61 protein-coding genes and 3 tRNA genes (1 of these 64 running past the window's edge) are annotated in these 57671 nt (G+C 43.8%); 16 read left to right on the top strand and 48 right to left on the bottom strand.

The features are described 5' to 3' along the window. The 13 genes from nrdR to WC805_03600 form a co-directional block, all read right to left on the bottom strand. A protein-coding gene (gene nrdR / locus WC805_03660; protein ID MFA5967573.1) for a transcriptional regulator NrdR crosses the window boundary here: on the bottom strand, nt 1–420 show its 5' portion. The gene continues 33 nt to the left of window position 1, outside the view; 420 of the gene's 453 nt are visible here — the first part of the coding sequence; its start codon is at nt 418–420; its stop codon lies beyond the left edge, outside the window. Between the two features lie 195 nt (nt 421–615). Next, the gene (locus tag WC805_03655) at nt 616–894 is read right to left on the bottom strand and encodes a hypothetical protein (GenBank protein ID MFA5967572.1); all 279 of its coding nucleotides are present in this window, start codon (nt 892–894) and stop codon (nt 616–618) included. 359 nt (nt 895–1253) lie between these two features. Beyond that, entirely contained in the window at nt 1254–2357 is a 1104-nt protein-coding gene (gene ftsZ / locus WC805_03650; protein ID MFA5967571.1) for a cell division protein FtsZ, read from the bottom strand. 203 nt (nt 2358–2560) lie between these two features. Further along, nucleotides 2561–3775 carry a cell division protein FtsA gene (gene ftsA, locus WC805_03645; GenBank protein MFA5967570.1) on the bottom strand — a complete coding sequence of 405 codons (1215 nt, stop codon included), beginning with the start codon at nt 3773–3775 and terminating at the stop codon, nt 2561–2563. Between the two features lie 82 nt (nt 3776–3857). Continuing rightward, the gene (gene ybeY, locus WC805_03640) at nt 3858–4307 is read right to left on the bottom strand and encodes an rRNA maturation RNase YbeY (protein ID MFA5967569.1); all 450 of its coding nucleotides are present in this window, start codon (nt 4305–4307) and stop codon (nt 3858–3860) included. A gap of 3 nt (nt 4308–4310) precedes the next feature. After that, nucleotides 4311–4751 carry a GatB/YqeY domain-containing protein gene (locus tag WC805_03635; protein ID MFA5967568.1) on the bottom strand — a complete coding sequence of 147 codons (441 nt, stop codon included), beginning with the start codon at nt 4749–4751 and terminating at the stop codon, nt 4311–4313. A 3-nt stretch (nt 4752–4754) separates the two neighbouring features. After that, the gene (locus tag WC805_03630; GenBank protein MFA5967567.1) at nt 4755–4958 is read right to left on the bottom strand and encodes a 30S ribosomal protein S21; all 204 of its coding nucleotides are present in this window, start codon (nt 4956–4958) and stop codon (nt 4755–4757) included. Between the two features lie 79 nt (nt 4959–5037). Beyond that, a complete protein-coding gene (locus WC805_03625) occupies nt 5038–5451 on the bottom strand; it encodes an HIT domain-containing protein (GenBank protein MFA5967566.1) in 414 nt (137 codons plus the stop codon). Between the two features lie 5 nt (nt 5452–5456). Next, nucleotides 5457–5774 carry a hypothetical protein gene (locus WC805_03620; GenBank protein ID MFA5967565.1) on the bottom strand — a complete coding sequence of 106 codons (318 nt, stop codon included), beginning with the start codon at nt 5772–5774 and terminating at the stop codon, nt 5457–5459. A 3-nt stretch (nt 5775–5777) separates the two neighbouring features. Continuing rightward, nucleotides 5778–7112: a histidine--tRNA ligase gene (gene hisS / locus WC805_03615; GenBank protein ID MFA5967564.1), complete on the bottom strand. Its 1335-nt coding sequence runs from the start codon at nt 7110–7112 to the stop codon at nt 5778–5780. After that, on the bottom strand, nt 7072–7965 hold the full coding sequence (gene secF / locus WC805_03610; GenBank protein MFA5967563.1) for a protein translocase subunit SecF: 894 nt from the start codon (nt 7963–7965) through the stop codon (nt 7072–7074). Before secF ends, hisS begins: the two co-directional genes overlap by 41 nt. Further along, nucleotides 7962–9278, bottom strand: coding sequence for a protein translocase subunit SecD (gene secD, locus WC805_03605; GenBank protein ID MFA5967562.1), 1317 nt, complete (start codon nt 9276–9278; stop codon nt 7962–7964). Before secD ends, secF begins: the two co-directional genes overlap by 4 nt. Before the next feature lie 44 nt (nt 9279–9322). Next, nucleotides 9323–10408: a sugar phosphate nucleotidyltransferase gene (locus WC805_03600; protein ID MFA5967561.1), complete on the bottom strand. Its 1086-nt coding sequence runs from the start codon at nt 10406–10408 to the stop codon at nt 9323–9325. A 118-nt stretch (nt 10409–10526) separates the two neighbouring features. On the opposite strand from WC805_03600, the gene WC805_03595 reads away from it, so the two are divergent. From WC805_03595 to WC805_03580, 4 genes are all read left to right on the top strand, one after another. Then, complete coding sequence (locus WC805_03595; protein MFA5967560.1) at nt 10527–10826, top strand: GIY-YIG nuclease family protein; 300 nt, start codon at nt 10527–10529, stop codon at nt 10824–10826. Nucleotides 10827–10873: 47 nt separating this feature from the next. After that, entirely contained in the window at nt 10874–11446 is a 573-nt protein-coding gene (gene thpR, locus WC805_03590) for an RNA 2',3'-cyclic phosphodiesterase (GenBank protein ID MFA5967559.1), read from the top strand. Between the two features lie 104 nt (nt 11447–11550). Continuing rightward, the gene (locus tag WC805_03585) at nt 11551–12768 is read left to right on the top strand and encodes an Ig-like domain-containing protein (protein ID MFA5967558.1); all 1218 of its coding nucleotides are present in this window, start codon (nt 11551–11553) and stop codon (nt 12766–12768) included. Nucleotides 12769–12772: 4 nt separating this feature from the next. After that, nucleotides 12773–13549 (top strand): hypothetical protein, encoded by a 777-nt coding sequence (locus WC805_03580; GenBank protein MFA5967557.1) that lies wholly within the window; start codon nt 12773–12775, stop codon nt 13547–13549. Between the two features lie 122 nt (nt 13550–13671). Here the strand turns inward: WC805_03580 and WC805_03575 are convergent, their stop codons facing one another. The 14 genes from WC805_03575 to WC805_03510 all read right to left on the bottom strand — a co-directional run bounded on the left by WC805_03575 (nt 13672) and on the right by WC805_03510 (nt 25896). Next, nucleotides 13672–14247, bottom strand: coding sequence for a hypothetical protein (locus tag WC805_03575; protein MFA5967556.1), 576 nt, complete (start codon nt 14245–14247; stop codon nt 13672–13674). A 156-nt stretch (nt 14248–14403) separates the two neighbouring features. Continuing rightward, nucleotides 14404–14997, bottom strand: coding sequence for a hypothetical protein (locus WC805_03570; GenBank protein ID MFA5967555.1), 594 nt, complete (start codon nt 14995–14997; stop codon nt 14404–14406). A 36-nt stretch (nt 14998–15033) separates the two neighbouring features. Continuing rightward, nucleotides 15034–16146 carry a tRNA guanosine(34) transglycosylase Tgt gene (locus tag WC805_03565; protein MFA5967554.1) on the bottom strand — a complete coding sequence of 371 codons (1113 nt, stop codon included), beginning with the start codon at nt 16144–16146 and terminating at the stop codon, nt 15034–15036. A gap of 279 nt (nt 16147–16425) precedes the next feature. Next, entirely contained in the window at nt 16426–16845 is a 420-nt protein-coding gene (gene rplL, locus WC805_03560; protein MFA5967553.1) for a 50S ribosomal protein L7/L12, read from the bottom strand. A 131-nt stretch (nt 16846–16976) separates the two neighbouring features. Then, nucleotides 16977–17498, bottom strand: a complete 522-nt coding sequence (gene rplJ / locus WC805_03555) for a 50S ribosomal protein L10 (protein ID MFA5967552.1) — start codon at nt 17496–17498, stop codon at nt 16977–16979. Between the two features lie 167 nt (nt 17499–17665). Then, entirely contained in the window at nt 17666–18016 is a 351-nt protein-coding gene (locus WC805_03550; GenBank protein ID MFA5967551.1) for a hypothetical protein, read from the bottom strand. Between the two features lie 46 nt (nt 18017–18062). Further along, entirely contained in the window at nt 18063–18749 is a 687-nt protein-coding gene (gene rplA, locus WC805_03545; protein ID MFA5967550.1) for a 50S ribosomal protein L1, read from the bottom strand. Nucleotides 18750–19023: 274 nt separating this feature from the next. Next, nucleotides 19024–19446, bottom strand: a complete 423-nt coding sequence (gene rplK / locus WC805_03540; GenBank protein MFA5967549.1) for a 50S ribosomal protein L11 — start codon at nt 19444–19446, stop codon at nt 19024–19026. A gap of 49 nt (nt 19447–19495) precedes the next feature. After that, complete coding sequence (locus WC805_03535) at nt 19496–20026, bottom strand: hypothetical protein (protein MFA5967548.1); 531 nt, start codon at nt 20024–20026, stop codon at nt 19496–19498. Between the two features lie 39 nt (nt 20027–20065). Next, entirely contained in the window at nt 20066–20572 is a 507-nt protein-coding gene (locus WC805_03530; GenBank protein ID MFA5967547.1) for a hypothetical protein, read from the bottom strand. Nucleotides 20573–20615: 43 nt separating this feature from the next. After that, entirely contained in the window at nt 20616–22895 is a 2280-nt protein-coding gene (locus tag WC805_03525; protein ID MFA5967546.1) for a heavy metal translocating P-type ATPase, read from the bottom strand. A gap of 20 nt (nt 22896–22915) precedes the next feature. Next, nucleotides 22916–24277: a sulfite exporter TauE/SafE family protein gene (locus WC805_03520; GenBank protein ID MFA5967545.1), complete on the bottom strand. Its 1362-nt coding sequence runs from the start codon at nt 24275–24277 to the stop codon at nt 22916–22918. Between the two features lie 146 nt (nt 24278–24423). Further along, nucleotides 24424–24726 carry a metal-sensing transcriptional repressor gene (locus tag WC805_03515; GenBank protein MFA5967544.1) on the bottom strand — a complete coding sequence of 101 codons (303 nt, stop codon included), beginning with the start codon at nt 24724–24726 and terminating at the stop codon, nt 24424–24426. Nucleotides 24727–24789: 63 nt separating this feature from the next. Then, nucleotides 24790–25896 carry a reverse transcriptase/maturase family protein gene (locus tag WC805_03510; GenBank protein ID MFA5967543.1) on the bottom strand — a complete coding sequence of 369 codons (1107 nt, stop codon included), beginning with the start codon at nt 25894–25896 and terminating at the stop codon, nt 24790–24792. A 50-nt stretch (nt 25897–25946) separates the two neighbouring features. Here WC805_03510 and WC805_03505 point away from each other — a divergent pair, with 50 nt between their 5' ends. Beyond that, nucleotides 25947–26315 (top strand): four helix bundle protein, encoded by a 369-nt coding sequence (locus WC805_03505; protein MFA5967542.1) that lies wholly within the window; start codon nt 25947–25949, stop codon nt 26313–26315. A gap of 469 nt (nt 26316–26784) precedes the next feature. Here WC805_03505 and WC805_03500 read toward each other — a convergent pair whose 3' ends face one another. From WC805_03500 to WC805_03420, 17 genes are all read right to left on the bottom strand, one after another. After that, nucleotides 26785–27471, bottom strand: coding sequence for a hypothetical protein (locus WC805_03500; protein MFA5967541.1), 687 nt, complete (start codon nt 27469–27471; stop codon nt 26785–26787). A gap of 522 nt (nt 27472–27993) precedes the next feature. After that, complete coding sequence (locus WC805_03495; protein ID MFA5967540.1) at nt 27994–29202, bottom strand: replication-associated recombination protein A; 1209 nt, start codon at nt 29200–29202, stop codon at nt 27994–27996. Nucleotides 29203–29688: 486 nt separating this feature from the next. Further along, complete coding sequence (locus WC805_03490; GenBank protein MFA5967539.1) at nt 29689–30126, bottom strand: hypothetical protein; 438 nt, start codon at nt 30124–30126, stop codon at nt 29689–29691. A gap of 1672 nt (nt 30127–31798) precedes the next feature. Beyond that, nucleotides 31799–32512, bottom strand: coding sequence for a hypothetical protein (locus tag WC805_03485; protein MFA5967538.1), 714 nt, complete (start codon nt 32510–32512; stop codon nt 31799–31801). Nucleotides 32513–32916: 404 nt separating this feature from the next. Then, nucleotides 32917–33003 (bottom strand) — tRNA-Tyr (locus WC805_03480). Nucleotides 33004–33018: 15 nt separating this feature from the next. Next, nucleotides 33019–33093, bottom strand: a tRNA-Thr gene (locus WC805_03475). Between the two features lie 228 nt (nt 33094–33321). Further along, nucleotides 33322–33927 carry a tetratricopeptide repeat protein gene (locus WC805_03470; protein MFA5967537.1) on the bottom strand — a complete coding sequence of 202 codons (606 nt, stop codon included), beginning with the start codon at nt 33925–33927 and terminating at the stop codon, nt 33322–33324. A gap of 60 nt (nt 33928–33987) precedes the next feature. Then, nucleotides 33988–34920: an AAA family ATPase gene (locus WC805_03465; protein MFA5967536.1), complete on the bottom strand. Its 933-nt coding sequence runs from the start codon at nt 34918–34920 to the stop codon at nt 33988–33990. 86 nt (nt 34921–35006) lie between these two features. Then, on the bottom strand, nt 35007–35225 hold the full coding sequence (locus WC805_03460; protein MFA5967535.1) for a hypothetical protein: 219 nt from the start codon (nt 35223–35225) through the stop codon (nt 35007–35009). Between the two features lie 94 nt (nt 35226–35319). Next, a complete protein-coding gene (clpP, locus tag WC805_03455) occupies nt 35320–35919 on the bottom strand; it encodes an ATP-dependent Clp endopeptidase proteolytic subunit ClpP (GenBank protein ID MFA5967534.1) in 600 nt (199 codons plus the stop codon). Between the two features lie 198 nt (nt 35920–36117). Then, on the bottom strand, nt 36118–37395 hold the full coding sequence (gene tig, locus WC805_03450) for a trigger factor (protein ID MFA5967533.1): 1278 nt from the start codon (nt 37393–37395) through the stop codon (nt 36118–36120). 126 nt (nt 37396–37521) lie between these two features. Beyond that, a complete protein-coding gene (locus WC805_03445; protein MFA5967532.1) occupies nt 37522–38241 on the bottom strand; it encodes an endonuclease/exonuclease/phosphatase family protein in 720 nt (239 codons plus the stop codon). Between the two features lie 112 nt (nt 38242–38353). Then, nucleotides 38354–38734, bottom strand: a complete 381-nt coding sequence (locus tag WC805_03440) for a hypothetical protein (GenBank protein ID MFA5967531.1) — start codon at nt 38732–38734, stop codon at nt 38354–38356. A 249-nt stretch (nt 38735–38983) separates the two neighbouring features. Next, on the bottom strand, nt 38984–39355 hold the full coding sequence (locus WC805_03435; GenBank protein MFA5967530.1) for a hypothetical protein: 372 nt from the start codon (nt 39353–39355) through the stop codon (nt 38984–38986). Between the two features lie 231 nt (nt 39356–39586). Next, nucleotides 39587–40351 (bottom strand): hypothetical protein, encoded by a 765-nt coding sequence (locus tag WC805_03430; GenBank protein MFA5967529.1) that lies wholly within the window; start codon nt 40349–40351, stop codon nt 39587–39589. Nucleotides 40352–40631: 280 nt separating this feature from the next. After that, nucleotides 40632–40997 carry a hypothetical protein gene (locus WC805_03425; GenBank protein MFA5967528.1) on the bottom strand — a complete coding sequence of 122 codons (366 nt, stop codon included), beginning with the start codon at nt 40995–40997 and terminating at the stop codon, nt 40632–40634. A 398-nt stretch (nt 40998–41395) separates the two neighbouring features. Continuing rightward, nucleotides 41396–44215, bottom strand: a complete 2820-nt coding sequence (locus WC805_03420; GenBank protein MFA5967527.1) for a penicillin-binding protein — start codon at nt 44213–44215, stop codon at nt 41396–41398. A gap of 100 nt (nt 44216–44315) precedes the next feature. Here WC805_03420 and tyrS point away from each other — a divergent pair, with 100 nt between their 5' ends. Further along, a complete protein-coding gene (gene tyrS / locus WC805_03415; GenBank protein ID MFA5967526.1) occupies nt 44316–45509 on the top strand; it encodes a tyrosine--tRNA ligase in 1194 nt (397 codons plus the stop codon). Nucleotides 45510–45513: 4 nt separating this feature from the next. Here tyrS and WC805_03410 read toward each other — a convergent pair whose 3' ends face one another. Further along, entirely contained in the window at nt 45514–45681 is a 168-nt protein-coding gene (locus tag WC805_03410; GenBank protein MFA5967525.1) for a hypothetical protein, read from the bottom strand. Between the two features lie 106 nt (nt 45682–45787). Here WC805_03410 and recG point away from each other — a divergent pair, with 106 nt between their 5' ends. From recG to WC805_03375, 7 genes are all read left to right on the top strand, one after another. Beyond that, complete coding sequence (gene recG / locus WC805_03405; protein MFA5967524.1) at nt 45788–47818, top strand: ATP-dependent DNA helicase RecG; 2031 nt, start codon at nt 45788–45790, stop codon at nt 47816–47818. Nucleotides 47819–47884: 66 nt separating this feature from the next. Further along, the gene (locus WC805_03400; GenBank protein ID MFA5967523.1) at nt 47885–48223 is read left to right on the top strand and encodes a hypothetical protein; all 339 of its coding nucleotides are present in this window, start codon (nt 47885–47887) and stop codon (nt 48221–48223) included. 105 nt (nt 48224–48328) lie between these two features. Beyond that, the gene (locus WC805_03395) at nt 48329–48907 is read left to right on the top strand and encodes a helix-hairpin-helix domain-containing protein (protein MFA5967522.1); all 579 of its coding nucleotides are present in this window, start codon (nt 48329–48331) and stop codon (nt 48905–48907) included. A gap of 84 nt (nt 48908–48991) precedes the next feature. Then, nucleotides 48992–49075 (top strand) — tRNA-Leu (locus WC805_03390). 177 nt (nt 49076–49252) lie between these two features. Further along, a complete protein-coding gene (locus tag WC805_03385) occupies nt 49253–49735 on the top strand; it encodes a hypothetical protein (GenBank protein ID MFA5967521.1) in 483 nt (160 codons plus the stop codon). Nucleotides 49736–49861: 126 nt separating this feature from the next. Further along, on the top strand, nt 49862–50407 hold the full coding sequence (locus WC805_03380; protein MFA5967520.1) for a hypothetical protein: 546 nt from the start codon (nt 49862–49864) through the stop codon (nt 50405–50407). 229 nt (nt 50408–50636) lie between these two features. Continuing rightward, nucleotides 50637–51332: a hypothetical protein gene (locus WC805_03375; GenBank protein ID MFA5967519.1), complete on the top strand. Its 696-nt coding sequence runs from the start codon at nt 50637–50639 to the stop codon at nt 51330–51332. A gap of 65 nt (nt 51333–51397) precedes the next feature. Here WC805_03375 and WC805_03370 read toward each other — a convergent pair whose 3' ends face one another. The 3 genes from WC805_03370 to WC805_03360 all read right to left on the bottom strand — a co-directional run bounded on the left by WC805_03370 (nt 51398) and on the right by WC805_03360 (nt 54825). Further along, nucleotides 51398–52522 carry a trypsin-like peptidase domain-containing protein gene (locus WC805_03370; GenBank protein MFA5967518.1) on the bottom strand — a complete coding sequence of 375 codons (1125 nt, stop codon included), beginning with the start codon at nt 52520–52522 and terminating at the stop codon, nt 51398–51400. Nucleotides 52523–52610: 88 nt separating this feature from the next. Beyond that, complete coding sequence (locus tag WC805_03365; protein ID MFA5967517.1) at nt 52611–53414, bottom strand: hypothetical protein; 804 nt, start codon at nt 53412–53414, stop codon at nt 52611–52613. Nucleotide 53415: 1 nt separating this feature from the next. Continuing rightward, a complete protein-coding gene (locus WC805_03360) occupies nt 53416–54825 on the bottom strand; it encodes an LCP family protein (protein MFA5967516.1) in 1410 nt (469 codons plus the stop codon). A gap of 103 nt (nt 54826–54928) precedes the next feature. On the opposite strand from WC805_03360, the gene WC805_03355 reads away from it, so the two are divergent. The 3 genes from WC805_03355 to WC805_03345 all read left to right on the top strand — a co-directional run. Continuing rightward, entirely contained in the window at nt 54929–55945 is a 1017-nt protein-coding gene (locus WC805_03355; GenBank protein MFA5967515.1) for a hypothetical protein, read from the top strand. A 140-nt stretch (nt 55946–56085) separates the two neighbouring features. Then, nucleotides 56086–57309, top strand: a complete 1224-nt coding sequence (locus WC805_03350; GenBank protein MFA5967514.1) for a peptidoglycan DD-metalloendopeptidase family protein — start codon at nt 56086–56088, stop codon at nt 57307–57309. Between the two features lie 39 nt (nt 57310–57348). Further along, the coding region (locus tag WC805_03345) for a site-specific integrase (protein MFA5967513.1) at nt 57349–57671 on the top strand (323 nt) is incomplete at its 3' end.

Raw genomic sequence — 57671 nt, 5'->3', positions numbered from 1 at the left:
AAAAGCTGCTAAATCCACAAACTCCCGATAGACTGACGCGAACCGAATGTAGGCCACCTTGTCTAGTTGCTTGATTCGTTCCAGCACCATTTCCCCGATGACGGTGCTTTGAATCTCTACATCATATTTTTCCATAATTTCCCGGACAATACTATCAATCATTATTTCAATTTTGTCCGGACTGACGTTGCGTTTTTCAAAGGCCTTATAAATTCCCCGAGAAAGTTTATGGCGATCAAACATTTCCCGCGCCCCGCTTTTTTTCACTACCATTAAATTGGGCACTTCAAATCTTTCATAGGTAGTAAAACGGTAATGGCAGGTGGTACACTCGCGCCGGCGGCGAATACTATCGGCTTCGTCGCTTTCACGGGAATCAATGACAGCCGTGTCTCCTTGTTTACAGGCGGGGCAACGCATAAATCTACACTATGTTGATATCTAATTCCTAACTTACCCCCAATATCTTGTGTCGCCAAGATAGCAAGAAAAAACTCGCCCCCAGCCAGAAAAGTTTGTTGAAAGATATTTAAAACGACCTGTGTAGAAACAGGTCGCTTATTTTCATGGTCTTGTTGTAATGATTTAGTGTGCAGAGCCAGGCTAAGACTAATCTTATTCAGTGCTGGCGAGGAGAAGCCGAAGCTTAGTAGTTTCAGCTGCAAACAGAGCTGCAACATCTGCGAGAAAAAGATTCATCGTCTCTGAAGTGATGTCTTTCTGGCTCACTGCTTCGTGGCCTGCGGCGATACCTAAGTCCGGACTGTCCACAATGAATTTCTCTACCCACAAGGGATTCATATCGAGATACACCTCATGGGTATTGAGCGATTTTCTGTTGGCAATAGGAAAACGTACCGAGAAACCGGTCTCCCCTTTTTTCATTTCCTTCATAGGTTTGTATATCCGGATGGATCCAAAGGTTTCGCTCCCAGAGAAATCAGCGTGGCCCCGCAGGCCATGTTTTTGAGCCAATTTTTGAACTTGAGTCAGAAAAATAACCGGAACAAATCTAATAGCCGTAGGCGGCATAAGTGGCCTCCCTTTTTCACCCCATTAGGGCAGTGTTAATTTAAAAATCAATGATCGACCATGAATGGCCTATTATAGCCAGCACTGCAGGAATTGACAAGTCTACTTAAAACAGCCCGGATAGGCTGTTTTAAGTTATTATTCTTCGAGTGTAATCGAGAAGTACTTTAGGTGACTCCTCGACTGCGCTCGGAGGGTAAATATTAGAGCTTGGGGAATATTTACTTGATTTTTTTGCGGATGAAAGCCGGCACATCGATCTCGTCCTTGTCTTCTTCGGTAGTTTCCTTGGACGGCTGTCCTCCAACTCGGGCTGGCTGCTCCATCCGGCGCCGGCCTGGACCGACACTGTACATATCATCATCAAAGCCAGTCGCTACTACAGTAATTTTTACTTCGCCTTGCATCGCTTCATCGATCACGGCGCCAAAGATAATATTGGCATCCGGATCCGCCGCTTCGGTAATAATTCTGGCCGCTTCGTCAATTTCGTACATCCCCAGATCGGGACCGCCGGTGATGTTAAAGAGAACGCCTTTCGCTCCGTCGATCGAAAGCTCTAAGAGAGGACTGTCGATGGCTTGCTTGGCAGCTTCTAAGGTCCGGCTATCGCCAGTGCCCCGGCCAATACCCATCAAAGCGGAACCGGAATTGGACATAATGGCTTTGACATCGGCAAAGTCGACATTGATCATGCCATGCTGAGTAATTAAATCAGAAATGCCTTGGACGCCTTGGCGCAACACATCATCGACCACCGAGAAGGCATCGTACAGCGAAGTTTTTTTATCGATCACCTGCAACAGGCGGTCGTTGGGAATCACAATCAGCGTATCGACTTTGGTGCGAAGTTCCTCAATCCCTTCTTCGGCAATTTTCCGGCGCCGCAAACCCTCGAAAGAAAATGGCTTGGTGACCACCGCTACGGTTAAGGCTCCTAGTTCGCGCGCAATTTCCGCTACTGCCGGACCGGCGCCAGTGCCAGTGCCGCCGCCCGCACCATAAGTCACAAAGACCATGTCGGCATCTTTGAGCGCATTGTAAATATCTTCTTTATTCTCTTCGGCTGATTTCTTGCCTTTTTCCGGATCAGCTCCCGCGCCAAGTCCACGCGTGGTAGTTTGGCCAATATGAATTTTAGTGGACGCTTCGCAATAATGTAAATCTTGCGCATCTGTATTTACTGCCACAAATTCGACGCCCTTGATATTGGCATCGATCATACGATTAATGGCATGTGAACCACCACCACCAACCCCCACCACTTTGATTCGAGCGAACACCCCTTCGCCCGCAAAATCGGACACCATTTTCCGCGAAACCATATAATTATTCCTCCTAAGCATTATTTTGTTGGCTTAAAATAATCCACACCCAATCCCCAAGTTATCCACCCAATGACTTCTTATTATATATGAGTAGTAAAAGATAAGTCAAAAGGATTAAAAGGTTTTCTATAAAATGGCTTTGGGAGCCATAAAAGCCATATTCCATCCCCACTAATTTTAATCCCCAAATTGTGGATAACTTATTTAAACCAACTTCTCAAACGAGCCATCACTCCGCTAAAACTAGGTTCTCTAGTGAACCCGGATAGGTTGCTAGTTTCATCCATTCCCCACAAAACCAAACCAATGGCAGTGACAAACCGCGGATCGTCCAACCGATCGACCACTCCCCGCAATTCAATAGGAAAACCGATTTGCGCCGACAAACCTAAATGATCTTTAGCAAAATCAACAATGCCCGGCAACTTAGCGCCGCCGCCCACTAACACTGCCCCTGCCGGCAACATACCGTCTTTTCCGGCTTTGCGTAATTCGGCTTTAATCATCATAAAAATTTCCATCAACCGCGCTTCGATAATTTCGGCAATGTAACGCCTGGAAATAACTTGGTCTTCCGATTTATCAAACCGCGAAAGATCGACGGTGTCTTTGTCGGACAACATGACAGAGCTCGCCATACCATACTCGACCTTAACTTTTTCGGCGACATCTAGGGAAGTCCGGAGCCCAATAGCAATATCCGAAGTGAGATGGGATGAACCGATCGGCAGTACGGCGGAATGGCAAATATCTCCCTCATCAAAAACGACTAATCCGGTGGTGCCAGCCCCGATATCGATCACCACTACCCCGAGTTCTTTTTGCTTCTTGGATAGCACGGCCTTACTGGCAGCCAAGGGAGCCATGACAAAATTGGCGATACTGACGCCTGCCTGTTCCACTGTCTTCTGCAAATTCTTAATAAAGGGGGTGGCGCCGGTAATGACATGGGCATCTACTTCTAGCCGGGTCCCGGCCATCCCAATAGGGTCTTTGATGCCATCCTGACCGTCCACAATGAAAGTGCGCGGAACTACGTGGATAATCTCGCGGTTGGCTGGTAAGGCCACGGTTTGGGCGCTCTCAATCACTCGCAGAATATCGTCGCTACTGATTTCGTGATGGGCTACGGAAATCAATCCGCGGGTATTAGAAGATTGGATATGTTCCCCATTAACGCTGACATAAGCATTCTCGATCGGAACTCCCGCCATCCGTTCGGCCTTATCTAAAGCTGCCGTGATGGCGGCCACAGTTTCTTCGACATCGGTGACTACCCCTTTTCTGAGACCAGAATTCTCCTGGACTCCGACGCCGATAATATTGGGATGGAGTTCGTCTTCGCCGCGATGACCAATAATAGCCACAACCTCCGAACTACCCACATCAATGCCGATGGTAACTTTTTCCCTCATGCAGAGCTTATTTATTCCTTAAAAAGTTGACGTTCTTATCTATTATATGCGAGATGTCCCGCTTAGCCAATCATCCCCTATGTTACAGCACCAGCTGGACAATGCGGTCTTCTAGACTTTCCATCTCTTTAGCATCCGCTGATTGTTCATGATCAAACCCCAATAAATGGAGTAATCCGTGGACAAATAATTGAGCAAAGCGCTCTTTGTCAGAAATTCGCAAACCTTTGGCTTCCTGTGCTAATGTCTCGCAGCTAATATACACATCTCCTAAATAATTTTTGTCTGACTGGGCTTGCGTCACGCCGACTATGTCTTTATTTTCGAAAGATAAAACATTAGTTGATTTATCCTTTCCCCGATAGCGCTGATTTAATGATTTCATTTTATCGTCGTTGGCCAAAATCAAACCCGCTTCGCTATCCAGACTTTTATTAGCTGAACCCAACACCACGTCAAAAATAAAACGGATGAACTCATCGTCCACCCCTTCAATGCCATACCCGTCATAGCCAATAAAAACCTGCGACATTGATTACCGATTAGCCAACTTACTATTAACTAATTTTGCCACTAAATTGCCGTCGGCCTGGCCACCGGCTTTTTTCATCACGGCGCCGATAATCTGGCCCACTGCTGCCCCGGGCTGAGCCGCTAGCTCTGCTTCAACTATTTTAACGACCTCCGCTTCGGACATTGCCGCCGGCAAATAAATCTCTAATATTTTCATTTCGGCGGCTTCTTTGGCGGCTTGTTCCGGCCTCCCTCCCGCCGTGTAGCTTTCGACAGCTTCTTTGCGTTTTTTAACTTCGTGTTTAACGACTGTTTGCAGATCGGCTTCACTTAACTCGCCGCCTTTAGCTATTTCCTGGTTATGAATCGCATTAGAAAGCAGCCGTAAGGTTTGCAGCTTCAAATCATCCTTATTCTTCATGGCCACAACTAATTCGGCCTGGACCGTAGCTTTAATATCCATAAATTAATAAAGCTCTTTCTTCTTTTGCGTGCGAATCTTATCCTTGCGCACTGCGCTGGCTCGCCGTTGACCCTTGGTTACCGGTTTCGCCCGAAACCGCCGTTCTTTGGCTTCTGTTAAAGACTTGGATAGCAACACCATCCGGTTAAACCGGCGCATCATGGCCTCGAAACTCTCTTTTTCTTTACGTTTGACGTAGCTAGACATAAGCAAATGATAGCCTGTAAACCAGGTCTAGTCAAGGGAGTCTGTCGGGCAACGGCTCAACCGGTTGAGCTGTTGCATCTTAGACAGCTTCTTCGATGGTTTTTGCTTGAATATGGGGTTCTTCCTCCGCCACAGCTAACCCGACTTTTTCTGATAGGGGTACGCCGCCCAAAACATGGAAATGGAGATGGGGAATAGCTTGGCCACCCCATTTGCCAATATTAGTGACTACGCGATAGCCATTTTCCGCTATGTGCATATCGGCTGCCACTTTTTTGCACACCAATAAAATCTTGCCAGCTAAATCCCGGTCTAATTCCTCCAAATGAGCCAGGCTGATAATATGTCTTTTAGTGATCACGACCATATGGATCGGCGCATCGGGATGCAAATTATCGACCACAATAATATCATCGTCTTCATAACGGATGGGAGTAATCGCCCCACCCTGGGCTACTTTACAAAACACACAATTATTTTGATCTTCGCTCATCTTAATTAAAAAACACTACTATCAAAAGTTTGCCATTCTCCGTCTACTTCCCGATAGGCTTCCAGCTTATGAGTGATCTCAGTAGGAGAATAAATATATTCATACTGAGCGCTGCTGGTTCCGCGCCGATGGGCGCCAATAATTTTTTTATCCAGCACGACCGGCCGGGTGATCCAAAGCAATTTAATTTTTCCTAACGGTCCTGTAAAAATTAAAGTTTCTATTTCGCCGATCTCGTCTTCACCGGGTGCTTTAGTATCCTCTAACACAGTAAATTGGGCCTGCACTCGGTCTAAAATCTCGCCCCATTTTTCTTGATCCATACCCTAGAGTTTAATGGCAGTTTTTTCTTCTATCTTCTGGATGATCATTTTGACAATATTCCGATCCAGCACTGTTTCCTGAGACCGATCCTGCATATCTCGCAAAATCACATTTTTATCATGCACTTCCTGATCGCCGATAATAACTGCCAGAAGACTATTAAGTTGGCTAGCTGCCCCGAGCTGCGACTGAATATTCCCCTTCCCCAGCAAACTGGAAACTCTCAAACCGGCCTGTTCCAAGCTAGTAATAATTTCGATAGCTTTGGCTTTGGCTCGATCCCCTAGTTGCACCACAAACACATCGGTTTTAGCTGTTTCTGGAACCATAATCGTTTGTTGTTTTAGAGCATCAATAGTCCGCTCCACTCCGCCAGCATAACCAATTGCCGGCGTATCAGGACCGCCTAAAAGTTTAATAAGGCCATCATAACGACCGCCGCCGCCGATAGAAGTATCTTCTCCTTTTATAACCACTTCAAAAATCGTGTGGGTGTAGTAATCAAGGCCCCGCACGAGATTAGAATCGAGTTCGTATTCTACCTTCATATCATCTAGATATTCGAGAACTTTAGTAAATCGTTTTTTTGATTCTTGGTCTAAGCTATCCAATAGAATATTGCCAGCTTCGGCTACAATCCCCTTGCATTTAGCCACCTTGCAATCTAACACGCGTAAAGTATTTTTCTTCAAGCGGATTTTACAATCTTCACATAAATCTTTCTTGTGGGGAGTTAAAAATTTTTCTAACGCTCCGACTGATTTGGCTCTGCACTTGGAAGTTCCTAAGCTATTGATTTTAACTATTAAATCTTTGAGACCAATTTTCTGATAGTACCGCATCATGGATTGGATCATGGCTGCATCGGTCGCCGGGTCATCGTCGCCGAATAATTCCAAGCCAAACTGGTAGAATTCCCGAAATCTCCCCGCCTGAGGCCGTTCGTAACGGTACATTGGCCCCCAATAATACAATTTAACCGGTTGAGGTAAGGTCCGCATGCCATGTTCAATGTAAGCCCGAGCGGCTCCGGCAGTACCCTCGGGACGTAGCGTGACGCTATTGCCGCCCAGATCTTTGAAGGTATACATCTGTTTATCCACAATGTCAGTAAATTCGCCAACGCTGCGTTTAAATAGTTCAGTAGCTTCAAAGGTTGGCAAAATAATCCGCTCAAAGCCGGCGGCATGAAAAACATCCTGAAAATTTTTCTCTACCAAAACCAATACTTCTGCTCTTCGGGCAAAATATCTCTGAGTCCCCGCGGAGTTTGAATAACTTTTGAGCTGGACATGATTAATGTTTTTTATATCCGAGTAACAGCAGGGGCGAAGCAATAAAGACCGAGGAATAAGTTCCCACGATTACTCCGATAATCATCGCTAGCGTAAAGAATTTGAGAGTGGGGCCGCCAAAGAAAAACATTGCGACCAGCACTAAAAACAGCGTAAAGGAAGTGTTAATTGACCGGACAATGGTTTCTACAATACTGTCATTTAGCAGCACAACGAGATCTTCACCCGCCCGGCGCCGCAAATTTTCTCTTACCCGATCGAAGGTTACGATCGTGTCGTGGACAGAAAATCCCACCATAGTTAAAACCGCCGTAATAAACATGCCGTCTACTTCCGCTCCCCAAAAATGACCGACAATAGCATAGAGGCCTAATAGAATCAAAACATCATGCGCTAAAGCGATGACGGCAGCGCTGCCGAACCGCCAAGCACTTACCTCCCCCGGCACTCTGCGAAAAGCGTAGGCGATGTACAGTAAGATACCAAAAATAGCCAAGATCACCGCCAGCACGGCTTTGCGTACCACATCAGCACCGATGGTCGGATCGACCGATTCGAACCTGAGCTCGCTCACCTGGTTGAATTTTTCTTGCACGGCCACCAGAATGGTATTTTTCTGATCATTGTTAATTTGAGCACTGCGCACAAAGTAGCGATCACCGCCCTCTGCCTGAGGCGCCACATCCAAGTTCACTTTAGATTTGTAGGCATCCGTGATAACCATTTTAGTGTCGGTATCCGGAGTTTTGGGTTGAGCTATCTGCAATTCCAAAATAGTGCCTCCGGCAAAATCGATGCCAGTTTTGTATCCATAAAGAAACATGGCGGTAATGCCGACTATGATCAGTACCACAGACAATCCGATCCAGAATTTAAAAGTTTTAACTACATTCATAGTGATTTGGCTCCCCAAAGTTTAAGATTTTTTACGAGCGGAGTCGCTGCGACTAAGCGCAATAAGGTATGCGTGATGGTAATGGCGCTAAACATGCTGATAAACACGCCGATACCCAAAGTCAGAGCAAATCCCCTAATTAACCCGGAACCAAAGTAATACAAAATAACACAGGTAATTAAAGTAGAGATGTTCGAATCGCGGATAGAAGTCCAGGCCCGATAGAATCCCGCATCAATTGCTGCTAAAATACTGCGGCCTTCCCTGATTTCTTCTTTCATCCGTTCAAAAATAAGAATATTGGCATCGATCGCCATACCGACCGAGATAATAAAACCGGCGATACCAGCCAGGGTCATCGTTACCGGAATGAAGATAAAGATAGCTAAAGAAATAATGGCATAAATAATTAATGCCAGTGAAGCTAAAATGCCCGGCAAACGATAAAAGATGATCATGAAGAGCAATACCATTAACAGTCCGAGTAATCCCGCCACAATGCTTTTCGTCACCGCTTCTTGCCCTAAGGTGGCGCCAATATTGTTTTGAGAAATTAATTTGACTGGCACGGGCAAGGCACCGGCATTCAGCTGAATGGCTAAACTTTTAGCCTCTTGCAGAGAAAAGCTACCATTAATAATCGCTTGGCCATCCGTGATCTCATCTTGAACTGTCGGAGCCGAGAGCAGCTGTTTATCTAAAAAGATAGCTAGGGGTTTTTGGAGATTACGCTTGGTCGCCTCGGCAAAAATTTTAGCACCGGTACTATCGAACTCTATTGCCACCACCGGTTTTTGCACTAACGAACTGCTGCTTTGATCGATCTGGGCCTCGGCTCTGGCAAAATTAGCGCCCGTCAATCCAATGTCTTTCCATTTGTCGTATTCGTAAGCAATCACTTTGTTGCTGGCGTCGATACTCTGCCCCACTATCCCTTCGCGGAATTCCAATTGAGCAGTTTGACCGATCAGGCCAATAGCTTGGTTAACATCTTTAATACCCGGCAATTCCACAATTACCCGAGAATTATCTTTAGTTTTTTGGATCAACGGCTCAGACACACCCAAAGCGTCGATTCGGCGTCGGATAACATCCACTACTCCCATAACGGCAGTGGTTTCATCGCCAGCGGCAACTTTGCTTAAATCCGTCTGGTAAACCAGATGAGTACCGCCTTGCAAGTCCAAGCCCTCATGAATCGTCCAGCCATTTTTAAATCCGACGAATTTAGCTAAAGCTGGAATATCGATAATTAAGGCCATCAGGAGAATTGCCACGATAACTGCCCCTAACAGACCTGTTTTCTTTGCCATAAGGAGAAATTAAGCTTTATTTATCATATTACCAATTTATACTATCATAAATACTCTGTCATCTCCTCCTTTTCTAATCTCTCCACCAAACCCTTCACCTCTTGATCCCGGCTCTTTCTGACTACCAGCAGAGCATCCGGGGTATTTACGACAGCGACATCTTCTAAGCCGACTACGGTCACTAGCTTATCGGTATCCTCATTAAAAACCAAAACATCCTGACAGTTTACAACTAAAGCCTTACCCTTTACCGCCACTCCTGTTTTCTGTTTACCGTTTAAAACTTCGTGGACCGACTGCCAACTCCCTACATCCTTCCAGCCTAAATCAGCCGGGATCAGCACCATCTGCGGACCTTTTTCGAAAATAGCATAATCCACCGCTACTTTAGTAAAGGTGGGATAGGTGTTTTGCAAAACAGTTAACTCATCCGGTGTCCCCCAAGCTGCCTGAATCGTCTGCAGACCTTGGTAGATATCCGGCACTAACTGGCGGTAGATAGATAACATCTTTTCCCCTTGCCACAGCCACAGCGCCGGATTCCAATAATAATTGCCGGCTTGCATAAATTCTTGCGCCTGCTCCAGACTAGGCTTTTCCACAAATCGCTTCACTGCAAAAACATTTTCAATTATCGGCTCCGACTGCACTTCTAAATAGCCATACCCTGTATACGGATAAATAATCGGCAATCCCACGCTTACAACCAGTTCCGGATGTTGTTTTAGATAATTAAAAGATTTTTGGATGACTTCGACCCATTTATCTTCCTGGGCATAATAATGATCCGCCCACACATTCATCATGAAAGCGCCGGGATGTTCTTTTGCCACTACTGCCGTTGCCAACCCAATCGCCGGACAAGTGTTTCTAAGTTCCGGCTCTACTATTAAATGATTTGGTAGAAATTCGGGTAGTTGCTCGATTAAGAAATTTTCGTAACCTTTGACTGTGCTGATATAAATATTTTCTGGTGGCAAAATCTTCCGCACTCTTTCCCACGTTTTCTGGACCAGCGTATCGTTGCTATCTAGAAACGGTTTGAGTTGCTTGGGGCTATTTTGACGGCTCACTGGCCACAACCGCGTCCCTACTCCTCCCGCAAAAATCACCGCATAGAGATTGTCCATTTTGGCATTATATTTAGTATATTTATACTACCCGCTGTCTCTTTTTCTGTCATCCCAAACTGGTGTAGTGCGGCTGTTCGTCATCCTGAATTTATTTCAGGATCTCTATAATGGGGTTATGAAGAAAGGTTATGTTTATATCCTCACCAATAAGCCAAGGGGTGTGCTTTATGTTGGCGTAACCAGTACCCTTGTTCAACGATTAGATCAGCATTATTTATCCGAAATCAAATCCTTCACCAAAAAATATCGGCTTAAGCGACTAGTTTATTTGGAAGAATTCGATTCGGTAATAGAAGCTATTGCCAGAGAAAAGCAACTGAAAAGATGGCATCGTCAGTGGAAAATCAACTTGATTGAGAGTGTTAACCCTAAATGGAAGGATTTACTAAGAGATGCTGAAACAAGTTCAGCATGACGGGGGAAGGAAAAAATACAGAATAAATAAGAGAGTAAAATAACATCATGAACCAACGACTCTTTATTGCGATTCATTTAGATGCTGCCACCAAATTGGCCATAGCTAAAATTGCGGCTAAACTGCCCGACTCTTCTGCTCTAAATAAAACTCGGGTAGACAATTTGCATTTAACTTTGCAATTCTTGGGTGATACGGAAGAAGATTTAATTCCAGAAATTCAAATCATACTTAACAATGTCGCCAACCGTCACCCGTCTGCGGAACTCAAATTTACTCAACTTAGCGCTTTCCCGTCATGGCAACAGCCCCATCATCTCCGACTGGGAGTTGTTAATGATTCCCTTAAAAACATACAAGCGGACTTACTAAACAGTTTGATTAAAATCGTGCCCACATTAGACGCTAGACCGTTTCAGCCTCATATTACTTTAGCTCGCGTCAAATCTCTCGACGTTGTCACTTTGAATAAACTCCAATCTTTAAATGGTGTCATCACCCTACCTGCTATTATGTCCGCAACCAGTATTGATTTAATGGCGAGCACCCTCACTCCTCATGGACCTATCTATACTCTTATATCCCAACACCACTTGGTTCCAGTTGACAAAAAAATTTAATTGTGGTATAATAAAATTAAATACAAAAGTTGGGTCCGATTGCTGGCGAAATCAGATAAACCATCCGGTCCCCCAGGGGACTCTGGGTAAAAAGAAAAACAAACATGAAACAAATAAAAATTAGCCGTCTCGGCAAACAATTTATCAATCTAATCGAGCAAGAACTCCTAGCCATTATTTCAGTGGGAGTAGTTTTAGCGTTTCTGTTTAGCCAATCAATGGCCGCCGGTTTGCCGGAAGAGATAGCTCTTGCGGAAGGAAGCGAACTACAGGCGACTGAAGCCACTGTGCAAACCATTACGGATGTATCCCCCTCAGCCGGTGAAGTGCTTTTCCACGGCCAACCTACAATCGATTTTGGTTCTGATATTAAAGGAATTACCCGGACTGATTTCGAAATCTGGCCAAAAGAAACCGGCATCAAGAACTTCGGTAATTATTTACAGATTCTAGAAAAGAATGAAGTCACCATTTTAGGCGTCAGCAATGGCAGCCATAATATTTACGTAAAAGCTTTCGGCACTTTAAATATTAATGGGGTCGGTTTTACTTTTAAAACTATCCGCACTTTAGTTAAAACTATTCAAGTGACCAATGGAAGCATCCTGATTAAATTTACCGCCGGCGCCCAAATCTACACTATTTCAACTTTGCAGTTGGAAAAAGAAACTGCCGAGAACGAACCCCCGGCCGTACCAGCCAGCATCGCCGTTCTGCCGTTTCATAGTACATTAGTTTTGAATAAATACACTCCGGCCACTTTTCGGCCATTAGTGATCGTGCTCGATCAAGACGGGAAACAAATTTCTACTACTAGCGGGTCGCTTAAATGGACAACGAGCGACTCTAATGTTGCCACGGTAGACACGAATGGATTGGTTATTCCCAAACTACCCGGTTCCGTCACTATCACCGTCCAAGTCAATGGCACTGAACTAATCGCGGCTACCTCGGTGTTAATTAGAGCTGCCGAGGAAGTGCCAATTATTGATATAACGACGCCTCGCACTCAGAGTGCGGCTCCCACTACAGAAGCAACTAATACAACCACTACTGAAGAAAATCAAACCAATACTATCGCCGGTTTCTTCACTGAGCTATTTAATTTAAAACCTTCTTCGGCTGCTAATTTGAATCCGGCTACCACCACTCAAACCGCGCCGGCTGCTTCTATCACTGCTCCGGCAGCAGCATCCCCCACTGCTTCTGCCGATCCAGGCTTACTGAGCAAGCTAATTACCAGTGTACAAAACGGCATGACTACTGCGGCTCTGTTTATCCAACAGACGCTGGGTCAGCTGGTGGCACAATTAATCCATTAAGGTAATGGAAAAACTTTTCAACGGCACTTCTAAATTAACAGCGCCGTTTATTAAACTACTCGAGCAACTAAAAGCCCATGGAAAACAAGGGCTGGGAATCAGTCTGTTACTGCTATTGCTGATTTTACTATTAATTTGGTCTACCCGGTGCTCGACGCTACAGAAACAACCAGACGGCAACACTACTTCGGATCAGCCAGTTATCGTAGCTTGCTCCAGTAACGGCTACAATGCGGTGTATTACTCCTATGTAACTTGGTTCAATACCCGCCCGGGAATCAATTTAGAAAATATTATGGGCCACCTGGGCGAAAAAGGTTTTATTTCTAGCCGAGATAAATTTTTAACTGCCGTAAAAAAGACGGGGAATCAAGCCCTAGCGGATATTCAAGGACTAACTTGTTTAACTAATTTAGACATCACAGTAGAAGACAAAGGAAAAATCACCGATATCTCTCCTCTAGCTAAATTAGTCAATCTCAAATTCTTAACCCTTCCTCATGCCGACCTCAGGGATATATCACCATTAGGTCATCTTTCGCAATTAGAATATTTAAGTATCGATTTGGAACACCCGGTGGATTTGACTGTTTTGTATGGGTTAAAGAAATTGAAAGAGCTGGATGTGTGCGGCAGTTGGGTTGATGAATCTTGCAACGGAGCTGCGCTGGGGCCCCCAACGAGAACGCTAAGCCAATACCCTAAAGAGTTTTCGGATCTACTAAAAGCCTTGCCTCAACTGACCATCCGGTTTGGTTATTATTTAAACTTATCCTTCTAAGAAAAAACTCCTCGCAGCTGACCGATGAACTATCAATCGCTTTGAGGAGTTTTTTAATTATGGTACCTAATGTACTGTTGTTCTAGTGCATAAACTGGACGAAAAGGGACTCTTGTCTTATCTTATTGTTTAATACCGATGATCCCGCCCACAAAAGCCAGCATATACTGCCCTTCTGGCGCCGTTCCGGGTGGTGGAACGGCGTATTCATAACACATATATCCACCTGGTAAATCATTTTGGCTAGACTCCATGGCTTTAGCCTGTTGCTCTGTAAAATTATCAGTATACATTTCGAGCCACGCAGTGCTGCCGGTATCTGGCTTTTGTTTCAAAGGCACAATAGAGAAGACTTTGGTCTGGTCCAGAATGTCCTGTTGTGAGCTCCTCTCGGCATCTGTCATCACATAGACCGCCGTGATTTTGGTAATGCCCGGCTCCACAATCAGTGCTTTGGAGTTGAAGTCATTCAGCTCAAAAGACGGCGTAAGAAATCCGCCGACGATTAAATGCTTAGAGGGATCTACCATTTCCAACCCTCGTCCCAAATTAAGATAGAGCCCGGGTTGGTCGGGTCGTCCTATCCCCGCTAAAGCAGCGGCGCCTTTACAGGCAATTCCTCCAAACAAGAAGCATGCGATGATACATGTCATCGTGGCCAAAGTAGTGGTGGTTTTTAAGCCATGCTGTGTGACCATGGTTGTTAATCCATCCTTTCAAATAACAAGTAGTCGTTCTTACTCTGTAGAGTAAATAACGCCAAGCTCAAACTAGCATAAAATGGCTCCCAGCGCAATATATTTCTTTAATAGAAAAACCCAGCTGATTAGGCTGGGCGATTTATCGCGATTGAATTACTCCAGTAGTGCGAGCAGATCTGTGAGTAGCCGAATGCGCCACGGATAATCATATTCACCAAAAGGAATGTACAAACCACCATTCCATGGTCGATCGACCAAATAACATTTGATATCAGTGCCTAGGAATGATTCAGCGGTTTCCAGACAATCTTCCACCATTACATCAATGCCAAAATCTTGCGCTGCTGCGCGCTTATCGGCAGTGAAAATGATGGGCCTTTGAACTGAAAAATTATTATCGGCCAACCACTGATACGTGATTAGCTCGATGGTTTCTTTAAGGTCGCTATCAGTTCCTGTGTGCCCTCGCCCTCGGGCCGTAACAAAAACCACATTGTGACCAGCGTCTTGCAATTGTTTCACAGCAGCGGCTGCACAAGGATAAGCCGGCAGTGTTTGGATTAATCCCGAAACAACCATATAATTCTGTACCGGGGTTCTTAGGTTAGGAGGTATACCCATCCAATATTGGGTATAATCAAGCTCCTCTTGATAGCCACAAGCCTTAGCCGCCAGAGCGAAAGTTGGCGCAATCCGTATACAGACACCATCAAGATCAACACCAAAGATTCGAGGACGAATTGTCATTATACTCACCTCTCAAAGATCAGATTTGGCAATGTTTTATTTTACACTATTTCGGAAGTTGACAATAAATTCTTTCTTGAATTTATTAAATCTGTTTTGTGAGATGGCAGTGCGAGATTGTTCCATTAGGCGCATCAGAAAACGAATATTGTGCAACATTAGTTTAATTAATGTTTGTTGACGGGTTATTGGATCCGATGATTTCATGCCGGCCCGAAGTTCCCTACGACTAATCCCTGTTCTACAAGTTGGACAATCACAACCGACTTCAATCACGGAATTATCGCTAGCGTATTCTGCGCGGCGTAAACGCAAATAGCCCTGACTAGTTAGCAATCGACCATGGCGAGCTTCCCGGGTATGTGCTACGCAATCGAATGTATCTATCCCCCGCTCAATGCTTTCTAGTAAATCTACCGGCTCGCCCACGCCCAACAAATGGCGCGGTTTATCTTCGGGTAATTGGCTATTGCAAAAATCGATCATGTTATACATTTTGGAGCGCTGTTCACCAAAGGCTAATCCACCGATGGCTATGCCTGCAATACCATCTTTTAAATGTTTATTGGCATATTTCAGACTTAAAGCCCGGGCCCATTTATTCAATCCACCCTGTAAAATATAAAAAACATTATTGCTGATATTTTGAGACTCGCGAAACCACTTTTCCGTGGTTAAAACTGACTCCAAATAAGCGAAAGGATTTTTCTGGCGCAAATGCCACACCCGATCTAGTGGCATAATAATATCTACTCCCATCTGTTTTTGCCACTCCACTATTTGTGCGGGAGTAATTTTGTGTTCGGCGTCGTCCCAACTGAATTTAATACCGTCTTTTTCTACCCGCATATTCTTAGCTAAACTGACCATTTGAAAACCGCCGGAATCAGCAAAAACTGGCCCATTCCAACTCAGCTGCTCGTGAATATCCGGCGCTTGCAGCTGGCCCTCCATCATCGTATGCAGGGTATTGGTGAGCACCATTTCCACACCCAGCTCCTGCAATCGATTAGCCGATAAGCCAGACCGAAGCAAAGCTGGCGTAAAATTCACCGTAATCGTTGGAGTATGCACCTCGCCATGATCAGTTTGTAAAACCCCGGCTCTCGCCTGACCATCTTTAGCTAAAATATCGAATTTAATCGCCATAAGTTACATCTTACAGCTCTGCCTCTTATTCGTCATCCTGAATCCTTTATGTCATCCTGGACCGACTGGCTGAAAGCCAAGTTCGGATTCAGGATCCAGGCCTAGATTCCGGGTCCCGCCGGGCCAGAGCCCTCTGGGCAAAGGCAAGCCCGGAATGACATACAAATAATATACCAAAAGACCCGCAGGAAGCGGGCCTTGGTTATTTGCATAATTTCTGTTTTGGGGTTCTTCGTATCCGCCCTTAGATGCTGGATGCTAACCCCTAAATGCTATTTATTACTTAAGTTCCACAGTGGCGCCGGCGGCTTCCAATTTGGTTTTCATTTCTTCGGCTTCGGCCTTCTTGACGCCTTCCTTTAAGACTTTCGGTAAAGCTTCAACTAAATCCTTAGCTTCCTTTAGCCCTAAGACGGTCACTTCACGGACAGCTTTAATGACACCAATTTTATTGGAACCAGCCCCAGTCAAGTGCACATCGAATTCGGTTTTTTCTTCCGCAGGAGCCGCTGCGGCACCCGGCATAGCGCCTGCCATCATCATCGGAGCAGCCGCGCTGACGCCAAATTTATCTTCTAAAACCTTAACTAAGTCTGCCAATTCTAGAACAGACATTTTTTCAACCAATTCCATTACTTGAGTAGCGGTCTTGGTTAATTTACTCGTATCTACAGCCTTTTCCCCATCGGAATTTTGCATTTGTTCATCTGCCATATATTTCCTTTCTTTTTCAGGTAACTTCTCGACTCAATCGCGAGATCGCGATTTTCACTCGAAGAATAAATAGTTGTTATTGCCCGAGTGAAATCGAGGGCTTACCTTAATAAATATTATTTACTTGATAAAGCTTTAATTACATTGTAAAAACCTTGTACCGGGCCATTGAGTACTCGGACAAATCCACTGAGCGGAGAATTTAATGTCCAGACTAGTTTAGTCAATAATTCTTCGCGACTGGGCAATTGCGCCAACTGGTTGATCACATCAACTGATACAATTTTCTTTTCTAATATGCCGGCATAAATTTTAATTTTTTCGCTATGATTTTTGGCAAACTGGTAAATCAATTTAGAAATAGCCACTTCGTCTTCACCGTCGGTCGCCACGGCAATTTGCTTACCGACTTTTTGAGTGATTAATCCCTCGATGCCCGCTTCTTTAGTGGCTTTGTCTAGTAAAGTATTTTTAGCTACCTGGAAAGAGACACCTTCTTTGCGCGCTTTTGCCCGCAAAGCATCCAGGTCTTCCATGGTTAAACCCGTGAATTCTGTCAAAACTACCGCTTTGCTGGATTTCAACTTATCGACCAGTTTGGTTAATTGAGCTTCTTTTTGAACTCTGGTTTTTGGCATTTTAACTCCTTAAAATTAAAAAATCGTCTCCTCCGAGACGAACCTTTTGCCTTAGTTGCCAGCCCTAGATGCTAGATGCTAACCCCTAAATGCTAATTGGTTCCTTCTCGGTAGGATTTATGGGGTTTGGACCCCGCCTACGGTCTTTAAAGGATACGTTTAGGATATTACTCGACCGGAGCCTCTCTGTCAACCTCAGGCTTTTCCGGTTGAGTCTTTTCTTGGTTATTACCCCAATCTAATTCCAACCACCAATTATGCCGCAACATTACAGCAATTAGTCCGTAATTAGTCAGATCAAACCAAGTATCCTCGACTGATTCGTCATTAACTCGCTGAACTCTCTTATCTACCAATAATGATTTTAACCGCATGGCTTTATCGCCTACCCTGACCGCCACACCCAATTCCCCATATAGCCCAATATTTTGCGGGGAATAATCTAAATCTTTTTTCTCCGACAAATCCAAAATGTAATCAAATAACAGCTGGTAAGCTTCCCGCTTATTTTTCGGCATCGGTTTATTTTGTATCCATTCTTGAAACTTCATCTCAGGATTTTGTTTATAAACTCGATAAATCTATCTTAATGCCGGGGCCCATGGTCGAAGATAAACTCATCTTTTTAATGTAAATGCCTTTGGCGCTAGCTGGTTTGGCCACCATAATGGCTTTGTATAAAGTTGTGAAATTATTCGTCAACCCTTCTACGCCCAATGAGATTTTGCCAAAGCCTAAATGCACAATGGCATCCTTGTCTAACTTAAATTCAACTTTACCTTTTTTGAATTCCTCCACCGCCTTAGCCGGTGTAACTGTCACCGTACCGCTTTTGGGATTAGGCATCAAACCTTTTGTCCCTAATGTTTTACCTAACTGGCCAATCTTGGGCATCAAGTCCGGGGTGGCGATAGCTAAATCGAAACCTAACCAACCACCTTTGATCTTTTCGATCATATCTTCACTCCCCACAAAATCTGCACCCGCTTTTTTGGCGGCTGTCGCGTTTTCACCTTCGGCAAACACTAAAATTTTGACGGTTTTCCCAAGTCCAGCCGGCATCGCTACTACTCCGCGCAAATTCTGATCCGCTTTTTTCGGATCCAAGCCAGTTTGAATATGAGTTTCTACCGTTGCATCAAATTTAACTGGAGAAGTTTTAATTAACAAATCAATGGCTTCAGTAATAGGATAAAATTTACTTTTATCTACTAACTTAACCATTTCTAAATACTTTTTGCCCCGACCCATTTTGTTGATGGGAGCAGTTTTGCGTGCTTCTGTCCTTTTGGCACCCGAAGACTTAGGCGCGCCCGACTTCTTAGTGGTTTTCTTCTTTTCTACTGCCATGTTACCTCCTCGTGGTACAAACCCTAACCTCTTGGATTAGGTCCCACAAATTAATTATTAAACAAGCATTTAGGGATTAGCATTTAGCATATAGTGTTGGTATGCTTCGCATGATTTTAATTAGATTGTGCCGCAGACACGTTTTCCCTGGATGCTGGATGCTATCCTCTATATGCTATTCAGTATCGACGCCCATGCTTCTGGCTGTGCCTTCGACAATCTTGGCGGCCGCTTCAATATCGTTAGCGTTCAAATCGGACATTTTCTTTTCGGCGACTTCCCGCACTTGGGCTTTAGTTAGTTTGGCAACTTTTTCCTTATTCGGCTTGCCGGAACCCTTAGTCACACCAGCCGCTTTTTTAATCAGCTCCGACATCGGAGGCTGTTTCAAAATGAAGTCAAAACTGCGATCCTCATAGATAGTAATAATAGCGGGGATCACAGTATCACCCAATTCCCGGGTTCTTTCATTAAACTGATTGCAAAACTCCATAAGTTGGATACCGTGCGGACCCAGAGCCGTCCCTACAGGAGGTGCTGGATTAGCTTTGCCGGCGGGGCATTGCAATTTCACCTTAGCTTTAATCTTCTTTGCCATAAGGCATATTATTGATTAACTGGTTGTTTTTGTCAACCAGAGCAACAAATTACTCGCGGCAGCAATCAAGAGCTTTTTTGAGAATATCGCCCAGTTTGCCGAGAAAACCTTTTTTATCCGTGTCGGATTTATGTAAGGCACCTCCATCAATCTTCTTGATTTCCCCCACATCGATCAAATTCATATTGAGGCCCCAGAAGAGATTGTAGAGCTGATAGGATTTCTGGAATAGATCATAGGCCTCTTCTTTCCGTCCTAAGCTTAATTGTTTATTCCCCACCTCCAGTAAGCGCATGGAAGCCGCCAAGAGATGCTTGGAAATACACCAAATTTCCCCCTCCGGGTTTTTGACGATTTTCTCCATTAAACTTTTCCGCATTTCCCGAATCTCGCCAATAAAATCATAATATTTATTTTTGTCGGTTTTGGCGGCGGTAAAAAAGAAGTGTTCTTCCAAGCTCACTAGATTCATAATGGCAATGCTCAAATCCTGGTCGGAAGATAAATCCAACTTATTCTCCTTTTTCATCGCATCCACTTTGGCAACAAACTCATCTAAATTTTGAATTTTGTCAGTCATAATTTACTTACTTTGGTACTTACCTTGGTACTTACTTTACTACTTACTTAAAAAATAAAAAATCACACTGGCAATAATCAAACTGCTTAATATGATAACTGTGCGCTGAAATTGAAAATACGATTTGCCATTATTTCTGGTTTTCAGAGAGTAGTGTAGTTTGAGACCCAGCAAAACTATCAGCGTACCGATAGCCCCTCCTAATAATAACCTATCGATGCCCCATAAACGATTTAAAGGGTGCCCGATTTTCCCCAGCCACCAGAGCGGCCCCAACACAACCCAATAATAGCCAAAGAAAACTGCGGCCTGCCACCATTCAGGCAAACGCGGATAGCGCCGTTTTAACCAGGCTATCGTCCAGATGGCCAGCAGCGCCAGCAAACCACCGATCCAGATACCGGTCACACTATCATCCACTCCCAGATAGCGGGATATACCCAAACCAACTACCGCCCCGGCCGCACAGACCGGACAAAAAGCATGCGCTAAAAACGCCAATCCGCCGCTCACAGCCACAAATGGAACTGCCCATACTTTATTCATATCATAATTATTGCATAGTTTATATGAACGGAGCGGTCAGTCATTAAAATATTTTTTTGGCACGCAACCTCAAAGAATTCCCGACCACTGACACACTGCTGCCTGCCATCGCCAACCCGGCAAAAATTGGATTAAGAAATATCCCCCAAATGGGATACAGAGCCCCCGCAGCTATTGGGATGCCTACCACATTGTAAATAAATGCCCAGAATAAATTTTGTTTGATGGTAGTCATAGTTGCTTTTGCTAAGCTAATAGCTTGGATCAATTTTTGTAGATCGCCTTTAATCAAAGTGATTCCGGCTGACTCCATCGCTACATCGGTGCCGGTAGCCATTGCAATACCCACATCCGCTTGGACTAAGGCTGGAGCATCATTGATGCCATCTCCCACCATGGCAACTTTTATTCCTGCTGTCTGCAACTCTTTGATTTTTTGCGCTTTTTGTTGAGGCAGCACTCCGGCGATAACTTCATCAATATCAACTTGAGCGGCAATATATTTGGCGGCTAATTGATTATCGCCGGTCAACATAATCGCCTTAATGCCTTTTTTATGCAGACCATCGATAGCGGTTTTGGCGTTGTCTTTAATGGTATCGCTCAAAGCGATAAATCCTTGGATGTGGCCATCACTTTCCACAATAATTACCGTTTTGCCTTGGGCTTGCAGAAGATGAATTTCTGGAAGATCCGCTTCCGAGGGAGTTGGTTTGCGCACCATTACCATCACATTTTGCAACTTGGCCTGCACTCCTACCCCTTCCAAGGCTTTAAAATCAGTGGGGTCCTGCAAGGGTAAGGTTTGTTTATTAGCTTCTGCCACAATCGCTTGAGCTAAGGGATGTTCCGAATATCTCTCAATGCTACCAGCTAATATCAAAACATCATTCTCCGTTATAGTTTTATCTACAGGAACTATATCAGTTACTTCGGGACTGCCTTTGGTGATGGTACCAGTTTTATCAAAAACTACTACGCCAACAGTACTTAATTTCTCTAAGCTTTCTGCATTCTTGATCAAGATACCATGCTCCGCTCCCTTACCCACACCCACAATAATAGCCGTGGGGGTAGCGAGACCTAAAGCGCACGGACACGCAATAACCAAAATACCCACGAAGGCCATAATGCCAAACGATAACGCCGCCGAGAATCCCAAAAAGTATGTTCCGATAGTTAACCAAACTGCTAAAGCGAGTAGAGCGATAACTAAAACGGTCGGCACAAAGATACTGGAAATTTTATCAGCAATTTCTTGAATAGGCGCTTTGGAACCTTGGGCCTCTTCCACCATTTTAATGATCTGGGCCAACATCGTGTCCGATCCCACTTTAGTGGCCTTGAATTTAAAAGCCCCGTGCTTGTTAATGGTACCCCCGATCACTGCATCGCCAGCTTTTTTATCGACCGGTATCGGTTCTCCGGTCACCATGGCTTCGTCAATGGACGATTGGCCTTCTTGAATAATTCCATCTACTGGAATCTTTGTGCCGGGCTTGACTATCACCAGGTCACCAATTCTAACTTCGCTGATCGGAATTTCCATTTCCCCGCCATCTCGCCACACCAGCGCAGATTTGGCTTGTAAACCAATTAGTTTTTCAATCGCAGCGCCGGTTTTAATTTTAGATCTGGCTTCTAAGTATTTCCCTAAAGTTACGAAACCGATGACCACAATCGTGACATCAAAATAGGTATATTCGGGCAGTTTGAGCGCTTCTATGATTTGTGGGAATAAGGTGATGGCCGTGCTATAAGTATAGGCGGTGAGAGTACCGATACCGATTAGAGTATCCATATTAGCTACTCTGTATTTCACAAACCGGACCACCCCCTGAAGAAAAGCCGACCCCACCCAAAACACCATGACGGTCGCAATCACCAAAGCTACCATATTAAATACCTGCATTGGGATGGAAAGCGGCGGGACAACCGGAAAAATTTTGGCGAGAATATCCCAGATCATTACAACAAAAACCACCAGCGCCACCGGCAGAGAAAATTGGACTTTAATTTTTTGCTGCTCTAAACTGCGCAATTTGTCGGATTTGGATTGGTTCATTCCCGCATGATCCGCATGCTCATCGTAATTATGCACATGGCCACTGCTTTCATCAGCCGCCAACTCGTAACCAAGTTTTTTGATGGGCTCGTTCATCTCTTGGAGCGATATTTTATTCTCGTCAAAATCGATAGTGGCCGTTTCTGTGGCAAAGTTTGCCGTCACAGTTTTGACGCCGTCTAATCCGGCAATGGCTTTTTGAATGATGCTGGCGCAACTGGCACAATGCATGCCCTTGATGTTAAACCTCATTTCCATAATTACGATTTATTGGATTATTAATAAATAGCTTTGATGGTGCCCCAAGGCACTCCCATAGCGCAAGTGATCGGGAAAGTGTCTGATCGGCGGACAGTAAATTCCATCACCACAGTTTTGCCTTTGCGCATCAATTCGGGTTGATCCCATAATCCCGGAATTAAAATAGTGCTCATGCAACCGTAGACATCATCCTTCACTTCTATCTCCAGTCGCACCGGTTGGCCAACTTTGATAGTAAAAGAATTCGGGTTCAACCCTTTGGCGTCCGAATAAATTGCTTTAATCACTTGGGTGGTATCCGGTATCGGCAATGCGTTATTTCCTGATTGACCCTCCAAATTCTCAACAGCTCCCAGGTTGCTTATAAAATTTGATAGATATCGCACCAGGCCAAATTGAGTATTCAAATTAAATATAATAAAGAAAATAATTAGCAGCCCGGCCGTCTTTAAAAATGCTTCGGAAGATTTTTGATTACTCCCCAGTTTGACGCTGGAGGCCCCGATGGCCATTAGCGGTAACATCGTACCTAAAACAAAGAAAAACATAATCAACAATCCGCGCCATGGGGACCCGGATAAGATAGCCGCTCCTTCCGCAATAATTGTAAAACCGCAAGGAAGCAACACTGTCAAAAACCCAACAAACAAAGGATAGAACCAACCGCCCTTCCGCTCTCCTGCGTAAATTTTCCCAGTCAGGTTTTTAGGCAAAGCTATGCGCAATCGACTAAATGTTTTAACTCCCATCATCTGTAAGGCCAACAACAACATGAGTCCTGATACGGCCAACACGATTACAGCTGTAATAACTGGAGAGAATTGAATTCTTTCTCCCAGAAATCCCAGAGCCAGCCCTAAAAGACCATAAGAAATAATGCGTCCGACATTAAATAGAGTATGCGGAATCATTTTTGCAGTTAAGCTGGCAGAAGGGCTGTACATTTCCAGCCATTGTTTTGAGAGAGACAGTACCAGCCCGCCGATCAGGGCGGCACAACCGGAAATTCCCGCCAACAAACCAAAGATAAAGAATACTCCCAAAGAACTCTGGGAATTGACGCTGACAAAAGAAGCCAAACCTAATTTTATTACCAGAATAAAAATTGTAATAATCAGCCCGGCCCAGAGGATCGGCTTTAACCAATCCGAGCTTTCTTTAGGGAAAGGGTGGTCCGAAAAAACATATCCGTTTTCCCTGAATAATTCATTCAATTTCTCAAGACTCGGCCTGTCATGTTTGAAACCTATATTAACCTGCCCGTTGGTGAGAGTTGCATCCGCAAGTTCAACACTGGGGAAAGACAAGAGTTCTTTTTCAATTAAGATCTCACAGGAAGCGCAGTGCATACCTTTGACATAGTAGGTGTGTTTTTGCATATATAACTCTCTCTTTCTTATATATAATTTCTCGACTCCATCGCAGAAAGCGATTTCACTCGAAAAATAAAATTATTACTGTTCGAATGAAATGAGAACTATTATCCCCCGAGCGAATCCGCCAACTGGCGGAGAGGGGTTACTTCTTACTTATTAAACATCTTAGTAACACTCAGAATCTCTTCAATCATCTTTTCTTTCTTGGCCGTGCTGTTGGTTTGGATAGCGTTAGTAAAACAGCCCTTAAGATGATTCTCCATTAATTTGGCATGGGCGGATTTTAGGAGGCCGATTACAGCTAAGTTCTGTTGCATAATGTCGATACAATAATCCCCCCGCTCCACCATTTTGATAATATTTCCTAAATGGCTGTGGGCTTTTTTGAAACTCACCAAACTTTCCTGTTTTTTGTTCTCTGTTTGCATATGCGTAGTTTTAGAATATAACATACCTCCACCATAGGTATAGGTATATATTATCACGCTCCTGAAACCACGCCAACTTATTCTTAATCATTCGGAAAATCTTTGCAGTAAACAGCATACTAAATGATGGGTATCTGCATGCCTTAAATACCCCAAATAAGATGGCATGGTTACTGGGATTCGCTCTGGGCAATACTCTTTGAGATAGATTAATTTTTTGAAGATTCGTTTGACAGTTTTCTTTCTGGGAATGGCATAGTGAGGTAAGGCCACATAACCGACATAATCTATGCCCCAATTAAGTTTTCTTAAATATATCTTATTGGGATGGATATTCAGCTTGAGCTTAGCTTTCAGAAACCGATTTACTTCTATCAGATAACCCAGTAATTCATCCGGGTTATCAGACAGAAAGACAAAATCATCGGCATACCGGAGATAATGCTTGGCTTTCAAATGATGTTTAGCAAACTTATCCAGCGGGTCTAAATAAACATTAGCGAATAACTGTGAGGTGAGATTTCCCAATGGCATACCCCTGCTTTCTGCGTCATCCTGGCTTGTCCAGGATCGTATAGATTGATTATTATACGATTCTGGAGTCGCCTTTAGAGGCTCCCCAGAATGACGAGAAATAAATTCAGCATGACAGACAGAAAAGCTCTGAATAATATTTTCCAATAACTCTAATAATTTCTTATCCTCAATTCTCTCGCGCAATAAGCCCATTAGTATTTCATGGTCTATGCTGTCAAAGAACTTGCGGATATCCAGCTTGAGGGCAAAACAGGGGTGGGTATAATTCTTGCTTATCTTTCTGGAGACATTCTCTAGTTTAGTAAACGCCTTATGAGTGCCTTTGTTATTCCGGCAGGAATAACTGTCATAGATAAAAGTTTTATCCCAAATTGGATATAGGACTCGGTAAATTGCCCTATGAAGCAATCTGTCTCTAACACTTGCCTTATGAATGTTTCGGGGTTTAGGATCGGATATCTTAAATGGGCTATAAGCTGAATGGCGATAGTCGCCAGATTCTAAATCTCGGTGCAATTCAATAATATTAGCCATCAAGTCTCTTTGGAACTGTTGCACATCTTTTCTTGAATGTTTGTCTACCGCAAACTCCTGCCAAGCTCCAAGCAGGTTTTCAAGTGAGATAATATTTTCATAATATCCTTTAGAAATTTTCATATGGCAAGTAAAGATATCCACACACACACACACACACACACACACTTCTGTTGCCGGTATTACAAAAGCTGAAGGATGCTTACATCCTCTGGCACGGCTATCATAACACCTTGCCTAAAACCCATCGGTACTCTTTGGGGATAAAGGTGGATAACTTATTTACTGCCATAATTGAGGCGGTAGCTGAAGCAGGTTTTCTTCCGCGCACTGAGAAAGCTCCTTATGTAAAATTGGCAATTCGTAAACTGGATACCATCAAGGTGTTTTTAATGATTCTCTGGGAAACTGAATCATTAGATGGCAAAAAGTATATAGCCCTGTCCACGCCTCTGGATGAAATCGGCAAAATGCTGGGAGGTTGGTTAGGCCAACTCAACAAACAAAACTCTCCCGGATGCCCAGGAGAGAAACAAAGATAGTAGCGACGGCAGAAGACCCACCGGTTATCGGCATTCCAGAAGTTGTCGGGGTTGTCATAGTTGTAGTTCAACCACAGGTCGTTGTCATCGTGTTCAACGTTGAAGATGTTCGGATCGCCATTGGAATCCACGTCGTGAAAGATATTATCCTTTGTCACCACTCCTTGATCCACCCAACTAGCGGCAGGATTTTAGAGTTGTATTTTATGCGGCATCTTCAATGCCTGAATATCTTTCACCAAGTATCTTCATTTTTTGAAGTTTCTGCATGCAACCTCTATTCCAAACCTTGGTCGAGAATATTCTCATTGCATGGATACTGGGTTCGGCCGCCAACAACCGTGATCGCTGGCATTATTTGCCTAATTCCATATTTAGTTTACCAGATACAGAAAACCCGCGTTCTTGCGAACGCGGGTAAGAGTCAAGTTCAAAGGGCCCAAAAGGGCAAAGAGCAAAGTGCCAAGAGTTACTTGCGACGGCAGAAGACCCACCGGTCATCGGCATGCCAGAAGTGGTCGGGGACGTCAAAGTAGTAGTCCAACCACAGGCCGCTGCCATCGCGCTCAACGCTGAAGAGGCCCGGACCGCCATTGGAATCCACGATGGGTTCCATGGCGATGCGTAACCACTCGCCATTGGGCTGGTCACTGTATTGCTTGCGCAATTCAGGTCCTGCCCATGCCGGGCAAAGACTGCCAACTTTTCGGATGGCATCAAAGATCTCAGTAGTAGTAGCTGTGTCTTTGCCAGTCAGTTCCTTGGTAGTAGCTAACATCAGTTCGACGCTGTTGACATCGAATCCTGCCATAAAGGCCAGTTTGTTCATGATGTCTCTGGCCCAGTTACCGATCTTGTATCCGCCCGATTCGAGTGCGGAGATGTAACTCTTCGCATCGTTGCAGGTTCGTTGCAGAACCTTCCATGCCGGACGCTCGATGATCGGCAGATGCAGGGCCTGCTCGTCGGCCAGTTCGTCGAAGATCTCCCAGAGCCGTTTGACAAAGCCAGGATGGCCTTTCGCAAGATTGGCCTTGGCTGTTCCACCTGGATACTTCCGAGTGGCGTCTTCAATCATGCGATCCAAATGGATAGCAAGACCTTCACTGACGGTATTTTCCTTGTCAGCTGGATTAGAGGTAGGCTGATGTGTCATCAGGTAGTCTCCCTTATCACCTTGTTTAGGTGCTGGTGGTTTGATTTAGTTGTTTGGAACAACTCCACCTTATACTTTTAACTTACCACAAAATCCGCTCCCAGTCAAGAGTTTTCAGCTCCCAGACCTGATTTTTAACGGATCAACGCGTTGAGCCGTTGAAACTCTACATAAGACATGAAATACAACGACCGTTGTATTTCATGTCTGTGGAAGTTCAATAGATTTTTCCTGCTAAGCCATTGGAGGAGGGATGTGCTGAAATGAGGAAAATCTCTGTGGGTGAGGCCATGTTTGACCCCTCACTAATTATGCCAAAGCAAATTAGTGAGGGGGAGTTTGGCCTGTTAACACCCAGAGATTTTGCCATTGAATAATCCCGACGACTTGGCCGTCCACACGGCACTACCACTTTGGACCTGCCTACCGGCAGGCAGGCGAGCAAAGTGGTAGCGAAAGAATTGGGTTGCTTTGGAAAGCAACAGATCCTTCGACTTCGCTCAGGATGACAGAAAAAGAGAGTTATTCTTTGAAGTATTTGCGGGCTTTGAGCTCTTCGGGCAAATACGATAAATCGGTTTGGCCTTCCATGGGAGTGTATTTATAATCTTTGCCGTAATTGAGTTCTTTCATTAATTTAGTTGGCGCATTCCGGATATGAAGTGGCACTGGCAAATTACCAAATTGTTCCACATCGCGTTTAGCTAATCCATATGCCTGATAAGCCACAATGTTTTTCTTAGCTTTAGCTAAATAAATGACTAATTGAGTTAAATGGACCGAGCATTCTGGCATCCCCAGTTTTTGACATACTTCAAACACATTATTAGCTAAAACCACCGCAAAATTATCTGCCAGTCCCACATCTTCGGAGGCAAACCTGACCAGTCGCCGAGCGACATACAAGGGGTCTTCCCCCGCTTCCAGCATCCTAGTCAGCCAATACAGCGAAGCATGGGCATCCCCACCTCGGAGCGATTTATGCAGAGCCGAAATAATATTGTAATGTTCTTCACCGTCCTTGTCGTACATCAGGTGCATTTTTTGTAGGACTTGTTTGACTAGTTCAAGCGTAATCGGTTGATGTTGCTCCGCACAAACTTCTAAAGTATTTAACGCCATGCGCGCATCACCATTAGCTAAGCGAGCTATCAAATCCAAGCTGTCATCATTAATTTCTATCTTAGTATCACCGAGACCCTTAGTTTTGTCTGCAATGGCATGATTTAAAATTTGCTTAATGGCCTCCTTGTCTAATTTTTGCAACACTAGCACCCGGGTGCGAGAAATCAAAGCTGAATTAATTTCGAAACTAGGATTTTCGGTGGTCGCACCAATTAGAGTTACTGTACCTTTTTCGACATACGGCAATAATGCATCTTGCTGGGCTTTATTCCAGCGATGAATTTCGTCAATAAACAAAATGGTCTTTTTACCTAGACGCTGATTGTATTCAGCTTGTTCAAAAATAAACCGAAGATCTTTTAGGCCACTATTAACTGCTGATAATTTTACAAACTCGGCATGAGTTTGTTGAGAGATAATATACGCCAAAGTAGTTTTGCCACTCCCCGGCGGGCCCCAGAGAATCATTGATGGCACATTGTCGGCTTTAATAGCTTCCCGCAAAAAAGATTTATCCCCGACTAATTCTTCCTGACCAAAAAACCCCTCCAGCGTGGCTGGGCGCATCCGATCGGCTAGAGGTGTGGCAAAAACAGCAGTCTTCATAACTGTCTATTATAATACTTCAGGGGTTGCTTAAATTGATACAGCCAAGCGACGATGTCCATCCTGCGTTTCATCTCATTGGGAATAGATCATTAGTCTCTCCCAATATAGATAGCGCTACGAAGGACAGCCTACGCTTTTGTTCTATTTATAATGGCTGGTACAACCAGCCGAAGCTACTAAATGTAGCGTAGGCTGGAGCCCACGAGCAGACTTGAACTGCTGACCTACTCCTTCATTTATACCTCTCCTTAGATATTATCGCCATATACGAGAGGATTAGACTGTATCTTAGACATTTCCCTCACGAGATGATGCCTCCCTTGTCAGTCGTTCGGGCGATTTTACCGCCACGGTCTTAATTAGGCACTAATCTTTAACCGTTATTCGGGATTCACTAACAAATTTCTTTGCTAGTGGGCAGAGAGTGAATGCTCTACCATGGAGTTGCTCTACCAGCTGAGCTACGTGGGCCTGACTACAATACTAATTTAACATACTCATCAACAAGTTTTTTAATTTCTTATTGTGGAAGTAAACCGTTAAAACACCATACTTAGATTTCTTTTTATAACTACCTACCCCTCTAGTTGGGGTTACTATTACTTTTGGCAAGAACTGTTGTCTGGGAAACCCGATGATCTTAACCCAGTAATTTAATGCTGTTCCAGGATCAGTATCAGAGAAAATCTGCAACCCAAATCTTAACTTATCCGGGTTAACTTGGCAAATCTTAATTAAGAAATCTATATATTTATTAATTAAGCTCGAATCTGTGTTGCCCAATCTGACTGAATTCTTATCCGCTTTATTGCCCTCACCCCAATATAATCCTAATCCCATGCCTAACAATTTAACTCCTTCTAAGGTGCTGGGATAAGAAAACCGAAAAGGATCACCCCCCGGATTACGTTTAAGATACATAGCATCACTTATATTCCTTTTGGGAACACCATATTTTTTGAACCAATAGTTTATTTTGTTTTCAGAGCAATTAAAATGCCTGGCTATAGCAGAAACAGAGTATCCTTTTTTAATATATAAGTCCGATAATCCGGGTTTAGAAAAAATCATACTTTGATAATTTATAAATTCATTATAGGTTATTAAGATAATAACTCCAAGTATAGATATTGCTCTGTTATAAAAAGTTAAAGAAAAACTCCCCCGTTTTTATTCAGGGGAGCAGAATATTTTCGAACATTAATCTCGCTTGCCATACCAATGTGTGCCTTCCAGGTTATGTGATCTAACCTATGGGCATACTCTTCTGCTGGATGGCATTAAGCTCGTTATTGCCGCTTTCTTTTGTGCGACAGTACTCGCCTAGTGAGGATGTTCCGCCGGCTTTTCTCTTCGCCGTAGTAGCTTTCTTGGTTGTCGAGTGCAGGTGGGCCGTTCTGACTAACTTCTCGAAATTGGTTGTTAGTGAAGAAGTACCATCTGGTGATCCACGCCGTGGATTCATGTTCGATTATTCCTCCTTTTTTGCCGTATTTATTCGTTCCTTCGCACAACCGTCCTGAAATTTGATCGATTTTTACGTAGAAATCGTGAAGTACACCCTCTCTCGTTCCGGCTATTAAGCAGGGAATCACGAGGGAAAAGAACATGCCTCTCTACCAACACTACCGACACTTAGGTCGTCCGCATTTCCTTCTCCTTTCATTTAACGAGGGTTTCTCGTTACTCTGCGCAGTTCGGCCTTACGTGTTGTTCACTAATACTAAATGTCTCATGATGTAAGCACTCCTTTCCGCAACAAGAAAAGACCCATGCCCCTTCCTGTGCGAGATTTGATATTTCAAGCTCCAACAATATATTAATTATATTATACAATAAAGCGCCTCCCCCTTTTAGAGAAAGGCGCGTTTTTCGATTGGTCGATCCGTGAGAAGCAGCTCCACTGGAATAGAGCGCCGTAAGCGGCAACAACTTGCAGCGGGTGACTTAATCTTCACGCTTTTTTTATGGCGCAAGAACACCCAAGTACTGCCTGTTTAATGCTACTCTGGCGATATGCCGTGGGCCGACTCACGATCTCCGGATAACAGTTTTTGCCACTGAACTCCACTGAGTTACTGGGCATCCTGGGCTTCTTCGCTTCGGCTTCTTCGACTGTTAATTTTACTGGAGGCTTCCTGGTCAGCTTTCTTTTTTCTGATTTTGGAAATCGACCTGCCAAATAAATGTCTCATAATAATCTCCTTCTTGCTCTCCTTGCTGAAAGGAAGCAATAAGCGTCAGATTATTCTAGGTGCGCCAGACTGCTATAGCCGGCCCGGCTACTTTTTTATAGTCCGAGCAGTGCCTAAGAAAGTACCGAAGAATAAACGCCCGGGGTGGTATATAAACCACCTTGGATGCGGCAAAGAAGAGTTACTCTCTCTCGCCCATCCGTTGATCTATTTACGGTATGGAGTCGGTGGGTTGCTCCACGAAAAATCTCTCATACTGATTCTTCATGAAAGCATACCCAATCCATTCTATTCAATGTACAATTTCATTTACTGAGTAAATTATACAACAAAAAACCAGTCATTGCCCAATAGCTGACCTTACGTTTTTCTACATCACCTAAGAATGCTTGATGGTCCTACTTTCCAGTATCCTCAGTAGAAGGAATTATTTTCGTATCACCCAACTTTTCAGTTTCTTCTAGCGGTTCTATTGATGCAGTTGCTTCAGGCGTCTGATTCGCCGGATGATAAGGCTCTTTGGTAGTTTCTTCTTGTTGATTCCCCTGCGGGAGTCCGGTAATAAGTTCGAATATAAAACGAAGCCAGACAAAAAGGAGTTGTTGAAATGTCTTTGCTAAGGTCTTGGTCATTTCTGGTGTTAATCTCTCTCCAGTAGCTGGATTCCTCACTTCTTCGCCCTTCGAGTTAAGACCAGTTTCAATCATGCTTTGTAATTCTTGCAGGGTGAGAGATTCAAATAGTTTAATAAACTGTTTACCTATGGTTACAAGTTCTTCATCGCTTAGTAATTCTTCTAATGACAGGATTTCTTCTGATTTGGTTTTATCGGGATTTAAACCTTGAGATTCTTTTTCAGAGAAAGCCAAGTTCAGTTCTGTGGTCGCTTCATCTATTTTTCGTTGAATGTCTGCTTCTGATTCAGTTGAAGGAATTTCTTCTTTTTTTATACCCTCAGTTGGACCTACCGGCTCTTGACCAGGCTGGTTTTCTGTTTCTGTTATTACTTCCTCTGGCGACACTTCCGTTTCTGTCCCGCCTCCAAGATCACCTATGTTTTCACTAGAGTTAATTTCAGAAAGATCTGGGTTGGAAAAGGTTTCGGTCGACATATTAATCAGTTTATAAATATTATTTCATTATACTATACTTTTATTGATTTGTCAAGACTATTATCTTTTACTAGATAATACCCTCTGTATTTCCCAACCCCTTTCCCAGGTCCGAATCCCAACTATCTCAATATCAGAAAATTGCTAGCCACCGGATGGTGGTAGGCAATTTTCTGGTGCCGGGAGTAGGATATGGAACCTGTCGTCCCGATGTTACATCGGGACTCCTCGGACCCTTGCGGTCCTGCCTGCCGGTAGGCAGGTCCGACACCCCTCGACTATTGCTCGGGGTTGCCTCCACTACGGGGAAACTCCCGTTTCCCCGACCCCTTTCCCAGGTCCGAATCCTAATTAGATACATAGCAAAAAATATTGCCCACCTAAAGGTGTGTAATATTTTTTGCTGGTGCCGGGAGTAGGATTCGGACCTACGCAGCCATAAAGGCAACGGTTTTACAGACCGCTCTCGTTGACCACTTGAGTATCCCGGCATGTTTTCAATATTATGGAGCCGGTGATGGGATTTGAACCCGCGACCTTTCGCTTACAAAGCGATTGCTCTACCACTGAGCTACACCGGCATCCTATATTTCAATCTATCGCTCAGCTAATCAAGAATATCAAAATTGTAATTCGACCGCTTCTTTTCCCCTACCCGGCATTGGAACCCGAGCGTACTGGATGATGAAAATTAGCACTTCGTGAAGCCGGTTATACCGGCGAGAACGGAAAGCTATATTTTCATATTATCCAGAGCAAGGGTGACTGCCGGAGGACTTTGGTTACTTTCCTTGGGAAAGTAACTAGAATTACTTTAATTTGGCTTCGGCGTCCGCTAATAATCGCTTATACTCATCGTTATGCGGTTCCAAAATTAAGGCCTTTTCATAAGCGTCCGCTGCTTTCCGGTGCTTTTTGGACATAAAATAAGCCAGCCCTAAATTCATAAACCGCGAGGCTACCTTATTGTTAATGGCAATCGACTTTTCGTAACTTTCAATTGATTCTTCATATTGGGCTTGCTGATAGAACAATAGGCCTTGATTATTGTAAAAAGTATCATTATCCGGCTCCAATTGCAAGGCTTGCTCTAAAGCGTGACTTGCGTCTTTATAGTTTTTATCGCCTAAATAAACCAACGCTAATTTATTGTATAAACTGGCGGCTTGCGGATCTTTAGTAATTAGACGCAAATAAATTCTTTCGGCTTTATGGTATTCTCCCGTTTGAGCCAAGCGATCTGCCCGAGCTACCACATCTTCATCATCATCCTCTTCTTCGTCTTCATCTTTAACTAATTGACGAGCTTCGTGAGACAATCGTTTAACTACCTCTTTTTCGAGAGGCAATTTTTTCAGGATCATAATCAACAAGACTACGGTTGCGGCAAAAATAATCAGCTCTAATATGGCCATCTTTTAAAAATATCTCCTATTTAGGTTATATCCCAAGAATCTTTCTTATTATAACAAACCTTAGACGATAGAGAGTAGAGTCGCTTCTAAAGCAATCCGGACATTGGCGTTATTTTCTAAAGCCAATAAGACCGATTTTAAGCGGTCAATAATACGGATGAAATCAGTTGTGGAATAATTCTGGGCCAAATCCGCCAAAGGACCGGTGGTATTATTTAATTTTCCTAACCAAGCTCGGTGCGCTAAATTTAACCACATTTGCACTAAAACTATGGCTTCGTCGCGATCTTTAATGTTAGCCAGTTGCAATATTTTGTACACATCTTTTTGCAGCCAGATACCAAAATCAGCCATACCTTTAATGGATTTATCCAATAATTTATCATCTTGCAATAATCGGCTGGTCATTCCGACCGCTCCATTGGCCAAAGCGATGATTTCTGGAATTTGCTTAGCCTGTTGTGTTTGTAAATAATCAGTAATTTCCGCATCAGACAAATAATGCAACCGCACAACCTGCACCCGCGAAATAATCGTCGGTAAGATATCAGTGGCTTCCCGGGCAGTCAGGATCAACACGGCTCGCGCCGGCGGCTCTTCGAGAGTCTTCAACAAAGCATTAAGAGCCTGGGGGCTAAACCGATCAATATTCTCGACAATACCCACTTTTTTAGATGATTGGACAGGTGACAAATAAATCGCATGGATAAAATCATCGACCGATTGTTTCCATTGGTTTTCGTCGCTATCGCCGCTATTTTTTGCGAGAATGTCATCAAAGATAACTGTATCTGGATGGGGACGCTGAGTATTGTCTTTGTTATGCAAGCTAGCTGCCATCAGTCGCGCTAAAAACCCTTTTCCGACATAAGGAGGCCCGACTAATAAATAAGCCGAGCAACTGCCCATAACCAAGCCTTTAGTTAATAAATGTTTCGCCTGGCTGTGACCGACCAATAGCTCCAAATTGTGATCAAGTATGGTTATATCCATTACTCATCATCATAGCAAAAAGAAAAGGGTGGCTTGCTTGACCACCCGCAGGGCAGAGATGGGGAACCAAGACTATATTTTTATTCTTATTGTGATAACAAGAATTCTAATTCGTCTTGGAACCCGTCAATGGCTATTCTGGCTTCTTCAATGGCAGTTGCAGCAGCTTGCTTGAGACACTTAAACTGCTTCTGTTTTTCCTTATTCCCCCCAGCCACGGAGAACTTCTTGATACTAGCCATTAACCACTTACTAGCATCGGAAAAATCTTCGATCCTGGCATCGAGATCATCTATTGTTATCATTTAGCTTTTCCTCCAAAAGAACAAAATGATATCTACAAATTACATGAAAAACAGCTCCTGTAAATAGTTTTATACTAATTAACTGAAACAATAATTAAGCAGCGGTAGCGACTTTGGCTTTGTCGGTCACCTTATCCACTAAGCCATATTTCTTCGCTTCATCGGCCGACATGTAGTAATCGCGATCGGCATCCTTCTCAATCTTATCTACCGATTGGCCAGTATGATCAGATAAAATTTCATTTAAGATAACTTTGATGCGGAGGATTTCTTTGGCTTGGATATCGATATCGCTAGCTTGGCCTTGAGCCCCTCCCATCACTTGATGAATCAATATCCGGGCATGGGGCAAGGCAAACCGTTTGCCGTGGGCGCCAGCGGCCAACAGGACGGCTGCCATAGACGCTGCCATTCCTACACACATCGTGGAAACATCGCATTTAATGTGCTGCATCGTGTCATAGATTGCCAAACCGGCTGTGACCGAGCCTCCCGGGCTATTGATATACATATGAATATCCTTTTTCGGATCTTCGCTTTCTAAAAAGAGAAGTTGGGCAATAATTAAATTCGCCACATTATCATCGATCGGCTCGCCGATAAAAATAATGCGATCTTTAAGCAAGCGTGAATAAATATCAAAAGCGCGTTCGCCAAACGAAGACTTTTCGATCACCATCGGGATTAAATTCATAGGTTTACCGGTTAAGAGTAACTGTTCCTATTATAACATCCCTGCTTTGTTGTCATCCTGGACCGACTGGTCGAAGACCAAGTTCGGATTCAGGATCCAGGCCTGTCTGCCTGCCGGTAGGCAGGGATTCCGGATTCCATCCTTCGCTCTCCGAGCTACGGAGGACTGGCGCAAGTCCGGAATGACAAGTTATTTTTGTTATTTGGTGGCCATCTGCCAGAGCTTATCGATGGCCATCTGACCAGAGAGCAATGTTTTGAGCCGGCCCCGTTCCCACTCTTGCTGATATTTTTCGACAATTTTTTCTTTATCGGCCGGATAGATCTCTTGCAACCGAGCAATTTCTTTATCAATATCCTGATCGGTAGCTATAATATTTTCCGCTTTCTGAAAAGCATTCAATGCCAGGCCAGCCAGCACTCGCCTTCGGGCCGTCGCTTGCCAATCTTCTCGCAGTTTCTGTTCAGTCATCTCGGTTTTTTTGAGATATTCGGCTAAAGTCGTTTTTTGATGTTCTAGTTGATGCTCCAGGTCGTGTACCATTCCGTCAATCTCTTGCTCTACCAATACTTCCGGCAAATCAACCTTGGCTAATTTAATTAGTTGGTTGATGGCTTCTTCTTTTTGCCGATCTAATTCCTGTTTGGTCGCATCTTCTTCTAAAAACTTGCTGATATCTTTTTTGAGAGCTTCGAGGTTATCGAATTTTCCGACTGCTTTAGCTAACTCATCATTTAATTCCGGCAATACCACCGCTTTCACTCGATGCAATTTAACGGTAAATTCGACAGTTTTGTTAGCCAGATCAGCTTTGTAATCCAGTGGGAATGTAATTGAAAAAGTCTTTTCCTCGCCCGCTTTCATACCAATGAGAGCAGTTTCAAAATCAGGCAAGAATACGCCATCGCCTATAATTAACGGATGATTTTTGCTGCTACCTCCTGCAAACGGTTTCCCCTCAAGTTTGCCCTCAAAATCGATTTCCGCCCAATCGCCGAGTTTAGCTTCCCGCTCAACTAAATTAAAAGTCGCCTGTTGGCGTTGAATATTTTTTAAAACTCCATCAATCCGGTCAGCATCCACTGCGACGGGATTTGGTGCAATTTTAATAGTTTTATAATCCCCTAATTCCACTTCTGGCAAGGTAACGACTGTGGCAGTAAAGACTAAAGGAGTTTTTAATTCAACTTTTTCTACGGAAATTTTCGGCGGGACGATTGGTAAAACCTGCTGTTCTTTTAGTGCTGTTAGATAAAACTTATTGATAGCGAATTCCGCCGCTTCACTAACCACGCGAGTTTCCCCGACTTCATTCATAATTACCTCAAGTGGGGCTTTGCCGGGACGAAATCCGGCAATTTTTAGACCCTGTGAAAGTTTAGTCGCTGCTTGTTTGATCGCTTCCTGCCACTCTCCTTCTTCTAGTGCGATTTTCAGCTCGACCTGTGATTTATCTACTTTTTTCTCTGATTTCATACGCAAAAATTACCTATAAAGCCATTATATCCTGCCCCAAACCCTTCTCTCCGTCAACCCTCTCCGTATTTAAACCTAATGATTCTGTTTGGTTCCAGGTAGTAGACAATATTAGAACCAAAATAACTAAATCTCTAATTCGACCAGAATCGGAAGATGGTCAGAAAAATCTGTATGTACCACTTTTGCATTCACAACTTTAATGTCCATTGTTTTGAATATAAAATCCAATCTCCATTCAAGTGATTTAGCAGTAAACCCGTTATAATTAAAGTCTTTTGTGGTCCAGGTTTTTTCTTCATAATTGGGTCCTGCATTATCTAATGATTTCTCTAATTCTTTTATTAATTTGGAATCTTCAGGCGTATTTAAGTCGCCAGAAAATATAAAATTGGTTTTATGGTCCCCAATCAATTCCAATAGTTTGTTCGACTCGCCTTCCTTTAACATATTTTCTTCAAAAGCGTCAGTATAGGACATATGTGTCGTTCCGATGTTTAGCATTGTATTATCGGGCAATTGAATCTGAGTCTCTACGTAGATTCTTCCTTCATCGGAAAAATGAGTTCTTGGTTCCACTGGCTCCTTAACAAAACTAGTTTCTGAATAATTTATGGGGAATTTCGCTAAAATAGCGTTTCCTTGCCCACCGTGGTCGGTGTCCGTAGTTCCGAGAGCACCTTTCAGATGGAGTTTTTCTTTAATATACTCAAATTCGTTGTTATCCTTGCTGATGTTTAGTTCTTGCAAACAATAAATATCAGCATTAACTTCCTTTAGAAGTTGTAATTTGTTCTCTACGTCTTCTTTAAACCAAGTGTTCCATTGTAATAATCTTATTTTCATAACCAAATTTTACCACCAAAATTATAACTCACGACATAGGGTAAATAAAAAAAGGCTCCACTAAGCCTCAATTTATTTGGCTCTCTATCTTGGAAGAAGTTAGGGTTTATTTTCAAACAAACCAGTTCTTGTCTTTGTAGATAATATATACCTTATCCTGCTGCAACCTCTCTTTGAGTGTAGTGGCTAAAGATATTAGGGTATTTTTAATCTCGCTGTCTTTTAGTTTGGCATCGGCTATCGAAGAAGCTTCTCCTGTGTATACTCCTACTTCGGCTACCGAGATTAACTTGCCATCTTTTCTCCTACCATGAGCTGGAAAGAATAGTTTACCGAAAGAAAGGACACCATTTACCGTAGGTAATCCCTTGTTTAATCGTCCTGTCATCCACTGCTCAACTACTTTCTCGGCAAATTTTGCAGTATAAGTCTTGCCGGTTCCAGTATAGCCAGCACTCAGGCAGAAGGTTATTTTATAGCCTTTAGTTTTCATCACGATCCTATTTTATCAGTTTTAATCTAATATTTTGATATACAAAATAACCGGCTCTTATAACAGACAGTATTGGCCTGCTATTCCGTAGCTGCCTGCGAAGGATGGAAGATGCCCGCATTGACTCGCGACAAGTCGAGGCAGGTTAGGACCGGTTTTATAGTTTTTAGATAAAAATAAGCCCTGTTGCAAAACAGGGCGATCAATTTTTGAGTAATAACTGCATATCAGTTTAGGGCAGGACTTTTACTAGGTTGTCAGTGCAGATTTCTTCCGTGACTCCGAAAATCCTTTGGCAGGGTCAGATGGGTTGGTGAAACACTGAATCAGGTCAGTTTCAGGAAAATGTTCCCTCATTGCCGCATTCAGTTCAGCCGCTAAATAATTAAGAACCTCACCAGTTCGTTCGGGCTTATCAAATAATCCGATAACTTCCACGATGATAGCGGTTCCAGGGTCACTCTCTAACTTATCGGTCGGGTAAATCAAACATGTAATCCCTTTTTCATCGTTGATACCAAGCTTTTCGACGCCCATTATTTTCTGCACAATGCTATTGCGCAATGCATCGCGTTTTTCAGCATCGGCAACAAGGTGGCCTGATACTCTAACTAGCGGCATAATTCATCACTCCTTCTCTTATATTAGTGTGCATTCATAGGCTATCTCCTGATTGCCAAGAATACAATAACAATATACGAAAAAACAATTTTAATCAAGCAAATTAGTGACTACTAGAGCATCTTTTTGTGATTTGACTCCTAGGGATAGATAATATCACAGGATCTACCCTCATAAGTAAAACAGCCCGAACAAAATTGTTCAGGCCGTTACAAGATACAACAGGGGAAATTACGCCGATACAGCCAGGCATTTAGGTATCGCCGTAGTATGTTTGTCAGCGATAAATCGGGAAGCAATCTCTTTATTCTCGAATATATAGACCGTCCCCACTTCTCTAAAACTAATCACACCGTAGCTTTCCGCCTGGGGTCTTTTCTTTGAATCGAACGGATATATTATTATGGGACGACATTCGTGGAAAGATTGCCATAAATGGGTCGGGCGGCGACTAAGCCGTTCGACCTTCTGTAGCTGAATCTGAAGCCCCTGACATACGGTTACGAGCCTAATGGTATCGATTTGTCCAATAAACAATCCTCCCGATTCCGTGAAGACAAGGATCTTATCCTTCATATCTTCAAGGGGGAAATCTTCCCATCTTGTGCCATAACACCTGAGCGCTCTTACTAACGCAGAGGCAATTTGGGTTTTTTCTGATGTGACAAGGTTCTGCACCACGAGCTTGGGATGAAGGCTATCCAATTCGATTTCTCCGATAACTTTCCCTATATCTTTAGCGCTGCCTCCATTCGGAATAACCAAATCGGTTATTCTCGGATAATCGTCCGTGATCACCATTTTATGAATGTTTGAACTTATTTCATCCACAACCTTATCTGTGATGATATCTTTTATGGACAATAACGAACCGATTGTATCTTTTACAAAACGCTTGTTTGCTACGACAGTGCCGATAGACCAGGGGTCATTAACCCCCCCGAAAGTCCGGGGAACAACTAAGTCCCCTAGAACAATTCTAGCGAATAGTGACATAAATTTCCTCCATGTCAAGAAACGATTTTAATACTTTAAGATAATACATATACTAAAAAATAGCTAGGAGTCCTGATTTACATAGAATTGACTATTCCTCCAGCAGATAGATCTTTTGTGCTCATTATTTCAACAGCTCACTGGTCTACATCCGACCAGCTGGCGGATAGCGAAGAGCTATTGGTTTTAGATAAAAGAATAGACCGCTTAAAAAAAGCGGTCCTTGATTTCGGGTGAGTACAGGCATTGAACGAGTTGAGAGTAGAATTTGTGAGGTGAATTATGACAACCAGAGGTCCAACAACAAATCCAGGAATTTCTGGAGCCGCAGAGGCAGCTCATCGAATGACTCGAGAGATTCTCTTTCTGAGCAGAAAGAGGGATCAATATAGATGATCACTGTTTCACCCCGCAGAACTTGGGCAGGGAATGTTGCTACATAGAGCAATTTCTTCCGAGCTTTTCGAGCCTTCTGAGTTTTCCGAGCTTTTCGAGCTTTTTGAGTTTCTCTAGCTTCGCAGCTAAAGATTATACGTCCGTAACCAGAAGACTCCACTAGTATCTCGAGAGGAACACAAAAGATATTGGCAATATCCTGAAGTGTTTTAACTGAGATTTTGCCGACTCTCACAAAAGTGTGCTTCATTAAGGTTCGACCTCCTTTCTTTCAAGGCACACACCTTGAAAGTAAAAGTATGGTAATGTCTAATAATATAACGGAGGTAGGTTTAGCACAAGCTCCCACTATTAGAATTCAGACTCTCCAAAACCAGACATTGGAGTCTGAGCGTTTTTTCCCCAACCCGGACATTGGAGTTTGAGCGTCATGGCTCAATAAAATTACCGCTTATGGAGCCAGCTGTTCGAGGCCGATGTGCTATCGGCCGAGTTTGGCGAAATAGAAAGGTAATTTTATTAGAGCCATAGCGAAAACGACTGTCCGGAGCTTTTACGCCACTTTTCCAGAAAAGTGGCAAAGAAATGTTTTTGTTTATGTCTGGATTCCCGCCTGCGCGGGAATGACGGAAAATGCAGGAGGGGAATTTAACGGGTTTCGAAAGTAATCGTATTGCTGGTATAAGTAGCTCCGCCTTTGTCATAGAGTTTAGCATAAGCACTATGTTGCCCCTTGATCCCGCTTTCAACTCTAGCCGTGTACGCTCCGGTAGCGTTGGGCAAAAAAGATTCTTCTAATTTATTGTCTAAATAAATTTCTATCTTCTGGATATTAAGCTGCTTCCCTTTCTCGGTCAGCTGCGCTGATAAATCTAACGGGAAGAAGCTGGTACTGGGATTAGCCATAGTGACCATATCAGAAGATTGGGCCTGCCCCGCTATCACACTGATAGAAGTTTCTACCGTGCTCCCATCTTTTTTAAATAGCCGGGCCGTTACTTGATGGCTCCTCCCATCTAAAACTACTCCGGTGACTTCGGCTGTCCAGGGCGCCTGAGTTACTTTACGCACTAGATTGCTGTCGTAATAGAGCCCAATCTCTTTAACCACAGTTTCATTCTTGACCGTGGCGTTAATAGTAAAATTGCCGGCGATCTGACCACCATTCTGGGGCCAGGTGATATTAATTTCTCCTCCCGTGATTACCGAGCCATCATAGTATTGCGTCGGTACATTATTATAACCGTTCTCCTGCGCCCATTTTAATACTGGGTTTTCCCAGGCCGAATTATCTGGCCTTTCGGAATGCAATTCTGTGTAGATTTTATATTCCACTTGGTCTTCTGAGTAGCCTGATGGCGCCAATAAATCGGTGCCTTTGACCACGCGGACTCTTTTGTGCACATCATCTTTTTCGGTTGGGGCGTTCCAGCTAGAAAATACTTCAGTTTTTGTGCTAGGCGTAGCATCCGTGGGTAATTTGCCGGACAATTCATCTACCACTACTTGGCGAATACCTTCCGGCACGGGAAACGCTTTGACTGGCATATTAGCAGTCGCTTGCCGCATATAAGCATTCCAGATGGGCGAAGCCACGGCATAGCCGGCGGCTTTATCCATTTCGGAATTATCATTATTGCCCGCCCAAACTCCCGTGACCAAATCGGGAGTATAACCTATCGTCCAGGCATCACGGTAGCTTTGAGTAGTTCCGGTCTTAGCCGCTACCGGCCGGCCCGGCAAGGTAAGATATCCTCCCGCAGGAAAAGTCGGCACCCTGGCCGCATCATCACTTAAAATACTGGTCACTTGATAGGCGGCTTCGGCGTCAAAAATCTGCCGCAGAGGCTGAGGCTTGTTTTGTTCCAATACCCTGCCCCGATTATCGACAACTTTTAATACTGATAACGGCTCTGTCCATTGCCCGCCGGCCGCTAAAGCGCCGTAAGCCGAGGTTAACTCTAACAATTTAACTTCCGCTCCTCCCAACACAAGCGATAATCCATACGTGTCCGGTTTAGTCATAGTAGTAATACCGATTTTGTGCGCTAACTCAATCGCCTCATTCACTCCTACATAAGCTAAGGCTTTTACGGCCGGCACATTCAAAGAATTGCCTAACGCTTGCCGGATAGAGATTGGACCACGGGATCTGTTGTCATAATTATACGGATCATAGCCTTGGCCAAAATTAGTGTGCACATCCATTAACATAGTGGCTGGACTATAGCCCTTCAAAAAAGCCGCCGCGTAGACAATCGGCTTAAAGGCTGAGCCGGGTTGCCGTTCGCGGGTGGCTACATTAACATATCCCCCAATGGATTCATCCAGATAATTAGCCGAACCTACCATCGCCAAGATCTCGCCGGTATGCGGATCGATAGACACCAGCGCTGCATTGCTGGCACTGTATTTTTCTTTATTAGTCTGGGCTTTGGCCGCCACAATATCTTCAGCAGCTTGTTGTTTAGTCCAGTCCAACGTTGTTGTAATAGTAAAGCCGCCTTCTTCGAGCGCGCGGTCGCCGTATTTCTCCGACAACAATTCTTTTACATACATTACAAAATGAGGCGCTCGGATACTATCTCTTTTAACCAAAAAAGTGAGTTTCTGAGTTTTAGCTTCTTGGCATTGTTTGCTGGTGATATAACCCAGTTCCAACATCCGATCCAATACCCAATCTTTTCGCGGGAGTAAGCGCTTTTCATAATCTCCGCCGTACGGCGAATAGTAAGACGGGGCTTGCGGCAGAGCCACCAGCGCGGCTATTTCGGCGAGAGTTAATTCTTTAACCGATTTGCCGTAATAACCCTGCGCAGCTGTTTCGATGCCATAATAACTGTTGCCATAAGGAATACTGTTGAGGTACATTTCCAGAATCTTGTCTTTGGTGTAGAGTTTTTCTATCTCCACCGCCAAAATAAATTCCCTCATTTTACGAAAGATGGAACGGCTAGACGTTAGAAAGATATTTTTAGCGTATTGTTGCGTGATCGTGCTACCGCCCTGGAAACCGCGACCGGTCAACGGTTTCAGAACTAATCCGCGGAGTAAGCCTTTGACATCAAAACCGCCGTGGATATAAAAATTACTGTCCTCGGCAGCTAGGGTGGCTTGCTTCACATAATCCGGCGTGTCTACAAATGAAACTAGCGTCCGGCGCTGCTCGCCATAAATGTCATACAATACTATCCCGTTGCGATCGAGCACTTTAGTGGATTGGCCTGATCTTTGAATGGTCATGCTCGAAGGATTAGGCAAGCCGATACTTAAAACCGCGGCCAAAAACGAGAAAAACAGCACTACGATTATACCTGCGCCTAAAACTAGTTTGGATGGACTCTGAATACCCAAATTCTGCAGCCAACTGGCCATAGTTTGTTTATGGCGACGCAGCCAGGCACGGCGACGCCAACGCGACCGCGTCACCGCTGAATTGTTCTTAAACAACGGCAGTAATTCTCCCACTCTTTATCTCCTTTGTTACAATCCATATTATATAACAAAGTAGCGCTCACCTCTAACCTTCCTCACCTCATCTGATATAATCAAGACATAAGTTAAGGCTATGGCTAAAAATAACTCGGTTCTTAATGATCTCATTTTAGGCAGAAACGTCAGCGAGATCATCGATAAATCCAGTCTCATAAAAAAATTAGGGGGGCCAACACCCTTACGAATTAAATTGGGCGTGGATCCGACCAGCCCCGATCTGCATTTGGGACATGCCGTGTCACTGTGGAAATTGAAACAGTTTCAAGACGCTGGTCACACGATTATCTTTTTGATCGGTGACTATACTAGCAAGATCGGCGATCCTAGCGGACGCAACACCACACGTCCGGTTTTATCTGACGAAGCTATTGAACAAAATGCGAAAACCTATTTGGAACAAGTGGGTAAGATTTTGGACGTGAGCAAATGCGAAATCCGCCGTAACGGCGAATGGTTTGCTGCCATGGACTTAGCTCAAGTCATCCAACTACTAGCTCACGTAACCATCACTCAGGTGACTGAACGAGAGGATTTTACGCAACGGGCTAAACAAGGTGGCGAGGTCGGCTTGCATGAAGCTCTTTACTCCGTAATGCAAGGTTATGATTCGGTTCAGTTAAAAGCTGACGTGGAATTGGGCGGAGTGGACCAGAAACTTAATTTGCTTATGGGAAGGGATTTGCAAAGAAAATTCAATCAACCCGAACAAGATATTATGATTGTGCCGCTACTTTTGGGTATTGATGGTGTTAAAAAAATGTCTAAAAGTCTAGGCAATTATATCGGTATTGCCGAACCCGCCGCAGTCCAATTCGGCAAAATTATGTCGATTCCGGATAGTCTGATGTTAGACTACTGGAAACTTTGCACTAATTTATCCGACAAAGAATTGGCTGACATGGCTCAGGAATTAAAATCGGGCACCAATCCGCGAGACATCAAAATTCGCCTCGCTAAAACTATTGTCGCCATGTATCACGATGCAGTCGCCGCCGACACCGCCGAAGCTGACTTTATTAAAACTTTTCAAAAGGGTGAATTGCCTGATGATATGCCAATGATGCAAGTTACCCCAAAACCTACCACCTTGGTAGATTTGCTGGTAATAACTAAATTGGTCGATTCTAAATCAGAAGCACGCCGAATGGTGGAACAAAAAGCTGTCAAAATTGACCAGCAACTAGTCACTGAACCAGACCAACAAATCAACCCAATAGCGGGCATGGTCCTCTCCGTAGGCAAGCGCAAGTTTGTGAAACTTCAATAATAGTTTACGCCCCCAAGAGACCACTAAAGACACTCCGTAAATTACGCGATATGCCCAACCGATTTTTGACTTGGCGCCGAGCTTTCCATTGTTTGGCTCTCGGCAAACGGGCACGCCGACTCCCGTCAAAGCGCATCCCCTCAAAGCTGATAATCTGTTCGTTTTTGTTCATAGGTGGGTTAAGCTTAGTATGTTAACCCCTCCTTATCCTATTATTTAATTATACTCCTTTTTTCGGTTTTAATCAAGAACTTTTTAGCTCCCAGAGCATAAAAATCGTGTTTTTTCTCCTTACAGACCCAATTACTAAATTGCCTGGAATTGGCCCCGCTACTGCCCCAAAATGGCAGAAATTAGGGTTACAGCAGGTCTCAGACCTTCTCCACTACTACCCGCGCAAATGGGAGGACTTGAGCGCCCTGGCGCCCTTGATATCTGCTCAAGCAGATCAGAAGATTACCGTTAAAGCTAAGCTGATTTCTCTCTCCCACTTTCGTTCTCCCTATAAACGCATGTTTATTACTAACGCTATTGCTCAAGACGCTAGCGGTTCTTTGCGGGTAACCTGGTTTAACCAGCCCTATTTACAAACTGCTCTCAAAAAAGATGAGGACTATTATTTCAGCGGGAAAGTGGGCAGCTACCAAGGCCATCTCACCTTAATGAGCCCGGTCTTCGAGAAAGCCGATCACTCCCCTGTGCATGCCGGACGCATTGTCCCCATCTATCCGGAAACTGCCGGTCTCGGGAGCAAGATGATCCGTAGAATTATGAAAACATTGCTTAATACCATACGGCACCAGTCAGAGATCTTACCTCTAGAAATTATTAAAAAATATCATTTAGTGCCGTTCGCTAATGCTTTGGAGAATATTCATTTCCCCGCTTCTTTGTTGGAGTTAGAACTAGCTAAGAAACGCTTAGGATTTGACGAATTATTTTTGATTCAGCTGAGTATGGCTTTTATTAAAAAGCATTGGGCGAACGAACCTAGCTACCCGATCGTGGTAGCGGATAATTTTTTACCTAAATTTCAGTCGCAAATTAGTTTTCCTTTAACTTCTAGCCAAAATCAAGCTATCCAAGAAATTTTAACTGACTTATCGGCGGATAAGGCCACTAATCGATTATTATTGGGTGATGTTGGTTCCGGTAAAACTATTGTTGCAGCGGCTGCCATCGTCGCTGCCATTCAGGGAGGATATCAAGCCGCTCTCATGGCACCGACAGAAGTCTTAGCTGTTCAGCATTATTACAATTTGCAGCCGTTACTGGCTAAATTTGGCATTACGACCACTCTGCTTACTGGCAGCACTAAATTAGCCGATTACTCTGAAATAGAAAACGGACAAATCAATTTAGTGATTGGTACCCATGCTCTAATCCAAAAACAAGTCGCTTTCAAAAACCTTGATTTAGTGATTGTGGACGAACAGCACCGCTTTGGGGTCGGCCAACGCTATCAATTAAAAAACAAAGCTGGTGCCTCTACGCCGCATTTTGTCAGTTTGAGTGCTACCCCTATCCCCCGCACGCTGTTTTTGGCTTTGTTTAGCGACTTGGATGTGTCTACTCTGACTGAAATTCCCCGCGGCCGGCTGCCCATTATTACCCGGCTGGCAACTGCTCGCAATTTAGAGAAAGTGCGCCAATTAATAAATAAAGAAATTGCCGCTAAACATAAGGTGTTTGTGATCACTCCCTTAATTAACGAGGATACCAAGGCAGAACGAGCTTCGATTGCGTCAGAAATCAAACATCTCGCCCAATTGTTTCCTCAGGCTAATATCGCCACCCTGCATGGACGCATTCCTGCTGAAGAAAAACTGAGAATTATGCGCGATTTCAAAGATGGCGATATTGATATTCTGCTGGCTACTTCCGTAATTGAAGTCGGCATTGATGTTGCAGCCGCTACCGTGATTTGGATCAAAGATGCGGAACGGTTTGGCCTGGCCGAGCTGCATCAATTGCGCGGCCGGGTCGGCCGGAGTCATCTGCAATCCTATTGCCTCATCGAAACCAAATTGGATGATATCGAAACCTCGGACCGGTTGCAGGCTTTTATCAAAACTAACGATGGAACAGAATTGGCTAAGCTGGATTTAGCCTTGCGGGGTCCGGGTGCCTTTTTTAATGCGCAGCAATCCGGGTTTCTGCACTTAAAAATTGCTAATTTGTTGGATGAGAAATTAATCAAGGCCACTCATGCGGCAGCTGCTTCTTTAATAGCTCAGGATCCAGCTTTAAAGAACTACCCGGAATTAAAAAAGAAAATCCAGTTGCATTTGCTCCCGCATAGTGAGTAAATATGTATAATATTGTTCCTTGCTTTCGGGTCAGCAAGGCAAATTCTCCACAAGGAGGTGATGGTAATGACAGAGAAGAAGCCAGATCTAACCATCGAAGAGTGTGAACAGATCGTTCATCTGTACAAGCAGATGCTCGCCTGCAAGAATCAACGCGAGGGTGAGCGGTTGGCTGATGAGATTGATAAAATCATCAAGCCAGTTACCTTCATCAGCCTGGATCTCATTAATAGATCTATCAGTCAGATGGGAGACTTGCCTCTAATGATGAAGCACCTTCGTGTCCTGCCGCCGCCAGATGATAAATATTATTTAGTTGACCGCACCCAGATTGGTGCATACCCTCACAGTAACAACCGCATGTCGCCAATCCGCAAAAAGAAGGAGGAGATTCATGCTTGTTGATGCTGATTCAGTTCTATTATCTTCACTGAGACCCGAACAAAAAAACCGGGTCCACAACAATGGATCCGGTTTTGCTTTCTACTAAACCTCGGATAAGCTAAATTTATGCAATTAGATTACGGAAAAGTTCTAGATAAAATCGCTTTACCTTTAGGAATAATTTTGACTATTAGCCTGCTTCTGGGCGCTTATTTCATTATTAAATATTCTAATTCTTCTACTAAAACTACTAATGCCAGCGAACAGGTTACGATTGATATCGCTGGAGCAGTTCAAACTCCGGGAGTTTACAATTTCACCACTGGGCAAATTATTGAAGATGCCATTAAACAGGCCGGCGGGTTGACCGATCAGGCTGATTTAGAACTAATGGCTCGCACAGTTAACCGGGCGGCTGAATTGCAAAACCACGGGAAAATTTATATTCCCGTCAAAGGGGAAGTGAATTATTCCGTGGCGGGTAGCACCAGCAGTAGCACCACTGCTGTGGCTGGGCCGGTCAATATCAACACAGCCAACTCGGCCGAATTAGACACCTTGCCGGGGATTGGCCCGGTCACCGCCGGATATATTATTGATTACCGCACCAAGAAGGGTCCGTTTAAAAAGAAAGAAGATTTGATGAAAGTTAGCGGCATCTCGGCTACCAAATACGCTAAATTAAAAGACCTGATCACGATATAGCGAACCAGTAGGTTAGAAGTTTAGTAGGTTAGACAACCAACAGAAATCCTTATTTGCTATATATAATACAATGGAATTGAGTTTGCCCTGGTGGTGAAATGGCATACACGCTAGCTTTAGGAGCTAGTTCCGCAAGGATTGAGAGTTCAAGTCTCTCCCAGGGCACCATTTCAAATCTTCCCTGTCCATCTCGTAGCTTAAAAAGAAAAATCGGGTTTCGCCCACCAATAATTAACTCTAATGTCACCTGACGGTAGTTTTTACTATATTGGATTAACTAAATTTACTGGGTTATAATAAAGCGTCTGAAAAATCACTTTGAAATCATAAAAAGGAGGGCGCCAAATGCAAGCCTTCACCGTCATTTGCGGATTAACTAAGGTTACTCTCACAGCCGGCTTAGAAATATGGGAAATAGCTCCACTAAGAAATTGTCCTCGTTATGCTTTAGCTGGACGAAAGGTTGTTAAATGCCTCTATCTCAATCCTTTCCAACCTACTGATATAGCGGGCAAAAATATCCTGCCCCCTCCTTTAATCCACAATGTCAGACTAGCTAAAGATAATCGCGATCGCATCGCCTTTATAGAAACCGTTGCTTGTCCTGAAACACAAGCATTAGTGCGTTTCTTTAGCTTCTGGAGGAGAGATAATTTAGGGGTTATATCCATTCAGAACGGAACAGAGATCTATAAGCCCGGTGAGCGAGAATTGTTTATCACTCTCGATTGCGGTGGAATTATTACTATTACCACTAAGCGAGCCGTACATTGCATTTCTTGGGATGGAAACGATCTCAAGACATCCACAGAGAAGGTAAAGTCTTAGTCATTAGCTAGATTATAGCCAGCGTTGTAAGCGCTGGCTATTTTAAGACCAGCCCTACCTAGAGATGATTTGTGATATATTAGAATGTTTCGTTGAAACTTGATAAAAATCCGAGGTGACACAATTATGGTAGCCATGAAAGCGTTCACATTGAAAATCTGGGGGTTTAATGAGAAGTACATCACAAAAAAACCCGGGATAACAATGTGGCCTTCCTCGCCCAAAAAGGGTAAATCGCCTTCAAAAGATCTTTTTCTTGACCTGGGATCGGGCACTAGATTAAAAGCTGTGCCTCGTCCTGATCCTGACCCTGATAAACCAAGGAAACTGGATGATCTTTACACAATGGAATATGCAACCATTGGATGGCCCCCAGAAGGGTCACTACCAATCACCATCCAAGAAGAAGAATCAGATTCCCAGAGCACAGAGGCTTTAGTGTTTATCACTGGTAGCTCTCACCACTACGAATTAGTCCGCCCACAGGAGATAGAAACGCCTCGTAAACATGTAGAGGAACTGGCGCATACGGACACCTCCTTGTTGCTACAAATGATGGTAGGGGGATGGATTAAGTTGGCGCTAAAGCGACCAGGTAGCAAACCTGAAGGTCTCTTAACTGTTGAATGGTGGAATACGGAAGAATTAAAAGTTGCTTTCGACACCGATTAAACAGTTAAGTAAACGCACATTTTAGACATTTATCGAAGATACAATTAAAACCAGCCCTAGGGCTGGTTTTGTCTTTTAGTCCTACTCCTGATTGTAGATATTTTCATTATTAGGTATAATACAGAGGAACATCAGGACTTTGACAATCGTGTGCGCTTACGGAAAAGTTTTGATGTTTATTTCCTACAGCAAAGTTATTATTATTTTATATTAATTTGAAAGGAGCCCTATGCAAGGCAATCTTCTCAATTCGTGGGGAACGGCTGTGCTTACCCCGCTGCAAGACATCTGGTATCGGTTCCTAGTCTTCCTGCCCAATTTGATTGGCGCGTTGTTGATCCTCATCATCGGATGGATCATCGCCGCCGGGTTGGATAGATTAGTAACTCAGATCTTAAAGCAAATTAAGCTGGATGCAGCCTTAAATAAAGTTGGTGTGCGGAATTTCTTCCGTAAATCCGGCGTCGACTTTGAAACCTCCGATTTTGTCGGCGGTTTAGTCCGGTGGACCATTCTGTTGGTAGCCTTCCTGGCCGCTGCAGATATCCTAGGATTAACTCAGGTAACTGGTTTCTTAGATGAAATCCTGGGTTATGTTCCGAATATCTTTGTGGCTGTCGGCATTCTCTTAATCGGAATGTTGGCTGCTAATTTCTTCTCTCATGTCGTCCGGGGAACTGTGGGCGTAGCGAAAATCCGCTCTGCCAACTTCCTAGCCGCCATGACTAAGTGGATTATCTGGATCTTCACCCTTCTGATCGCCCTTAATCAATTAGGGGTAGCCACTATGATCATCAATTACTTGATGATGGCAGTCTTCTTTATGATTGCTTTGGCTGGCGGTTTGGCTTTCGGCCTAGGTGGCCAAAAAGCTGCTGCTGAAACTCTTGAAGATGTCCGCAAAGAGATGAAGCACCGTGACTAATTAATCTCAACTATTACTAAAAACCCGCTACTTAAGCGGGTTTTTAGATTGTGTAAATTTTCTGTTTACTTTAGTTCGCCTAATTTCACAGTTACTTGCAGTTCTTTGCCGGCCCGCAAAAGCTTAATAGTAACCGTATCGCCCGGTTTATAGGTGCGCAGTAGCGAGGCGATACTATTATTTTCATTGATGGTTTTATTGTTGATACTGACTAGGATATCATTTTCCTTGATTCCCGCCTTATCTGCTGGTCCGCCGGGCGTAACTGCCGGTTGTTCCGCGTTACTTCCTTTAACCACTAAAGCGCCTTGCGTTACTTCCAATTTTTCGAGGGCAGCTAATTCTTTGGTGATATTTATGTAACGGATGCCCAACATCGGCCGAGAGATTTTGCCGGTAGTGGCATACGAATCTAAAGCTGACTTGACGCTATTTATCGGGATAGCAAAACCAATCTGGCTGCCTTGTAAATCCATAGCTGTATTAATCCCTATTACCTGACCGAATAAATTAACCAGCGGCCCCCCGGAATTACCAGGATTAATTGTGGCATCAGTTTGGATCACTCCTTCTAAAGTTTCCGAGGAACCATCCCCGCCTCCTGCCGTGATTGTGCGGCCAATGGCACTGACAATGCCGCGAGTGACCGTGTTTTGATATTCTCCCAAGGCGTTACCAATCGCAATCACCTGTTGGCCTACCTTTAATTTATCCGAATCACCCAACTCAACTGCCTTGAGCCCAGTGGCATTAATCTTAACGAGAGCTAGATCGTTGAGCGGATCTTGGGCTACCACTGTGGCATCATAACTTTTACCATCAGCTGTTAGTACTTTATAAGTGGCTTGGTCACTGACTACGTGTTTATTAGTGGCAATCAAGCCGGTAGATTTGATCACAAACCCCGTGCCTGCTCCCTGCTCCTGTACCATTCCAAAGAAGCTTTGGACATTGCGTGTGGACACAATACTGACAACGGAAGGAGATACCTTGGCCACCGCATCGATAATGGCCGAATCCTCTTGCAAAGTGACGGTTTGCGAAGTGGTATTGTTTGAGGAATTGGTTGGCAAAGAATTATTCACCCCTCCGTACCAACCCCCCCAGAGAGCTAAACTCATCAATAAAGCTCCACCTAGGATCCCTCCGAACATACTGTACAAAAAAGAATTGAACTTATTTTTATCCATATCAACTAAAAATTAATTATATGATCCTGGGCAAAGCCAGCCTGCCTGCCGGTAGGCAGGGATGACAACGCGCAGAAAACGTTGTCAATTACAAGATATTAGGCGCTAAAACAAACAACCAGTCAAAGATGAAAAGAGCCAATATCAAAACTAGAGCTATCCCAATATATTCAAAAGCTACTCGTACCGTCAAATTGCCTCGCAAATAATGCGCCACCAGCTCGGAGAATAAATAATAAATCACCAGCAAGAGAAAGGCCTTGAAATAGGCATTTTTATTCCAGGCATTGGTCATCCAAACCATTTCTTCCCCGATCAGAGCTAGCACTATGGCATATAACCAAAATCTGGCAATCGGCAAGCTTTGCCGCCAAAACAACAAGTAAAGAGCTAATCCTAACTGAATAAACGTCCCCAACATAAGCCAGACTACACTGAAATTGTTGTAATAGAAGCGCACCAAAACCATCAGAGAGAGGGTACCGATAAATAGGATTAATAAATCGATGGAGCCGAGCCAGTTGATGGCCGGTAAACTCCACTGACCGGAATCGATCCGATTCTGGTGACAAATCGCCACAAAGGCAATGATTACCCCGATAATCAAAATGGTCAGCTGGGCTTGCCAGAGATTAAATAGGGAAAAAGATAAAAATCCTACCCCCGATAAAACGCCCCATAACAATTCGGCGGCGAATACTCCTACATCATGCTGAAATTTGGCGTTACCGATCCACCAAGCAAAAACCAGAGCAACCATTATTACAGCTAACAACCACCACAGTAAAAGTGGCGGCCACCAATACATCGCCTGCAAAAGGCTGAGGAGAGCTAATTCTAAGAGAATTAGCTTACGATAATGCCATAAACTATCCCAGATCATTGTGCCCATTTTATTGATTAACTGCATCACTGCCCAGTACGACCCTGGCTAAAGCTCCGGTGGTACTAGTCACTTTTTCGGTACTGATTTCGGCCTGCAGGCTCTCGGCTAATTTTCTTACTTCCCAAACACGCTCTCCGTTACTAAGATCGTAGACAACATTTTTAGTAAAGCCTTTGACGGTATTGTTACCCGTGCTGACTATCTTGTAACCAGCTGTTTCTAATTTAGTGGCTACTTTTTTGGCCAAACCAGTTATGGTGGTGCCGTTAAGTACCTCTATTTTCAAAGGTTCCTTGCTGACTTGTTGTTCTAAATCTTCTATCTTAGCTGTTCCGGAAATGATTTTAGCTACATAGTCGCTGATAATTGTAAAATCATCACCGGTAGGCCTCAGCACATAAATTTCGTCCACTTTAGTCCCATACAGTAATCCTGTGGGTGAATCATCAAACACCTTGGTCACTAATTTAGTCACGTCAAAATCTTTCATCAGATTGATCAGCCGCTTCATTTCCGCCAATTTCATATTGCTTTCGAAATGATTAGACAAAATATCGATTAACGCCAAGGCTTTAGCCGGATTAGTAAGCAAATTTAATTCGCTGGCTTTGGTCTTAACTGCCATCATAACAATTTGCTGTCGTCGGGCTCGATCAAAGTCAGAAGTAGTTTGGCGAGATCTGGCATATTTAAGCGCTGTTGCCCCATCCATAGTGTAAGTGCCTGCCTTAATGTCGACTACCTGGTACCCTTTATTGGCAGCCGGGTACTTATCATCATATAGATTCTTATCTACGGTAACAGTGATACCGCCCAGTTCGTCGATAAACTTTTCAAAACCAGAAAAATCTAACTTGCAGTAGTAAGGAATATCTAATCCTAAAATCTCTCCTGTTACCTGGGAGGTTAGTTTACCTCCACTCCCAGCAGTTTGGCCATTACCAATTTCATAAACAGCATTGATCTTAGTATTGCCGTAATTAGGCACTTTTACATATAAATCTCGTGGGAGAGAAAACAGAAAACTTTGCCCTTCGGTGTTAGTCGCTAAACTGGCTACCATTAAGGTGTCAGTTAGATTCGGACCATCATTACCCTCTCCCGGGATGCCCATGAGCAGGATATTGACTCTTCCTTTGTCTTCTCCTATGAGGGTAGTTGTCCCGAAGCTAAATAAATCTTTAAACAAGGTATCTTTGGATACATTCCAGCCACTCCAAGCTAACTTAGTGCCAAACCAACCCGCCAATAACAAGACTATAACCAAAAGACTTATCCCCCAAAACCGCTTAGCCGAGCTGGGTTTACGTAAAACATGCACATTAGTATCGACCTCCATATCTGCTACTTCCTCGCGCTCGGCGGCCAAACTACGACTCACTCGCTTGGCTCGCAAATCCTTCTTTCTGATAACCATATTGATCTACTATTAAAGAGTTAATACCTATTTAATATATCAGAAATAGATTGACAAAAAAATATCGCCGTCATCACAATGAAAAGAGCAAATCTATTTTGACGTGACGAAAACTACTCTTGTCAAAAAACCATCACATAAATTAGCTCCTAGAATTGGGCTGAATTTACTTGTCGTTATTCTACTGGCAACCATAGGAATCATCTCTTTTGTGTATGCGGATGGTTTATCGATTATATATCGTTCCTGGATGAGCCTGGTAATCCCCCGTATCCAGTTTAATATCACGCCAGAGAATAGTATCATTCCGGCTAATGGCCTGGCTCAAATTTATATTGATATTCAGCTAAAAAATAACCAAGACCAGTTGTTAGACGGCACTGAAATCACTGCCGCTATCATCAGTGGGCAAACCGAACTCACGGTGGCTACGATTACTCCAACCAATATATCTAAACGTGTTCTTTTGCGAGCTCCCAATCAACCCCAACTGATTACTCTGGCATTTTCCTACAAACACTTAACTAAAAACATTGCTATCGAAGCTTTTGATCCAACACCTCCTTCATTACCTACCCTGACTGCCCCTACTAACAATGCCATATTTAATACTGCTACTCCGTTGATTTCCGGACAAGCGCCAGTTAGTACTCAGGTAGAAATTTATATCGACACCGGTTTGAATAGTACTTTAGAGGTAGACAAAACCGGTAATTTTTCTCATCCCCTAGAACAAGCGATTAGGCGCGGCCGGCACACGTTGACTGCTGCTACTATAAATAAGTATGGGATTCGGAGTGCCATTAGTTCTGCGATTAATATCGATATTCAAACTCCCGATCCGGAAATTGACCTCAGTAATCTTCGCATTACACCCAATCCGGTCAAGGCCGGAGAAACTTTCCGCATTTTCATCCCGGTGTCGGCTGATACTAAAGCGGTCAGTTTGGAGTTAGATAAAGTTCAGTATCCCCTGCAAGACGCTAATAAATCTAGCGTTTTTAGCGGCGTAATTCCTGCACCTAAAAATCCCGGCTTATACCGCTTGTCTTTACTGGTTACTACTGAAGCCGGAGAAAGTATATTAGAAGAAAAAGTGGCTTCCATACAGGTAAATTAAGGATTAACTTGGTTGACAATCCATCCCTCTTGTGCTAGGATATTCTTTGGTTGCAGAAGGCTTCCCGATAAGCTTTTTTAAATTTAAAGACGCCGGGGGGCGGGCAACAATTCCCGCCAATTTTAGCCCATTCTTAAACCGTGAGGACATCTATTAATACTCCTGGAAAATTCCCTTTCCGCTCTTCTCGACTCCACCGCGGACGGGGCACAAAAATTAATCTTTCGCCTGCCGCCGATTTGTTGCAACAAATCGGGCGCCAGAAACGTGGCTTAAAAACCATCCGGCTTAGTAAAGGATCTGGCAATAAAAGAACTCTCAGTTTACAACAAATGAATCGCCATCTGGCGGTTTATAATACTCGTTGGTGGGTAGTTGGATTGGCAGTCATGGTGATTTTTTCTGGTTTGAGAGTATATCCCCAAGCTGACGCCGGGGGGCCTACTACCAGTACAGGGGCACGGTACCGGACTATTGCTCAACTCGCTTCTATCGCCGACATTGAAGAGTTCGGCAACCCGCTTAACGCAGAGGAATATAGTGTGCCACTCGACACTACCGGTGATTATTTCTTTAAAACCGGTGGCACCGATACGATTATCAGTCGCAGTTCCCGAAAAGAAACGATTAAGTATACCGTGCGGTCTGGAGAAACTTTAAACACATTGGCTAATGATTTTGGACTCACAGCCTTAACTATTAAATATGCGAACAATTTATCTAGCACTACTTTAAAAACTGGTCAGGAATTACGCATCCCGCCTGTCGATGGTCTATATGTGGCCGTCAAAAAAAACGACACTCTCAGCAGTCTAGCCTCCCGCTATAAAGTTAAAGTAGATGATATTCAAAAATATAACGGCCTCACTGCCGGCGATCCTATCCATGCCGGACAAGAACTCTTAATTCCGGGAGCCGTTCTCCCGAAAGCACCTACTGCTTCCTCTTCTGGCTCTAGCATAAATGTGCCGGCTTATAATCCAATACCTTACTCAGGACAGTTTGCTTGGCCGACACAATCTCCTACTCGTTTCATTAGTCAATCTCCGCGCCGAGGACATATGGCAGTTGATCTTAACCGCTTGAATGGTTGGGGCATCTACGCCAGTGCTGCGGGAGTAGTAACCACAAAAACTGGCTATAATGGCGGTTATGGCAACCTAATAACTATTAGTCATGGAAGCGGTTGGGTCACTTATTACGGCCACTTAGCTCAATTTAAAGTTAAGTCTGGCGATTATGTCCAACAAGGGCAGCTGATTGCCATTATGGGAAGTACTGGTCGTTCTACTGGCCCTCATGTTCATTTCGAAATTCGCCATAGCGGATCACTGATGAATCCACTGGATTACTTGCCCCGATAAATTTTTGTATTTATTGGGTAGATGTCGCACAATGTAGGTATGAGCATTGTTGAAACTCATATTGATGATTTTTTGGATTATCTGGAAATCGAAAAAAATCGCAGTTCTAAAACTATCGAGAACTATGCTCATTATTTGAGCCGGTTTGCCGATTTTGCCACTCACAGTGGAGATAAGAAATTCTCCCCCGCTCTAATTACTCTGCCATTGGTGCGGAAATACCGTCTGCATCTTAATCACACCAAAGATGCCACCGGCCAACCGCTGAAATTAATTACCCAAAATTACCACATCATTGCCTTGCGGGTTTTTCTGAAGTTCTTAGCTAAACAAGACATCCGATCTCTCCAGCCGAAAAGATA

Source organism: Patescibacteria group bacterium (assembly GCA_041659905.1).
Taxonomy (GTDB): Bacteria; Patescibacteriota; Kazan-3B-28; order Kazan-3B-28; family UBA10110; genus UBA10110.
The sequence above is the reverse complement of the archived record's forward strand: the minus strand, read 5'-3'. Positions and strand labels throughout refer to the sequence as shown.

What these genes read in the sequence shown, in the direction of transcription:
- WC805_03655 (MFA5967572.1), bottom strand. Translation starts at nt 894, where the DNA reads ATGAAGGAAATGAAAAAAGGGGAGACCGGTTTCTCGGTACGTTTTCCT.
- ftsZ (MFA5967571.1), bottom strand. Translation starts at nt 2,357, where the DNA reads ATGGTTTCGCGGAAAATGGTGTCCGATTTTGCGGGCGAAGGGGTGTTC.
- ftsA (MFA5967570.1), bottom strand. Translation starts at nt 3,775, where the DNA reads ATGAGGGAAAAAGTTACCATCGGCATTGATGTGGGTAGTTCGGAGGTT.
- ybeY (MFA5967569.1), bottom strand. Translation starts at nt 4,307, where the DNA reads ATGTCGCAGGTTTTTATTGGCTATGACGGGTATGGCATTGAAGGGGTG.
- WC805_03635 (MFA5967568.1), bottom strand. Translation starts at nt 4,751, where the DNA reads ATGGATATTAAAGCTACGGTCCAGGCCGAATTAGTTGTGGCCATGAAG.
- WC805_03630 (MFA5967567.1), bottom strand. Translation starts at nt 4,958, where the DNA reads ATGTCTAGCTACGTCAAACGTAAAGAAAAAGAGAGTTTCGAGGCCATG.
- WC805_03625 (MFA5967566.1), bottom strand. Translation starts at nt 5,451, where the DNA reads ATGAGCGAAGATCAAAATAATTGTGTGTTTTGTAAAGTAGCCCAGGGT.
- WC805_03620 (MFA5967565.1), bottom strand. Translation starts at nt 5,774, where the DNA reads ATGGATCAAGAAAAATGGGGCGAGATTTTAGACCGAGTGCAGGCCCAA.
- secF (MFA5967563.1), bottom strand. Translation starts at nt 7,965, where the DNA reads ATGAATGTAGTTAAAACTTTTAAATTCTGGATCGGATTGTCTGTGGTA.
- secD (MFA5967562.1), bottom strand. Translation starts at nt 9,278, where the DNA reads ATGGCAAAGAAAACAGGTCTGTTAGGGGCAGTTATCGTGGCAATTCTC.
- WC805_03600 (MFA5967561.1), bottom strand. Translation starts at nt 10,408, where the DNA reads ATGGACAATCTCTATGCGGTGATTTTTGCGGGAGGAGTAGGGACGCGG.
- WC805_03595 (MFA5967560.1), top strand. Translation starts at nt 10,527, where the DNA reads ATGAAGAAAGGTTATGTTTATATCCTCACCAATAAGCCAAGGGGTGTG.
- thpR (MFA5967559.1), top strand. Translation starts at nt 10,874, where the DNA reads ATGAACCAACGACTCTTTATTGCGATTCATTTAGATGCTGCCACCAAA.
- WC805_03585 (MFA5967558.1), top strand. Translation starts at nt 11,551, where the DNA reads ATGAAACAAATAAAAATTAGCCGTCTCGGCAAACAATTTATCAATCTA.
- WC805_03580 (MFA5967557.1), top strand. Translation starts at nt 12,773, where the DNA reads ATGGAAAAACTTTTCAACGGCACTTCTAAATTAACAGCGCCGTTTATT.
- WC805_03575 (MFA5967556.1), bottom strand. Translation starts at nt 14,247, where the DNA reads ATGGTCACACAGCATGGCTTAAAAACCACCACTACTTTGGCCACGATG.
- WC805_03570 (MFA5967555.1), bottom strand. Translation starts at nt 14,997, where the DNA reads ATGACAATTCGTCCTCGAATCTTTGGTGTTGATCTTGATGGTGTCTGT.
- WC805_03565 (MFA5967554.1), bottom strand. Translation starts at nt 16,146, where the DNA reads ATGGCGATTAAATTCGATATTTTAGCTAAAGATGGTCAGGCGAGAGCC.
- rplL (MFA5967553.1), bottom strand. Translation starts at nt 16,845, where the DNA reads ATGCAAAATTCCGATGGGGAAAAGGCTGTAGATACGAGTAAATTAACC.
- rplJ (MFA5967552.1), bottom strand. Translation starts at nt 17,498, where the DNA reads ATGCCAAAAACCAGAGTTCAAAAAGAAGCTCAATTAACCAAACTGGTC.
- WC805_03550 (MFA5967551.1), bottom strand. Translation starts at nt 18,016, where the DNA reads ATGCCGAAAAATAAGCGGGAAGCTTACCAGCTGTTATTTGATTACATT.
- rplA (MFA5967550.1), bottom strand. Translation starts at nt 18,749, where the DNA reads ATGGGTCGGGGCAAAAAGTATTTAGAAATGGTTAAGTTAGTAGATAAA.
- rplK (MFA5967549.1), bottom strand. Translation starts at nt 19,446, where the DNA reads ATGGCAAAGAAGATTAAAGCTAAGGTGAAATTGCAATGCCCCGCCGGC.
- WC805_03535 (MFA5967548.1), bottom strand. Translation starts at nt 20,026, where the DNA reads ATGACTGACAAAATTCAAAATTTAGATGAGTTTGTTGCCAAAGTGGAT.
- WC805_03530 (MFA5967547.1), bottom strand. Translation starts at nt 20,572, where the DNA reads ATGAATAAAGTATGGGCAGTTCCATTTGTGGCTGTGAGCGGCGGATTG.
- WC805_03525 (MFA5967546.1), bottom strand. Translation starts at nt 22,895, where the DNA reads ATGGAAATGAGGTTTAACATCAAGGGCATGCATTGTGCCAGTTGCGCC.
- WC805_03520 (MFA5967545.1), bottom strand. Translation starts at nt 24,277, where the DNA reads ATGCAAAAACACACCTACTATGTCAAAGGTATGCACTGCGCTTCCTGT.
- WC805_03515 (MFA5967544.1), bottom strand. Translation starts at nt 24,726, where the DNA reads ATGTTATATTCTAAAACTACGCATATGCAAACAGAGAACAAAAAACAG.
- WC805_03510 (MFA5967543.1), bottom strand. Translation starts at nt 25,896, where the DNA reads ATGAAAATTTCTAAAGGATATTATGAAAATATTATCTCACTTGAAAAC.
- WC805_03500 (MFA5967541.1), bottom strand. Translation starts at nt 27,471, where the DNA reads ATGACACATCAGCCTACCTCTAATCCAGCTGACAAGGAAAATACCGTC.
- WC805_03495 (MFA5967540.1), bottom strand. Translation starts at nt 29,202, where the DNA reads ATGAAGACTGCTGTTTTTGCCACACCTCTAGCCGATCGGATGCGCCCA.
- WC805_03490 (MFA5967539.1), bottom strand. Translation starts at nt 30,126, where the DNA reads ATGTATCTTAAACGTAATCCGGGGGGTGATCCTTTTCGGTTTTCTTAT.
- WC805_03485 (MFA5967538.1), bottom strand. Translation starts at nt 32,512, where the DNA reads ATGTCGACCGAAACCTTTTCCAACCCAGATCTTTCTGAAATTAACTCT.
- WC805_03470 (MFA5967537.1), bottom strand. Translation starts at nt 33,927, where the DNA reads ATGGCCATATTAGAGCTGATTATTTTTGCCGCAACCGTAGTCTTGTTG.
- WC805_03465 (MFA5967536.1), bottom strand. Translation starts at nt 34,920, where the DNA reads ATGGATATAACCATACTTGATCACAATTTGGAGCTATTGGTCGGTCAC.
- WC805_03460 (MFA5967535.1), bottom strand. Translation starts at nt 35,225, where the DNA reads ATGATAACAATAGATGATCTCGATGCCAGGATCGAAGATTTTTCCGAT.
- clpP (MFA5967534.1), bottom strand. Translation starts at nt 35,919, where the DNA reads ATGAATTTAATCCCGATGGTGATCGAAAAGTCTTCGTTTGGCGAACGC.
- tig (MFA5967533.1), bottom strand. Translation starts at nt 37,395, where the DNA reads ATGAAATCAGAGAAAAAAGTAGATAAATCACAGGTCGAGCTGAAAATC.
- WC805_03445 (MFA5967532.1), bottom strand. Translation starts at nt 38,241, where the DNA reads ATGAAAATAAGATTATTACAATGGAACACTTGGTTTAAAGAAGACGTA.
- WC805_03440 (MFA5967531.1), bottom strand. Translation starts at nt 38,734, where the DNA reads ATGAAAACTAAAGGCTATAAAATAACCTTCTGCCTGAGTGCTGGCTAT.
- WC805_03435 (MFA5967530.1), bottom strand. Translation starts at nt 39,355, where the DNA reads ATGCCGCTAGTTAGAGTATCAGGCCACCTTGTTGCCGATGCTGAAAAA.
- WC805_03430 (MFA5967529.1), bottom strand. Translation starts at nt 40,351, where the DNA reads ATGTCACTATTCGCTAGAATTGTTCTAGGGGACTTAGTTGTTCCCCGG.
- WC805_03425 (MFA5967528.1), bottom strand. Translation starts at nt 40,997, where the DNA reads ATGAAGCACACTTTTGTGAGAGTCGGCAAAATCTCAGTTAAAACACTT.
- tyrS (MFA5967526.1), top strand. Translation starts at nt 44,316, where the DNA reads ATGGCTAAAAATAACTCGGTTCTTAATGATCTCATTTTAGGCAGAAAC.
- WC805_03410 (MFA5967525.1), bottom strand. Translation starts at nt 45,681, where the DNA reads ATGAACAAAAACGAACAGATTATCAGCTTTGAGGGGATGCGCTTTGAC.
- WC805_03400 (MFA5967523.1), top strand. Translation starts at nt 47,885, where the DNA reads ATGACAGAGAAGAAGCCAGATCTAACCATCGAAGAGTGTGAACAGATC.
- WC805_03395 (MFA5967522.1), top strand. Translation starts at nt 48,329, where the DNA reads ATGCAATTAGATTACGGAAAAGTTCTAGATAAAATCGCTTTACCTTTA.
- WC805_03385 (MFA5967521.1), top strand. Translation starts at nt 49,253, where the DNA reads ATGCAAGCCTTCACCGTCATTTGCGGATTAACTAAGGTTACTCTCACA.
- WC805_03380 (MFA5967520.1), top strand. Translation starts at nt 49,862, where the DNA reads ATGGTAGCCATGAAAGCGTTCACATTGAAAATCTGGGGGTTTAATGAG.
- WC805_03375 (MFA5967519.1), top strand. Translation starts at nt 50,637, where the DNA reads ATGCAAGGCAATCTTCTCAATTCGTGGGGAACGGCTGTGCTTACCCCG.
- WC805_03370 (MFA5967518.1), bottom strand. Translation starts at nt 52,522, where the DNA reads ATGGATAAAAATAAGTTCAATTCTTTTTTGTACAGTATGTTCGGAGGG.
- WC805_03365 (MFA5967517.1), bottom strand. Translation starts at nt 53,414, where the DNA reads ATGGGCACAATGATCTGGGATAGTTTATGGCATTATCGTAAGCTAATT.
- WC805_03360 (MFA5967516.1), bottom strand. Translation starts at nt 54,825, where the DNA reads ATGGTTATCAGAAAGAAGGATTTGCGAGCCAAGCGAGTGAGTCGTAGT.